51 protein-coding genes and 1 tRNA gene (2 of these 52 running past the window's edge) are annotated in these 57,671 nt (G+C 34.6%); 33 read left to right on the forward strand and 19 right to left on the reverse strand.

Annotation, left to right across the window (positions count from 1 at the left end; genetic code table 11):
* The 5 genes in view from ACMHJ2_RS06915 to ACMHJ2_RS06935 are tightly spaced (at most 42 nt apart) and all read left to right on the forward strand, a layout consistent with a single transcriptional unit that may run on beyond the window.
* On the forward strand, nucleotides 1–480 hold the 3' portion of the coding sequence (locus tag ACMHJ2_RS06915; RefSeq protein WP_413512218.1) for a hypothetical protein. Its footprint begins 441 nt before the window's first position; 480 of the gene's 921 nt are visible here — the last part of the coding sequence; its start codon lies beyond the left edge, outside the window; the stop codon is at nucleotides 478–480.
* 14 nt (nucleotides 481–494) lie between these two features.
* Nucleotides 495–788, forward strand: a complete 294-nt coding sequence (locus tag ACMHJ2_RS06920) for a hypothetical protein (protein ID WP_413512219.1) — start codon at nucleotides 495–497, stop codon at nucleotides 786–788.
* Nucleotides 788–1,315, forward strand: coding sequence for a hypothetical protein (locus ACMHJ2_RS06925; protein WP_413512220.1), 528 nt, complete (start codon nucleotides 788–790; stop codon nucleotides 1,313–1,315). The genes ACMHJ2_RS06920 and ACMHJ2_RS06925 overlap by 1 nt, the downstream gene beginning before the upstream one ends.
* 42 nt (nucleotides 1,316–1,357) lie before the next feature.
* Nucleotides 1,358–1,906 carry an N-acetylmuramoyl-L-alanine amidase gene (locus ACMHJ2_RS06930; RefSeq protein ID WP_413512221.1) on the forward strand — a complete coding sequence of 183 codons (549 nt, stop codon included), beginning with the start codon at nucleotides 1,358–1,360 and terminating at the stop codon, nucleotides 1,904–1,906.
* Nucleotides 1,903–2,346: a hypothetical protein gene (locus ACMHJ2_RS06935; RefSeq protein ID WP_413512222.1), complete on the forward strand. Its 444-nt coding sequence runs from the start codon at nucleotides 1,903–1,905 to the stop codon at nucleotides 2,344–2,346. Before ACMHJ2_RS06930 ends, ACMHJ2_RS06935 begins: the two co-directional genes overlap by 4 nt.
* Nucleotides 2,347–2,378: 32 nt before the next feature.
* Here the strand turns inward: ACMHJ2_RS06935 and ACMHJ2_RS06940 are convergent, their stop codons facing one another.
* Nucleotides 2,379–3,077, reverse strand: a complete 699-nt coding sequence (locus ACMHJ2_RS06940; protein ID WP_413512223.1) for a hypothetical protein — start codon at nucleotides 3,075–3,077, stop codon at nucleotides 2,379–2,381.
* A 348-nt stretch (nucleotides 3,078–3,425) separates the two neighbouring features.
* Here ACMHJ2_RS06940 and ACMHJ2_RS06945 point away from each other — a divergent pair, with 348 nt between their 5' ends.
* Genes ACMHJ2_RS06945 through ACMHJ2_RS06955 form a run of 3 tightly spaced genes read left to right on the forward strand, consistent with a single transcriptional unit; the run spans nucleotide 3,426 to nucleotide 4,626 of the window.
* On the forward strand, nucleotides 3,426–3,908 hold the full coding sequence (locus tag ACMHJ2_RS06945; RefSeq protein ID WP_413512224.1) for a co-chaperone GroES: 483 nt from the start codon (nucleotides 3,426–3,428) through the stop codon (nucleotides 3,906–3,908).
* A gap of 1 nt (nucleotide 3,909) precedes the next feature.
* Complete coding sequence (locus ACMHJ2_RS06950; protein ID WP_413512225.1) at nucleotides 3,910–4,257, forward strand: hypothetical protein; 348 nt, start codon at nucleotides 3,910–3,912, stop codon at nucleotides 4,255–4,257.
* A 45-nt stretch (nucleotides 4,258–4,302) separates the two neighbouring features.
* On the forward strand, nucleotides 4,303–4,626 hold the full coding sequence (locus ACMHJ2_RS06955) for a hypothetical protein (protein ID WP_413512226.1): 324 nt from the start codon (nucleotides 4,303–4,305) through the stop codon (nucleotides 4,624–4,626).
* A gap of 212 nt (nucleotides 4,627–4,838) precedes the next feature.
* On the opposite strand, the gene ACMHJ2_RS06960 is transcribed toward ACMHJ2_RS06955, so the two are convergent.
* From ACMHJ2_RS06960 to ACMHJ2_RS07000, 9 genes are all read right to left on the reverse strand, one after another.
* The gene (locus tag ACMHJ2_RS06960) at nucleotides 4,839–5,225 is read right to left on the reverse strand and encodes an XRE family transcriptional regulator (protein WP_413512227.1); all 387 of its coding nucleotides are present in this window, start codon (nucleotides 5,223–5,225) and stop codon (nucleotides 4,839–4,841) included.
* Nucleotides 5,207–6,538 carry a tyrosine-type recombinase/integrase gene (locus tag ACMHJ2_RS06965; protein WP_413512228.1) on the reverse strand — a complete coding sequence of 444 codons (1,332 nt, stop codon included), beginning with the start codon at nucleotides 6,536–6,538 and terminating at the stop codon, nucleotides 5,207–5,209. The genes ACMHJ2_RS06960 and ACMHJ2_RS06965 overlap by 19 nt, the downstream gene beginning before the upstream one ends.
* 185 nt (nucleotides 6,539–6,723) lie before the next feature.
* Nucleotides 6,724–6,797 (reverse strand) — tRNA-Arg (locus ACMHJ2_RS06970).
* Between the two features lie 197 nt (nucleotides 6,798–6,994).
* On the reverse strand, nucleotides 6,995–8,947 hold the full coding sequence (locus tag ACMHJ2_RS06975; RefSeq protein WP_413512229.1) for an efflux RND transporter periplasmic adaptor subunit: 1,953 nt from the start codon (nucleotides 8,945–8,947) through the stop codon (nucleotides 6,995–6,997).
* Between the two features lie 10 nt (nucleotides 8,948–8,957).
* Nucleotides 8,958–10,412, reverse strand: coding sequence for a TolC family protein (locus ACMHJ2_RS06980; protein ID WP_413512230.1), 1,455 nt, complete (start codon nucleotides 10,410–10,412; stop codon nucleotides 8,958–8,960).
* Nucleotides 10,405–14,250: an efflux RND transporter permease subunit gene (locus tag ACMHJ2_RS06985; RefSeq protein WP_413512231.1), complete on the reverse strand. Its 3,846-nt coding sequence runs from the start codon at nucleotides 14,248–14,250 to the stop codon at nucleotides 10,405–10,407. The genes ACMHJ2_RS06980 and ACMHJ2_RS06985 overlap by 8 nt, the downstream gene beginning before the upstream one ends.
* Nucleotides 14,251–14,583: 333 nt before the next feature.
* Nucleotides 14,584–15,006 (reverse strand): hypothetical protein, encoded by a 423-nt coding sequence (locus ACMHJ2_RS06990; RefSeq protein WP_413512232.1) that lies wholly within the window; start codon nucleotides 15,004–15,006, stop codon nucleotides 14,584–14,586.
* A gap of 235 nt (nucleotides 15,007–15,241) precedes the next feature.
* A complete protein-coding gene (locus ACMHJ2_RS06995) occupies nucleotides 15,242–16,096 on the reverse strand; it encodes a hypothetical protein (RefSeq protein ID WP_413512233.1) in 855 nt (284 codons plus the stop codon).
* Nucleotides 16,097–16,550: 454 nt separating this feature from the next.
* Nucleotides 16,551–17,645 (reverse strand): lipase family protein, encoded by a 1,095-nt coding sequence (locus ACMHJ2_RS07000; protein ID WP_413512234.1) that lies wholly within the window; start codon nucleotides 17,643–17,645, stop codon nucleotides 16,551–16,553.
* Nucleotides 17,646–17,872: 227 nt separating this feature from the next.
* Here ACMHJ2_RS07000 and ACMHJ2_RS07005 point away from each other — a divergent pair, with 227 nt between their 5' ends.
* Both ACMHJ2_RS07005 and ACMHJ2_RS07010 read left to right on the forward strand, forming a co-directional pair.
* The gene (locus tag ACMHJ2_RS07005) at nucleotides 17,873–18,475 is read left to right on the forward strand and encodes a collagen-like protein (protein ID WP_413512235.1); all 603 of its coding nucleotides are present in this window, start codon (nucleotides 17,873–17,875) and stop codon (nucleotides 18,473–18,475) included.
* 507 nt (nucleotides 18,476–18,982) lie between these two features.
* Nucleotides 18,983–21,166 (forward strand): glutamine synthetase III, encoded by a 2,184-nt coding sequence (locus tag ACMHJ2_RS07010; RefSeq protein WP_413512236.1) that lies wholly within the window; start codon nucleotides 18,983–18,985, stop codon nucleotides 21,164–21,166.
* 119 nt (nucleotides 21,167–21,285) lie between these two features.
* Here the strand turns inward: ACMHJ2_RS07010 and ACMHJ2_RS07015 are convergent, their stop codons facing one another.
* Entirely contained in the window at nucleotides 21,286–22,785 is a 1,500-nt protein-coding gene (locus ACMHJ2_RS07015; RefSeq protein WP_413512237.1) for a PLP-dependent aminotransferase family protein, read from the reverse strand.
* A 42-nt stretch (nucleotides 22,786–22,827) separates the two neighbouring features.
* Nucleotides 22,828–23,796, reverse strand: a complete 969-nt coding sequence (locus tag ACMHJ2_RS07020) for a GNAT family N-acetyltransferase (protein ID WP_413512238.1) — start codon at nucleotides 23,794–23,796, stop codon at nucleotides 22,828–22,830.
* Nucleotides 23,797–24,087: 291 nt separating this feature from the next.
* Between ACMHJ2_RS07020 and ACMHJ2_RS07025 the strand changes: the two genes are divergently transcribed.
* Nucleotides 24,088–26,082, forward strand: a complete 1,995-nt coding sequence (locus ACMHJ2_RS07025) for a M4 family metallopeptidase (protein WP_413512239.1) — start codon at nucleotides 24,088–24,090, stop codon at nucleotides 26,080–26,082.
* A 44-nt stretch (nucleotides 26,083–26,126) separates the two neighbouring features.
* Here ACMHJ2_RS07025 and ACMHJ2_RS07030 read toward each other — a convergent pair whose 3' ends face one another.
* Entirely contained in the window at nucleotides 26,127–27,191 is a 1,065-nt protein-coding gene (locus ACMHJ2_RS07030) for a nucleoid-associated protein (RefSeq protein ID WP_413512240.1), read from the reverse strand.
* 58 nt (nucleotides 27,192–27,249) lie between these two features.
* Nucleotides 27,250–27,798: an IS1096 element passenger TnpR family protein gene (locus ACMHJ2_RS07035; protein ID WP_413512241.1), complete on the reverse strand. Its 549-nt coding sequence runs from the start codon at nucleotides 27,796–27,798 to the stop codon at nucleotides 27,250–27,252.
* 224 nt (nucleotides 27,799–28,022) lie between these two features.
* Between ACMHJ2_RS07035 and ACMHJ2_RS07040 the strand changes: the two genes are divergently transcribed.
* The 10 genes from ACMHJ2_RS07040 (at nucleotide 28,023) to ACMHJ2_RS07085 (ending at nucleotide 37,083) form a co-directional block, all read left to right on the forward strand.
* On the forward strand, nucleotides 28,023–28,205 hold the full coding sequence (locus ACMHJ2_RS07040) for a hypothetical protein (RefSeq protein WP_413512242.1): 183 nt from the start codon (nucleotides 28,023–28,025) through the stop codon (nucleotides 28,203–28,205).
* The gene (locus ACMHJ2_RS07045) at nucleotides 28,195–29,538 is read left to right on the forward strand and encodes a 2TM domain-containing protein (protein WP_413512243.1); all 1,344 of its coding nucleotides are present in this window, start codon (nucleotides 28,195–28,197) and stop codon (nucleotides 29,536–29,538) included. Before ACMHJ2_RS07040 ends, ACMHJ2_RS07045 begins: the two co-directional genes overlap by 11 nt.
* 5 nt (nucleotides 29,539–29,543) lie before the next feature.
* The gene (locus ACMHJ2_RS07050; RefSeq protein ID WP_413512244.1) at nucleotides 29,544–29,930 is read left to right on the forward strand and encodes a hypothetical protein; all 387 of its coding nucleotides are present in this window, start codon (nucleotides 29,544–29,546) and stop codon (nucleotides 29,928–29,930) included.
* Nucleotides 29,902–30,663: a LytR/AlgR family response regulator transcription factor gene (locus ACMHJ2_RS07055; protein WP_413512245.1), complete on the forward strand. Its 762-nt coding sequence runs from the start codon at nucleotides 29,902–29,904 to the stop codon at nucleotides 30,661–30,663. Before ACMHJ2_RS07050 ends, ACMHJ2_RS07055 begins: the two co-directional genes overlap by 29 nt.
* Nucleotides 30,664–30,811: 148 nt before the next feature.
* Nucleotides 30,812–31,966: a redoxin domain-containing protein gene (locus tag ACMHJ2_RS07060; RefSeq protein ID WP_413512246.1), complete on the forward strand. Its 1,155-nt coding sequence runs from the start codon at nucleotides 30,812–30,814 to the stop codon at nucleotides 31,964–31,966.
* A gap of 544 nt (nucleotides 31,967–32,510) precedes the next feature.
* Nucleotides 32,511–34,016: a succinate CoA transferase gene (locus ACMHJ2_RS07065; protein WP_413512247.1), complete on the forward strand. Its 1,506-nt coding sequence runs from the start codon at nucleotides 32,511–32,513 to the stop codon at nucleotides 34,014–34,016.
* Between the two features lie 112 nt (nucleotides 34,017–34,128).
* On the forward strand, nucleotides 34,129–34,974 hold the full coding sequence (locus ACMHJ2_RS07070) for a substrate-binding domain-containing protein (RefSeq protein ID WP_413512248.1): 846 nt from the start codon (nucleotides 34,129–34,131) through the stop codon (nucleotides 34,972–34,974).
* A gap of 20 nt (nucleotides 34,975–34,994) precedes the next feature.
* Nucleotides 34,995–35,936, forward strand: coding sequence for a transglutaminase domain-containing protein (locus tag ACMHJ2_RS07075; RefSeq protein ID WP_413512249.1), 942 nt, complete (start codon nucleotides 34,995–34,997; stop codon nucleotides 35,934–35,936).
* A 16-nt stretch (nucleotides 35,937–35,952) separates the two neighbouring features.
* Nucleotides 35,953–36,336, forward strand: coding sequence for a DUF423 domain-containing protein (locus ACMHJ2_RS07080; RefSeq protein ID WP_413512282.1), 384 nt, complete (start codon nucleotides 35,953–35,955; stop codon nucleotides 36,334–36,336).
* A 45-nt stretch (nucleotides 36,337–36,381) separates the two neighbouring features.
* The gene (locus ACMHJ2_RS07085; RefSeq protein WP_413512250.1) at nucleotides 36,382–37,083 is read left to right on the forward strand and encodes a DUF4369 domain-containing protein; all 702 of its coding nucleotides are present in this window, start codon (nucleotides 36,382–36,384) and stop codon (nucleotides 37,081–37,083) included.
* Nucleotides 37,084–37,124: 41 nt separating this feature from the next.
* On the opposite strand, the gene ACMHJ2_RS07090 is transcribed toward ACMHJ2_RS07085, so the two are convergent.
* Nucleotides 37,125–38,456, reverse strand: coding sequence for an NCS2 family permease (locus ACMHJ2_RS07090; protein ID WP_413512251.1), 1,332 nt, complete (start codon nucleotides 38,454–38,456; stop codon nucleotides 37,125–37,127).
* A 73-nt stretch (nucleotides 38,457–38,529) separates the two neighbouring features.
* Nucleotides 38,530–39,504 (reverse strand): quinone oxidoreductase family protein, encoded by a 975-nt coding sequence (locus ACMHJ2_RS07095; protein ID WP_413512252.1) that lies wholly within the window; start codon nucleotides 39,502–39,504, stop codon nucleotides 38,530–38,532.
* A 175-nt stretch (nucleotides 39,505–39,679) separates the two neighbouring features.
* Here ACMHJ2_RS07095 and uvrA point away from each other — a divergent pair, with 175 nt between their 5' ends.
* Entirely contained in the window at nucleotides 39,680–42,514 is a 2,835-nt protein-coding gene (gene uvrA, locus ACMHJ2_RS07100) for an excinuclease ABC subunit UvrA (RefSeq protein WP_413512253.1), read from the forward strand.
* 7 nt (nucleotides 42,515–42,521) lie between these two features.
* Entirely contained in the window at nucleotides 42,522–43,244 is a 723-nt protein-coding gene (locus tag ACMHJ2_RS07105; protein ID WP_413512254.1) for a TIGR00730 family Rossman fold protein, read from the forward strand.
* A 78-nt stretch (nucleotides 43,245–43,322) separates the two neighbouring features.
* On the opposite strand, the gene rlmD is transcribed toward ACMHJ2_RS07105, so the two are convergent.
* The gene (rlmD, locus tag ACMHJ2_RS07110) at nucleotides 43,323–44,735 is read right to left on the reverse strand and encodes a 23S rRNA (uracil(1939)-C(5))-methyltransferase RlmD (protein WP_413512255.1); all 1,413 of its coding nucleotides are present in this window, start codon (nucleotides 44,733–44,735) and stop codon (nucleotides 43,323–43,325) included.
* Between the two features lie 484 nt (nucleotides 44,736–45,219).
* On the opposite strand from rlmD, the gene pfkA reads away from it, so the two are divergent.
* Genes pfkA through ACMHJ2_RS07130 form a run of 4 tightly spaced genes read left to right on the forward strand, consistent with a single transcriptional unit; the run spans nucleotide 45,220 to nucleotide 48,463 of the window.
* Nucleotides 45,220–46,206 carry a 6-phosphofructokinase gene (pfkA, locus tag ACMHJ2_RS07115; RefSeq protein ID WP_413512256.1) on the forward strand — a complete coding sequence of 329 codons (987 nt, stop codon included), beginning with the start codon at nucleotides 45,220–45,222 and terminating at the stop codon, nucleotides 46,204–46,206.
* Between the two features lie 25 nt (nucleotides 46,207–46,231).
* Nucleotides 46,232–47,233 (forward strand): type I glyceraldehyde-3-phosphate dehydrogenase, encoded by a 1,002-nt coding sequence (gene gap / locus ACMHJ2_RS07120; RefSeq protein WP_413512257.1) that lies wholly within the window; start codon nucleotides 46,232–46,234, stop codon nucleotides 47,231–47,233.
* Nucleotides 47,234–47,244: 11 nt separating this feature from the next.
* Entirely contained in the window at nucleotides 47,245–48,090 is an 846-nt protein-coding gene (locus ACMHJ2_RS07125; RefSeq protein ID WP_413512258.1) for a BadF/BadG/BcrA/BcrD ATPase family protein, read from the forward strand.
* Nucleotides 48,091–48,097: 7 nt separating this feature from the next.
* Nucleotides 48,098–48,463, forward strand: coding sequence for a methylglyoxal synthase (locus tag ACMHJ2_RS07130; RefSeq protein ID WP_413512259.1), 366 nt, complete (start codon nucleotides 48,098–48,100; stop codon nucleotides 48,461–48,463).
* Between the two features lie 77 nt (nucleotides 48,464–48,540).
* Here ACMHJ2_RS07130 and ACMHJ2_RS07135 read toward each other — a convergent pair whose 3' ends face one another.
* Both ACMHJ2_RS07135 and ACMHJ2_RS07140 read right to left on the reverse strand, forming a co-directional pair.
* On the reverse strand, nucleotides 48,541–48,924 hold the full coding sequence (locus ACMHJ2_RS07135; protein ID WP_413512260.1) for a Rid family detoxifying hydrolase: 384 nt from the start codon (nucleotides 48,922–48,924) through the stop codon (nucleotides 48,541–48,543).
* A gap of 14 nt (nucleotides 48,925–48,938) precedes the next feature.
* The gene (locus tag ACMHJ2_RS07140) at nucleotides 48,939–51,632 is read right to left on the reverse strand and encodes a putative LPS assembly protein LptD (protein ID WP_413512261.1); all 2,694 of its coding nucleotides are present in this window, start codon (nucleotides 51,630–51,632) and stop codon (nucleotides 48,939–48,941) included.
* Between the two features lie 123 nt (nucleotides 51,633–51,755).
* On the opposite strand from ACMHJ2_RS07140, the gene ACMHJ2_RS07145 reads away from it, so the two are divergent.
* The 6 genes from ACMHJ2_RS07145 to ACMHJ2_RS07170 all read left to right on the forward strand — a co-directional run.
* The gene (locus ACMHJ2_RS07145; protein ID WP_413512262.1) at nucleotides 51,756–52,892 is read left to right on the forward strand and encodes an N-acetylmuramoyl-L-alanine amidase family protein; all 1,137 of its coding nucleotides are present in this window, start codon (nucleotides 51,756–51,758) and stop codon (nucleotides 52,890–52,892) included.
* A 57-nt stretch (nucleotides 52,893–52,949) separates the two neighbouring features.
* A complete protein-coding gene (locus ACMHJ2_RS07150) occupies nucleotides 52,950–53,879 on the forward strand; it encodes an MlaD family protein (RefSeq protein ID WP_413512263.1) in 930 nt (309 codons plus the stop codon).
* A gap of 64 nt (nucleotides 53,880–53,943) precedes the next feature.
* The gene (locus ACMHJ2_RS07155; protein WP_413512264.1) at nucleotides 53,944–55,269 is read left to right on the forward strand and encodes a 4Fe-4S dicluster domain-containing protein; all 1,326 of its coding nucleotides are present in this window, start codon (nucleotides 53,944–53,946) and stop codon (nucleotides 55,267–55,269) included.
* Between the two features lie 58 nt (nucleotides 55,270–55,327).
* Nucleotides 55,328–56,119, forward strand: a complete 792-nt coding sequence (locus ACMHJ2_RS07160; RefSeq protein WP_413512265.1) for a (Fe-S)-binding protein — start codon at nucleotides 55,328–55,330, stop codon at nucleotides 56,117–56,119.
* Between the two features lie 2 nt (nucleotides 56,120–56,121).
* Complete coding sequence (locus ACMHJ2_RS07165) at nucleotides 56,122–56,607, forward strand: ABC transporter ATPase (RefSeq protein WP_413512266.1); 486 nt, start codon at nucleotides 56,122–56,124, stop codon at nucleotides 56,605–56,607.
* Nucleotides 56,608–56,988: 381 nt separating this feature from the next.
* A protein-coding gene (locus tag ACMHJ2_RS07170; protein ID WP_413512267.1) for a glycoside hydrolase family 3 N-terminal domain-containing protein crosses the window boundary here: on the forward strand, nucleotides 56,989–57,671 show its start. Its footprint extends 2,215 nt past the window's final position; the window shows 683 of its 2,898 coding nt (coding positions 1–683); the start codon lies at nucleotides 56,989–56,991; its stop codon lies off the right edge, out of view.

Raw genomic sequence — 57,671 nt, forward strand, 5'->3', positions numbered from 1 at the left:
GACGATGGTATCAACTTCACAGAAGATACAAGACAAAGATTCTATTTCATGTATGCTGGAGCTACAGATTATGGATCTATTGGGCACATTATTTTAAACTTCAACATGCTTAGTCAATTGAATATTTTCAATTTAGAAAGAACACAGTATATCAACCATAGAGATATTTCAGAAGCGCTGAATTATAGTGTCAACAATTCAACACTAACAACAAATAGTCAGGAAGTTATTGACTTTTTCAATTCATTCCTTAGTGGAGAATATCCCGCCAAAATTCATATTGAAAGTATAACTGGAACTAACTGCATCCGATACTTTGAAAATCTAATACAACCAGGTCAAAAGCTATCATTTGAAGCTTTCAGACAAAACAAAATAACAATAGATCAAAACCTATTAAACGAAAATGACTTGCCGATACTTCAAATTTATGTGGGGGAAGCCAAGTCAGGAATTTTTAGAAAATCACCATTAATTTAAAAAATAAGAACAAAATGAAAAACACAAGCACAAATAAGGAAACGAAATCAGCTGAAGAAACAGTAAACAAGATTTCTCCCTTGCATTTAGCAAAACTTCAAGAATCAAATCAGAAACTATTAAGTATTGATCAATTAGCTGCTGAAATATACCAATGTGAGTTTGATATAAAACAAGCTAAGGCGAAATTAGACAATATGAACATTGAAGTAATAAATGAAAGTACTAAACTTAATAATGAGTTGATGCAAACATATGGCAATGTAAGTATCAATCCAATGACAGGGGAATTTCAAAATATGGAGTAATGAACATACAGCAAATCCTTACTAGAATTACATTACTGTCAGAACCTTGCGTTAAATTACCTGATAGAATCGATTACTATTTATCCATATTATATAGACTAGCTCCAATTGCATTTTTAGTTGATATAGTTGGTTGGTGGTTTTCAGAAAACAAGCAATTTGGTCAATTTATGTGTATTGCACTATTTATAAATATGGGAGTTGGTATTGTATTTCATTTCAAAAATAAAAGTTTCAGTTGGGGTGGTTTCTTTAAACGAAATGGAATTATGATATTGATTGTTTCTGTTGTTTATATCATGCTCGAAATGCTTAGATATACCGCAGGAAATAATATCGTAGGAGAACTATTTAAAGTCACTATTCAAATCACAACCCTACTCTATCCAACTTCAAAAGTTTTCAAAAACGTTTACATTATGAGTAACGGAAAATATCCTCCTGAATTCATAATGAAAAAACTTTATGACTTCGAGAAGAACGGCGATTTAAAAGCGTTCTTCGATAGTAAAAATAAAGAAGAATAACTGTCAAATACAAAAAGCCTTTCCACTTTTAATTGAAATGAAATGGCAAACGAAATGTCTTACCCTAGTGCTGGGCATCACGACAAGGATCCAGGAGCAGTCGCGAATGGATTTGTCGAAATGAAAGAAATGGATAGGTTTAGAAATAAGCTTATTAAAAGACTTGAACTACTAGGTCACAAATATATTACTGACCAAAATCACGAAACTAATACTCAATATCAATCAAGAATTAAACCCGTAAAAGGTGATGTTTTGCTTGATATGCACTTAGACGCTGGCGGACCTACCGCAACAGGTTGTGGAGTATTTGTACATAAAAATGCATCAAAAGAAACTTTGGAAGCTGCCCAAGAATTAGTTGATAACTGTTCTAAATCTATGGGAATAAAAAACCGTGGAGTAAAAACAGAAGAACAAACTGCCCGCGGTAAAATTGGAATATTATCCAAAGGCGGAATTACGGTTTTGATTGAGTTTGCTTTTATAACCAATATAGGAGATATGAAAGCATTTCACGAAAATGAAGATTGTTTGGTTGAAATAGTTTTGAATTGGCTAATTAAATGGGATAAAAATCAACAGTTATGAAGTATTTAATCATCCTACTCTCCTTCACCATCCTTAGCTGCGGATCGCGTAAAGTTGATTTGCACAAGCGAATTAATGATATCGAAACTAATCTTTCTGTAAAGATTAAAGAGCTAGAAAACGAACGCAAGAGCCTTTCTGAATACATCTACACAGAAAACTTCCGAGCCGATTCCATTATTGAAGAATCAGGAAAAAGGAAAATCTATAATCCCTCAACCGAAAAGAAAGAACAAAAAAAGGAATCTTTGGAAGAAAAATCAAAACAGACTGAAACGGATATACTACAAACTGAAAAAGACAAGAGCCAAGAGAAAGATAAAAAAATTGACAGAAAACAATTTAATTTGGGGCCAATTATTATACTCTTGGTTATTATTTCAGTAGTCGCTTACATTTTTAGAAAATTCTTGAAAAACGCAAGCTGGCTATTTAAATAGTCGGCTTTGTTTGTATTGTGTGATTTCAAGAATTACTTCTTTATTTTTAATTCTAAGTTTGAGAACAAAGCAGTTTGACTAACTTCTAACAATTTTGTATATTCTTGTAGGTATGAAACTTTTTCAAACTTAATTGCTTCAAGTGTAGGAAGAAAAACTATATAAGCTCTGCAAACTTGCATGCATCCTCCGCCATCTAAGCAGGCTTGAGCAAAATCAGCAACTTTTCTTCCATAGCTTGCAGCGCTCACTGGTCCTGTTGGCCTATTTAATGTTATTGATGTACCATCTTTTTTACCTCCATCGCAATAATGAGATAATTTTTCTGTCTTTGCTAAGCTTAATTTATCATTGTTTTTATAATCTATTGAATAAAACATCATAAATGATACTAATTCAGCATCACTCATATTCCCTAAATTGACAGTTTCAAATTCTAAACGTATCGTTTTATTAATTTTATCATCCTGAATAATTGCCCCTGAAATCTGATATCTCGTATCTATGTTATTTTTTAAATAAATAGTTTCAATATAATCTGAGCTTAAATTAGCCAGAATGGCTTCTTTTTCCTTACTGTCTTTATAATTTATAGTTACACTACTTCCTTTTTCTTGAATATTATATTCTGCTTTTTCTTTTTCAGTAGATGTTTTATCATCTGTATTGCATGACACAGCAATAAAGCTTAATAAAATTAAGAGACTTAATTTTTTAATTGTTTTTTTCATAATTAAATAGTTGTTTTTGAATATAGAAATATTTTATTTAAAATCAAAATTAGTAAAATATATTTAATATTTGTGTTTATTTTAGTAAAAAAAAATAAATTAATTTAATTTTCACATAAAAATCAGTTTACAGTTTTTTCTTAAATTATATATATAGAAAAACGCTTTTATATGAATTATTTGTTATTATTGATAAATAATTTCTATCTTTGATTTTGTTAGTAATAGTTTTTATCTATGGTATAAATATACGACTTCATAGTTTATACAGATGTTGCTTTCAATGGAACTTTCAAAACTTAAAGCGGATTAGAACTTTTCGGCGATAATCGTTTTCTACAAAAGCGTTTGGCCCAAAGAGAAGTTGAAATAAAAGCAATGCCCCTTGACTATGAAGGAGAAGATATTGTAGGTTATCAAGCTTTCATTGATCCGACCATTTATTTTCAAAATCTATATGACCATGGTAAAGGAGCGAACAATGAAATATCAGGACACAAAGGATTTTTCAAAGTTCAGGCTAATATGATAATCGCAATTAGAAAAGATAGTCAAAGTGAATGGGTTGGTTTTGGAGAAAACCTAATTGTTTCTAAAGTAATGGATTCGGCAGAAGAAAAGAAAATGGGATTGATTATTACTGAAATTGCTAAACCAAAAGAAATCAAAGGAGTTGCCATTGTTCAAATTCCAAATGCTGATTTGCTTAGGGATGATGTGACCAAAGGCGATACCATCCATTACAATCACTACTACGGAGTTGACGTCTACATTGATGGTAAAGAGTATACTTGGATTCGCACGAAAGATTGTTTAGCTAAAGTTGGATAGTATGGATAACGGAAAATTACAAGAACAAAGGAAGGAAGAAATACCTAAACTGATTGAAAAATATCAAAAGCTAGTTGATATGACTTTTGAAGCTGTTTCAAAATCTCTTCCTAAATTTGAAGATGAAAAAGATGAGGAAGGTAATATTACTAGAACATCTGAACAATTACTTTATTCTTTTATTGGTGTTCGTGATAATGCTTTAGATAGAGCAGAAGGAATACTAGGAAAGATAAATGAATTAGAAAGAGAGCTTCACGATCCTACATTTTGGGACGTTGTAGAAAATGTAGAAGAAGTGAAAACTACTGCTAAAAAAGCTCCTCTAAAGAATTTTACTAAGAAATAACTGTCAAAACAAAAAGCCTATTGAAGTTTAAAAGCTTAAATAGGAATGTATTACTTAGGTACTAAGATTGAAGATAGAGTTGATGAAAAACTCCGAATTGCCAAGAACAAAACAAAGTCTTGGGAATACGGATACAACCCTGTTTTAGATATCGTCATTATCTCTAAAGATGGTACACTAGGCGAAATATATGACGTTTATGGCATACCAATTGGGTTACCTCAAATACCTGATAAAAAAGAAATAATCAATTTTGACAAACCTCAAAAGCTTCAAAAATGGGTAAGAGAAGAATTGCCCAAAGGAATGAATGCTGAAAATTGTTGGGATGCAAAGTTTTCTGAATTTGTAGAAAGACAATTCAAGTAAGGTTTTCCGAATCGAGCCGTAGAACGCATAAAAAAACCTCCAATCAGCGGCATGGTAAGCTGTTGGAGGTTTTATGTATTATCGTTAATACTATCAATAAGACTTGTAACCTAAATCAATTCAGGGTACCATGCCTTATTGATTGGTACAAATATATAAAAATTACATAAATAATACGTGATCTATACGTAAATTTTACGTAAAAAATGAGATTATTTTTTCTTTAGTTCTTCAATCTCTTTAAGAATGCGTATTTGTGTCTTAGAAATGACGTCTAGTTTAGCTAAGATTTGCTGATTGGTAATTTCATCAGTAACGCCAAGCATTTGTTTTTGCAGCTGTGTAATTGTGTTGTCCGCGACCAAAACGGGTAGTTCTCCTTTTGTTAGGAACAAATAATTAATTTCTGGACATTGTTTAACTGCATTTTCAGCAAAGGCAAGAGTAATGGAGGAGGTTTGCCCATAAATAATTGAGCTCAATGTTCCTTGTGTCTTGTAACCAAGTCGACTACTTAATTCTTGTACAGTAATGCCCATTGCTTTAGCGATCATTTTAATTCGTTCACCTGGGTTCTCGATTATTGTCTTTTCTTCCATATTACGAGGCTTGTTTTTTCCAGAATTCGGCTAATATTTTGGCTGATTCTAAGTTTGTTTGTTTGTTTGTTTGTTTGTTTGTTGTACTCTAACATTTGTTTTTCACTCTTCCATCCGCAAACATCCATTATCACTTTGTTTTGTAGTTTTCCGAATAGGTTAGTGGCAAATGATCTTCTACAGATATGAGAGGTTACGAGTTCATATTTTTTATATTTTCCAACTGTTTTTCTAGTTATATTTTTACCTGTCTTTTCGTTAAATGTAGTTTCAGTTTTACCACCAATTATAACATTGTTTATTTTTGCTATTTGACAAATTTCTTTTATTTCTAGATTAAAATCCTGATCGTTTGTTTTAGGTGGTAATCCGTCCCATTTTTTTAGAATCAATTTTATTTGTTCATGCAATGGGATTGCTACTTTTTGTTTAGTTTTAGTTGTTTCTATAACAATAAAATCACCCTGTATATGATCTATTAATAATTGATTCAAAAAGTCCGAAACACGGAGTCCTGTCCATAATCCAATTATGAAATTATCTCTTATTGCATCTGTCTTTTTATCTTGTATTTTAAGATTAAAAATACTATTTATTTCATCAATATTCAAATATGGTTCTTTATATTCGATTTCTTCTTGCTCTACATAGACAGTTTCTTGATATGATTTGTTGACTTTCAGATTCATTTTCTCAGCTCTTTGACAGAAGAATTTAGCTCTGCTGATTTGTCGTTCTACAGTAGATGTAGAATATTGCTTATTTTGCGTCAGGTATTGACTAAAGGCATCCAAAGTTTTATTGTCTATATCGGCTATCTTAATTTGATTGTTTTGCTCAAATTCGATAAATAAGTCTCGTGTTCGCTCATAATGCTTAATGGTTATTTCAGTCATGTATTTTTTTGCTGAAATCTTATAAGTAGGAGCAATTTCTTTTAACCACCAAGATGCAAAAGAGGTAAAGAAAACCTCCTCTTTTTTTATTTTAAAATTTAATTCTGATACAGGTCGGTGAAAGAACTCGTTGACTTGATTTGCAATCCAAACTTTGTCTATTATTTCGCCTCGCATGTAGGAAGTATTAAAATTCGTAAGAATGTGAATTTTAAGCTCAGAAAGTTTAAGATTTACTTCATCTTTATTCTTTACGGCTATGAGATTTTTTATCTGTTCTTTTTTTAAATCCCAATGCGATGGATTGATTAAAATTTGTGTCTTTTGAAATACATCAATTTCTCGAGTATGCGAAAATCTTAGATATAGATTTGAGGGGTTAGATTTCCCTCTAAGAAGAAACTTAACAGTAGCCATTTTGATAGGGTTTTAATTTGACAAATATTTCAGCAACGGTTAAGAGTGGTAAATCTTGCACAACCATTGCACAGCAAATATACTATTTACTTTTATATGATTATGTGATTACGTAAAATATTTTATATAATATGGCTAAATTGCATAAAAAAAAGGCTGTACAAATGTACAACCTTTTTACTTTGTGATCCAATCAGGATTCGAACCTGAGACCTACTGCTTAGAAGGCAGTTGCTCTATCCAGCTGAGCTATTGGACCCTTAAATCAGTAAAGATTTAAACCATCAAAACAATTGCGTATTTTATACTTTCTCATTTTGATGGTGCAAATATATTCTATTTTTTACAGAAACACCAAGGATAATTGCATAAAAATGAAAATAATAGAATAACTGATTGAAAGTTAGAAAATTGGGTATCCACTTTTTCAACGATTATCCTTGATGTTGGTGTTATTTAGCGCTCATACTGACAACAACCAGGTAAATCATTGTAGGTTTTGTCCTGAGCTTTGTCCAAAGCGGTATCATGTCCCGCAGCAGCTATCGCTTTACTAATCTTCTTTTGATCGGTTTTAGCGGGATCAAAATTCAGGTGTACTATGTTTGAATTAACATCCCAAACCGCAGTGGAAACACCAACTACCTTTTTGGCAGCTGTTTCGATGCGCGCTTTACACATCGTACAATTACCTTTAACCTTGAGCATCGCGTGTTCTTGAGTTGGAGCTTTTGTCATCGAAGTTTTCGTAACTGGGTCTTTCGCCATTGGGTCTTTCGCCATTGGGTCTTTTGCCATTGGGTCTTTCGATGTAGAAGTAGAACCGTGTTTGCTGTGGTCTTGTGTAGTTGAATTGACATTTGTTCTACTGTATAGGCAACAACTAGGTAAGGCATCATACGCTTTGTCTGTAGCCTTATCTAGAGCCGTGTCATGTCCAGCTTGGGCAATGGCTTTGCTAATCTTCTTTTGATCCGTTTTAGAAGCATCAAAATTCAAGTGTAGCATTTGATCTTTAGCTTCCCATTTGGCGCTCACTACACCAGCAACACTTTTGGCTGCTTTTTCAATACGCGCTTTACACATATCGCAATTTCCCGCAACCGTAAACATTGTGTGTTCTTCTTTATCGGTTGGAGTAGCAGTAGATGTAGTATTGTTCATCATACTGGGTTTTCCTTCTAATTGCGCACTGGAATCTACCGTAAATACCCCACGAGTAACCAATTCTTCCCCATCTTCTAAACCAGATAGTACAACGTAGTTATCCCCTAAGGAAGGGCCTAAGACAATTTCTCTCATCTTGAATGCAGGCGTATTGGTATGCGGTTGTTTGATGTAAACAACCGAGCGTTTACCCGTCCAGAGTACCGCTGATTTGGGGATGATTAATTGCGTATTGTGCTCTTGAATTGGTGCTTTGATGGTTGCAGTGGCATACATTTCTGGTTTTAATACCTGGTCTTTATTGTCTGTTTCTACGCGAATTTTTGCTGTACGCGAGGTAGCATCAATAATGGGGTTGATAAACGAAATTTTACCTTTGTATACTTTACCAGGAACACTTTGAAGCGTATATTCCAGTAAATCTCCCTCTTTTAAAAACGGTAAATCCCCTTCATAAGCCTCAAAAATAGCCCAAAGTTTAGTCATATTAGAAATGGTATACAAAACGGAACCTGGGGTAATATAATCCCCTTGATTGACGTTTTTAGCCGTCACAATACCACTTGTATTGGCGGTAATACTCACATAAGGAGAAACTTTTCCCGTAGCTAATATCTTGTTAATCTGCGTATCAGACATTTTCCAAAATCTCAATTTTTCTTTGGCGGCATCGAGGAGTAACGGTTGAAAGTTAGTTAGTTTTTGCGCTTCCAATAGCTCTTGCTGAGCATTTAATAAATCAGGAGAATAAATAGACGCAATTAATTGCCCTTGTTTGACAGATTCACCCGTAAAATTAAGGTATAGCTTTTCAATACGACCATTCACATGGGAGGTCTGTGATTGTTGTAAACGCTCGTCTACCTGAATGGTTCCATACAATTGTATGTCTTTGATGGCCGCATCACGACCTACCTTTGTCGTTTGAATGTTGGCGAGAGCTACTGCTTCTTTAGACATTTGTATGGCATCATCATCAATGGCATCATCTCCACTATCTGACGATTTTAAAGGAATTAAGTCCATCCCACATAAAGGACATTTTCCGGGTTTATCCATTTTAATTTGCGGGTGCATGGAACACGTCCAAATGACAGCTGCTTCTTCTGTAGGAGCTGGTTCACCATTGTGTTCATGTGTTGCTGATCCTCCAAAAATTAACCATCCTAAAAGAAGACCTACGAGTAGAATAACTGCGTATTTCACTCGTTTGTTTTTAAATATATCGTTTAATTTATTCATTGTCTATGGGTTATAAATCGTTAGTAGTAGCTGTAATATTTTTAATTGACGCTACAAGCGTATTGTACGTAGCTACAGCTTCTGCTTTTTTAAGCTGATAGTCTAAAAGTTGACGTTGTACCTGAATTACATTTGTCAAATCACTTTTTCCCGTTGCGAATTCTTTGATAATTAGATTGAATGTCGTTTCAGCCAATGTGGTTTGTTTCTCTAAAAGTGTAAGAGTTCGTTCGGTATCGTCTACTTGATTTTTAAAGCTGTAATACGAAGCTACTAGTGTATTGTAGGTATCTTTGTATTTCTCATCACTCGATTGCCACCATTTTTTACCTTCCTCTTGTTGGGCTTTGTATTTTTTTCTAAAAATAGGGAGTGAGAGCGTAACCATGGGCATGATCATGTCTTTGCCATTCATATTTCCCATGCCTAACATAGGATCATTGGTTTTTCCAATAATCATATATTGTACCCCAAGACCAACCATAGGATAACTCATTTTTTTATCCATTTCTGCCTTTGCTTTATAAGCAAGCCCCTCTTCTGAGAGCATCTCTAGCATTGGATTATTTGTTTCGATTGTTGCAAGGATATCCGCATCGGTCATCAAAAAGGCTACTTTTTTAATTTCATGTGGAACCGTTAGTGTTGCATGTACCTCTTGATCTAATAAAGCATTGAGTTTTACCTTTTCGGCTTTAATTTGAGCTTGTAAGCTTTCAATTGTGTTTTCAATTTCAATGGTTTCCAATTGAATTCTCAATACATCAGACATATTAGAACCACTTCCGCCGCCGCCCATACTTGCCATAGTACTACTTGTTGAGGGGGTAGAAGTTGTTGTAGCTGTTGTTCCTCCACCCATACTCATTCCACCCATACCTGTGGAATTTGTACTGCTTGTTGTACTACTGGTAGAAGTAGCAGAAGTCGCTATACTATTCGAGGCTGTTGCCCCAGAAGGAGAGGAGAATTTCTTTAGTGCTAATTGTTCTACTTGTTCCAACAGCTTCTTATTCTGTTGCGCATTGCTAACTTGTTGTTGTAATTTTTGTACGACATACCATTGGGTGTGTACTTGTAAAATTACAGCTTCTTTAGCCTCTCTATATTGTTGCATCTGCATATTAGCCATGTGATTGGCTTCTTTTTTGGCCGATTTTTTTGTACCAAACCAAGGAAGCATTTGCATTAATGTAAGGTCCCCAATTTGTCTTCCACCGACAATATCCATGGGTTTCGTATAAAAACCCATCGATAATTCAGGGTCGTCGAAGGCGCCTGCTTGAGGAATCTTTTCTAAAAAAGCCTCATAAGCAAATCGCTGTGATTTTAATCCTGGATTATTTTCCATGGCTAGGCGGGTATAATGGGCAAGAGAATCTACAGGAGTTTCTTGTGCCCATGCGGTTGCTGTAAATGATAATACACCAAATACAGCTAATTTTATGGCGGATATTCTATTCATTGTTAGCGATTTTTTCAGTTGATTTTTGTTCTTTTTTTAAGGCCCATTCTCTCCACCAGCATTGAAATACCGGAACGACAAACATGGTCATGGATTGGATAAGCATCCCTCCAAAAGTTGGAATAGCCATTGGAATCATGATTTCAGCTCCTTTGCCCGTGGAGGTCATCACAGGCAATAAGGCAATCAATGCCGTGGCTGTAGTCATTGCCGCTGGACGCACTCTTTTTAGTCCTGCATAAACAACAGCTTCTCGAATTTCGCCTTTGGTTTGAGGATTTCTAGCTTCGAAAGTATCGTGAATATAAGTTCCCATTAATACCCCATCATTGGTCGCTAAACCAAATAAAGCAATAAACCCTACCCAGACGGCAATACTCAAATTAATATTGTGCATTTGGAATAAATCGCGCATATTCATATCGCCAATAGAGAAATTCATAAACCAAGGTTGTCCATAGAGCCATAACAGGATAAAACCACCTGCAAAAGCTACAAAAACACCAGAAAAGTGAATTAAAGAGGCTGTAATTGTTTTGAATTGGAAATACAAAATCAATAAAATAGCCAATAGACTCATGGGAATTACATACAGTAAGCGCTGTGTTGCTCGTTCCTGTTGTTCATAATTTCCAGCAAATTTGTAGGTAACCCCTTTCGGTAGCGTTAATTCACCAGAATCAAGCTTAGCTTTCAGCGCTTGATCCGCTTCGCGAACGACATCTACTTCTGCTTTACCACTTATTTTATCAAATATAACATACCCTAATAAGAAGGTATTTTCACTTTGAATCATTTGTGAACCTTTGGCATAGGTAATATCAGCAACATCACTTAATGGAATTTGAATGCCTGTTCCTGTAGGAATCAATAGTTTGGCTAGTGCTTCAGGATTATCTCTTAATTCGCGTGGATATCTCAATCGAACAGGGAAGCGTTCTCTTCCTTCAACGGTAGTTGTCAACTGCATACCTCCAACTGCGGCTTCTAATACCTCTTGTAAATCGGCAACCGTAATACCATAGCGAGCCATGTTATTTCGATTCAAGTGAATCTCAATATAGGGAGCTCCAACCGCACGATCATAGAATACCGTAGATGACATAATAGAGGGAATATCTTTTAAAGCCGTTTCTAAGGCTTTTCCCCCTTCTTCAATTGATTCTAAGTCAGGTCCAGAAACCTTCAATCCCATTGGCGCGCGCATACCGGTTGAAAGCATGACTAAACGCGCTTCGATCGGTTGTAATTTTGGCGCTGAGGTTAAGCCAGGTAGATGAGAGACGTTGACAATCTGTTGCCATATATCATCTGTGTTTTTAATTTCAGGACGCCATTGTCTGAAGAATTTTCCCTTTTTGTCTGCAATAAGACTATCTCTAGGTACTTGACGATAGCCGTTAGTAACCGCATAGGTAGAACCGTTAATTAATTCAAATTCGCCCTCTTTGGTAACTTTAAACCGTTGTCTATGTCCATCTTCATCCAAGAAATATTCGGGTTTATAATTGATGGTGTTTTCAAACATCTGAGTAGGAGCGGGGTCAAGGGCTGAGTTTACTCGTCCCCATTTACCGATGGTTAGTTCTACTTCAGGTATGTTTTGAATGCGTTTATCTAAAGTTCGAATAAAGGTTAAGTTTTGTTCAATTCCCGTATGAGGCATACTCGTAGGCATGAGTAAAAAGGATCCTTCATTTAAACTAGGCATAAATTCTTGTCCAATTCCCGGGAAAGTTTCAACTGATTTTTGCCAAAAGGTTGTCTCTCTAAAAGATTTCCAACCGACAGTTTCAAATCCTTTTGCCACAAATCCAAAGGAAGTATTGAACCCCAACCAGACCAATATACCGAAAACGATCGTAAGAATTGGAAGGGTCATAAATTTCCAACGGTTGGCTAAGGCCCATCTCAAAATCTGTTCGTAGTAAATCACTAGCAACCATAAGATTCCAAGGATACTACCAATAGCAAGAATGACAAATAGGAAGTTTACTCCTGTATTTGCTTGTGTTCCTAACGGTAACCATTCAATGGCTAAATAGTAAATGGCAACTAATAAAGTAAGCGCAACATTGATGTAGTTGGCTGTTTTTTCATTTCTCCATTTAGGTGTATACAAGTTATTTATTCCAACAAAGGTTAAAGCAATTGCCGTAAAAACGCCTGTATAAATCCACAAACCAATACCTAAAATACACAAACCATAGTTTGCTATTTTACGTACTTTTGCCTTGTCAATTCTAATGGAATAAATGTAATAGGCTAGGGTAGGTAGGATAATAATACCTAATATAAAAGCAGATACTAAAGCAAAGGTTTTCGTATACGCTAAAGGTCTAAATAATTTACCCTCTTGCGCTTCCATGGCAAAAACAGGTAGAAAGCTAATAATAGTTGTTAGCATAGCGGTTGATAGGGCACCAGATACCTCAGAAACGGCTTTGACAATTAAGTTGATGAAAGCCTGTCCTTTGCTATGCACCCCCCGTTCCCGTTCTTCTTCCATGTGGCGTATAATACTTTCGACGAAGATGACCCCTACATCCACCATAACACCAATAGCAATGGCAATACCCGATAAAGCAACGATATTTGCTTCAATACCCATGTATTTCATGATGATGAAGGTTGCCAATACACCGATGGGAAGAATACTAGAAATAATAATAGAGGCGCGAAGATTGATTACTAATACAATCACCACAATAATACAAATAAGTATTTCATGGGCTAAGGCTGTTTCTAAGGTGCCAATGGTTTCTTTAATTAAACCCGAACGGTCATAAAAGGGAACCACAGTAACTTTAGAAATCGTCCCATCCGCTAGTGTTTTTTGTGGAAGACCCGCTTCCATCTCTTTGATTTTGCCTTTTACATTGTCAATTACTGCCATGGGGTTTGCACCATAACGCGCAACAACAACCCCGCCAACGGCTTCAATCCCCTCTTTGTCCAGACCTCCTCTACGGGTAGCAGGACCTAAATTGACGAAGGCAACATCTTTTATTTTTACAGGCGTGTTATTTCGAACCGTAACAACGGCATCCTCTAGATCTTGGATACTTTTTATATACCCCAAACCGCGAACGAGATATTCCGCCTTATTAATCTCAATGGTTTCTGCTCCAATGTCTAAATTGCTTTTTTGAATGGCGCTCATAATATCCATGATAGAAACCTTATACGCACGCATTGCATCCGGTTTTACTTCTACTTGGTATTCTTTTACATAGCCTCCAATAGAAGCAACTTCTGATACCCCTTCTGCGGATGCTAAACTGTATTTTGCATAGAAATCTTGTATCGTACGCAATTCATCAGGATCCCAACCTCCCGTAGGTTCACCGGTTTGAGGATTTCTTCCTTCCAAGGTGTACCAATATACTTGCCCTAAAGCAGTTGCATCGGGCCCTAAAGTAGGAATAGCCCCCTCAGGTAATGTTCCAGTGGGTAAGGAATTTAGTTTTTCTAAAATACGGGATCTACTCCAGTAAAATTCTACATCTTCTTCAAAAATGATGTAGATAAAAGACATGCCAAACATCGAACTACTGCGAATGGTTTTTACACCTGGAACTCCTAAAAGGGAGGTCGTTAGTGGATACGTAATTTGTTCTTGTATGTCTTTGGGGGATCGTCCCATCCACTCTGTAGCAACAATTTGTTGGTTTTCACCAATATCTGGAATTGCATCTACAGGAACAGGATCGCTTGGCAATAGGTTTTGATGCCAATTAAAAGGGGCTGTAATTAATCCCCATACGATGACGATAATTAAGATAAGCATCGTAATTAATCGATTATGTAAGAAGTACTTAATGATTTTATTAAGCATATAGGATGTCTTTAAAAGTGTTAATGATACGCTATAGGAAACACCAATTAGATCGTATTTCTAAGAAATAGACCTACAATTAGAGCAATCTTTTAGTTAAAGATATGAAAAAATCACATACAAGTATTTGAATACAAAACAGTTGTGTGTTTCATTTAGGAACTAAAAAATAAAGTGTTTCGAGAAAAATTGTTGAAGAAATTCTGAGTTAGCAAGTCGATCAAAACAGATCAAGTAAACAGATCAAGTAAAGAGTCATCAAAGAATAATCAAAGACCTAGAAATGGCCGAAAAAATTCAATATAAAAGCAGGCTAACTAAGAATTAGCGGTATCATATTCGGTATGTACATATATAGGAAAGTCGATCCGTGGCTGTAAATTTAAAACCATCTACAGGAATTGACACAAAGAAAGAAGAAGTTAAATCAATGGATTTTAAATCGGTCAAGTAGTCTGAATTAAACCATTTAGATTGTATCGCAGCTTTCTTTTCTTTTGTATTCGGTGTAGCCTCTGTTTGTTCAATTTGCAAATCAGTTTGAACGGTATGGATACGTGCCATTGGAGAACAGCATAGCATATCAGCCATGTTCTGATGTTTGCTCATTGGCTCGTTGGAGCAACAAGGCTGGGTGTCTTCCTTCATTTCCATACAACCAGTCATGACCATATCTTTACAGTTCCAACTGATAATTGGATTAGCTGTAACGAGTACGGATAAAGACAGGAATAATATGGATAAATATTTCTTCATAAAATAAGATTTGTCAAACATAAGGATATAAGACACTTGGATACAAAGATATAAAAAAAAGGGTTATCCCCTTTACTTTTTTGACGACTAACTGATTTTTAATGTATTAAGCTAGTTATTGATTTATGGTGAGAGATGAGTAATGATTGTTTAGATACAAACATGTATGCGTTTACAATTTACAGCTAATGACTTGTATAGACATTAGCTGTAGACTGTACTTGGTCAGTGAATATTACTGTATATTGTATCGAATAACCGCATTATTTTTAGAAGAGCGTTTGCTGTTAAAAAAATGCGTTAAGCTATAGGGCGATCTTATTTTTTCACAAGTTTTTGCGATATCTTCTATTGAGTTTTGAGAAAAAAGGAGTAACTCTAAAGATTTTAAAAAGCGTTCCTTTTTTCGATAATTGGCTAAATTGTCACCATAAAAATATACCATGTTCTCTTCAAACTCTTTGATAGATAGGTTGTTGTTGTGTACGAGTGTAAGTAGTTTTATATCATCGGCGGTTTCAGTTTCTAATAAGGTATTGTATATGGTTTGATGTTTGTTTTTGTCTTTGAGATAAAAATTAAAATCTAAAAGCAATTCTTCTTGTTGGGTTTCTATTTTTAAATAAAAGAGATTGACGGTGAATTCGTTGTTTTCCGATAAATGAATCGTTCCAATTAAGGCACACATCTGTTTGGTTCTATCGAGACAATTAAAATTAATGCAGGTATAGGTATTTACGGGATGTTTTAAAAATTTATCTTTAATTTCTGCCTGAACTGCTGCTAGTATTTTATTTCTTTTGTCTTGCTGAATTTTAGAAAACTCAATTTCTCGTATTAACTCCAGGGATGAATCTAAGGTGAGTGAAAAGGACGTCTTGTACGTGATTTGATTTTCGCTTTTTTGTAGCTGTGCATAATTGATATGCAGTAAGGCTTCAAATAAAGTACAAGTCATTGCTTTAAAATTATTGAAATGATAATGTTGAAAAGCAAGAGAGTTTAAGTTACCAAAGGGTGTAATCTTAGAAAAATGCCGTACAAAGTGCTTAAGCGTACGCTGTATTTCTTCAAATAATTCAAGTTTCATAAGGTTAGTTTGTGTTGTTTGTTTGTGTGTTGTTTGTTTCTTTTGTATTTTTTCTTTTGTATTGTTTATTCCGGTTTAAAACTTCTTTGTTGATATTAATTCAATTTCAATGCTAGTTTAGTTAGAATTTTATAAGAATCCAAATTAAAATCTATTGATATGTTAGTTTAACATTGTTAAATTTATAAGGTAATATTTGTTTTTTTTCTTTAAAGAATAGGAATCCATTTTCTTTTTAGCGGTAATAATTAATTATCATTGCTTAAATTGGGTGATTTTTCAATTAAATTTTTTTTTATTTTTCAGGGTAAAAGTGTAAAAATTATGATTTTTAGCTATATAAAATCGAATATTAGGAGGATTAAAATACAAAATTGGCTAAAGATAAATGCCTCTTATTGATTAAAATGGGGGTAGTTTGTCAGTTTCAAGATATGAAGTATACTTTTTTCTACTAGTTGTGTGTGTTTTGCTCTAATAAAAAAAGATAAGCCTTCGGTAAATGATGGGTCATGGTGTTGTCTGAACGATTAAATTGCGTTTGATAGGTTGCATTGAATAAACCATCAAGAATAATAGGTGTTCCACAACGACTATAATTGCTCTCTACGCGATAGATAGGTTCTTGTAAATCAGGCAAAGTTTTGTTGATTTGTTTGAATAAAAAAGGACCAAGTAGGTTGGAATAACGCTTTACACTTTTAGTTGTAGGGTTATTTACGCGGTTGTAAATTCTGCGCGCAAACCATCTTTTAGGCCAACTGATTTTTTTAATTGCTTGGTTGATATTTTCTTTACTAAAAGGGCTAATCGGATTGAAGTCTTCAAAGCGTTGCGTGGTCGGCGGAACTTCAGGAACCCAATCTTGCGTATTAATAACGGAATAGCTCCATTGATTCATTTCCTTTTCGTATTGATAAGCAAAATATTGATTACCCGGTTTAGGAGCTGCTAACGTATAGGTTTTAAAAGTAATATCTTTAGGAAGAATAGCCTCTTTTTGCCATTGCTTGAGCTGAGCTGTTATTAAGTAGGCAATTACACCACCTTGACTATGACCTGAAATGATAATTTCTTTCGTATTCGCTTGGTAGAGGCTGTCAATTTTAGGCTTCATATCTTGCAGTAGATAGATAGAAGCAATCGCCCATCCGGCATGAACACTTGCTTTTTCATCCTCAGCAAAACGATAATCAACGGGTTGATCAGGGGTTAAATAAATAGTCCCATTTGCGGGTAACATCGCCGCATAATAATTAGCCAACCAACTAATTCCTTTATTTACGGATCCGCGTATTACGATTTCTGCAACATGCTTTTCCTTGTTGTAATAAAGTCCCCATTTATTGGTTAATCCCATTTCTGGAGAACGATACACTGTTTCATATTGAGTTAGCTGATATAGAGAATCTGTAGCATAGGGTCTTTGTATATCTTCTGCTAAGTGTAAACTATGTTTAATCTCCTGTAGCTCTACAACGGGCTTTAGGTGTTGAGCAAAAGCAGATAGACTTATAAAAATAAAACAGAGGTAGCTAAATTTTTTCATGAGACAGTTTAGAATTTGAAATAAAATCAATATAAAAATAAGAGATTGTAAGGTTACAAATACATTTTTTATTGATTTGTTTTGTTCTTTGCTAAAAGAAGCTTAGTTTTAAAATTAGAAATGAAGATATTCTTATTGATTTGGCCTTAAATTGCTAAAAATGTCTTAATAAAGAATTTATCTTATAAAATAAACAATACATTTGAAATAGGTAAAAAAGAAATGGTATGAAAAAAATAATGTTAGTATGCGCAGTGGTATTGGGAAGTTTGTTTACCATAAGCTGTGAAGGACCTCGTGGACCGCAAGGATTCCCTGGACCTCAAGGACCTGATGGAGGAAATGAATACCCGTACGTGATGGATATTCGATTGAGTTTTGATAAAAATTTGAATGAAAATGTAGCAAGTAACTTCGTAACACATCCTATAGATCTTCATATTGGTGATGTTGTTTTGATTTATATCAAAGATGGAACTACTAAAAAAGGAGATCCTATCTGGACACCTTTGCCAATTCGTTATTTTGTTAATGACGCAGCTACACAGAAAGATGAAGAATTAGAGTATCTCTTTAATTTTGCCCCTGAGGATTTTGAAATTATTGCACGTGCTACGGTACCTTTGGATTTCTTTGCTAACGCAAGTGGACCTAATGGACCTATGAATTATATTCGAAATCAAGAATTTAGAGTTGTGTATATTCCGGCTTTAGATCCTATCAAACGAACCACAAGTCAGTCGGTAAAGGAAGAGGTAAAACCATTGAGCTATGATGATGCCGTAGTAAAATACAACTTACAAAATGTAGAAATACACAAAAAGTATTAATACAAAAGGTTCTTTATATATAAGAAAGAGATAAAAAGTAGAAGTAAAAATAAAAAACAGCAATTAACGGAAGGTTAATTGCTGTTTTTTATTTTTACTGCATAGAACAAATCAGAATCAAAATCAAAAGCTAGCAAAAATCCTACACAGTTAGTCAATCTTGAAGGATATATAGGATTGCATGCTAAATTCAATCTAGCAACTCCGTTCGACGACATACCGCCCACCTTGAGCACGAAAGGTCGCATCCCATTCGTTCATCTAGTACCATCATTAGGTAAGGAAAAGCGTTATGTCTTATCTATTCCTCCCCAATTTTTGTACTTGATTCCAGAGAATAGAAGATGAAAAAAGAAGAATATCCCTTGATTTTTGAGGCTGTGTTACCTGTATATTTATTTTTTTTAAAATTAATGTTATTTTTTTAGGGGGTGTGTATTGTATTTTTTTGTTTTTTATTACTTTTGTATTGTCAAAATAGGGGGTGTCCCATTAAAAAATGTAATTATGTCAACATTTCGTTTTCGAGCAATTGAAAAAGCAGCTTCAAGACAAGCTGTGAAGGTAGAAGAACTGGGTAGAAAATCATTAATATTTGGAGATCATGTCTTTAATGACAAGTCGATGCGCCAATTTCTGACTCCTGAAGCGTATCAGGCAGTAAAGAATGCACAGTTGGGCATAAAGATTGATCGCCGATTAGCGGATTACATCGCATTAGGGATGAAGGAATGGGCACTTTCAAAAGGAGTGACACATTATACACACTGGTTTCAGCCGTTAACAGGTACCACAGCAGAAAAGCACGATGCTTTTTTTGAAACACAATTTGATGGGGATCCCGTTGAAAAATTTAATGGAGGACAATTGGTACAACAAGAACCAGATGCTTCAAGTTTTCCAAATGGAGGAATTAGAAATACATTTGAAGCAAGAGGATATACGGCTTGGGATCCAACATCACCTGCCTTTATCTTTGGTTCTACCTTATGTATACCAACGGTATTTATTTCCTATACAGGAGAAGCATTAGACAATAAAACACCGCTTTTAAAAGCTATTAATGCTATTGATGATGCAGCAACAGAAGTAGCGCGTTATTTTGATAAAAATGTAAAAAAAGTAAGCCCAACGTTAGGTTGGGAGCAAGAATATTTTCTAGTTGATGCTGCTTTAGCTGCCTCAAGACCTGATATCTTAACTACAGGTAGAACTTTGTTAGGGCATACAGCAGCCAAAGGACAACAATTGGATGATCATTATTTTGGATCAATTCCAACTCGTGTATTAAACTATATGCACGATTTAGAAAATCACTGTATTTTATTGGGAATTCCAGTAAAAACAAGACACAATGAGGTGGCTCCAAATCAGTTTGAATTAGCCCCTATTTTTGAAGAAATCAACTTAGCAGTGGATCATAATTCGCTGTTGATGGATGTAATGAAAAAAGTAGCGGAAAAGCACAATTTTAAAGTGTTATTCCACGAAAAACCGTTCAAAGGAGTAAATGGATCAGGTAAACACAACAACTGGTCTTTAGCGACGGATACAGGAATCAATTTATTGAGCCCTAGTAAAACACCAAAAAGCAATTTACAATTTTTGACTTTCTTTATCAATACAATTAAAGCAGTGAATGACAATGAAGAATTATTGCGTTCAGCTATTGCTTCTGCAAGTAATGATCATCGTTTAGGAGCAAATGAAGCACCGCCTGCAATTATGTCTGTCTTTATTGGTCAACAATTGACCAAGGTTTTAGAAGAGTTAAAAGTAGTGACAGATGGTAAACTATCTCCAGAAGAAAAAACAGATTTAAAACTAAATGTTGTTGGGAAAATTCCAGATGTATTGTTAGATAATACTGATCGAAATAGAACTTCACCTTTTGCTTTTACTGGAAATAAATGGGAATTTAGAGCCGTTGGATCAACAGCGAACTGTGCAGGCCCGATGACCGTTTTAAACACCATTATTGCCAAACAGTTAAAAGAATTTAAAATAGAGGTAGATCGTTTGATTGAAGGGGGATTGAAAAAAGACGAAGCTATTTTCAATGTTTTACGCGATTATATTAAACAAAGTGAGCGTATCTTATTTGAAGGTGATGGATATAGTAAAGAATGGGAAGAAGAAGCGGCAAGACGTGGATTGAGCAACCATAAAACAACACCAGAAGCCTTAAAAGCAAAAGTTTACCCAGCGTCCATTGCTGTGTTTGAAGAGATGCAAGTAATGACTAAGGTGGAAGTAGAAGCGCGTTATGAAATTGAATTGGAAGAGTACGTAAAACGCATTCAAATTGAAGGACGTGTTTTAGGAGATATCGCTAAAAATCACGTGATTCCTACAGCAATAAAATATCAAAATCTAGTTATTGACAACGTAAAAGGATTAAAAGAAATTTTTGGTGAAGAGGAATATAAAGAATTCGCTGCAGAACAACTGCATATCTTAAAGAAAATATCTTACCATATTGCGCAAATCAATATTAAAGTAGCTGAAATGGTTGATCAACGCAAGCTAGCGAATGCAGTTGAAGAGCTGGAAGAACAAGCAAAAATGTATTGTCATATTGTAAAACCTTATTTTGATATTATTCGTTACCACAGTGATAAATTGGAAATGATGGTAGATAATGAGTTGTGGACCTTGACCAAATACCGCGAATTGTTGTTTACAAATTAGGTGAAGGGTTAAGGGAAATGGGTGAAGGGTAAATTTTCTTAATTCAAAAATAGTAAAAATCACTCCTCATTATAAAAAAACAAGGGTGAATTGCTTTGCAATTCACCCTTGTTTTTTTGTCATAACCCATACCCTTTCACCTCTAACCCATCACCATCAATAGCCTCCAAATACGCTTCATGAAAAATAACCAAGCAACCCTCTATTTCATCCAAAGTTAAATGCGCAAATCCAAGGCGAATAGCGGTTAATTTTTTACTTTGATAGAGTAAAGTCGTGGGAATATATAAATCATTGAGCAAACAAAAAGTGCGGATGCGCATTAAATTTACAGGTTGTGTAAAGGTGATCCAAAGGGCTAAATCCCCTTCTGGAAAGGTAAAATCAATAGCATCACCAAAGAGAGAAGCTAATTGTTTACAAAAGTAATCGCGGCGTTCTTTGTAGATTTTATTGACTTTGACTTGATGGCGAAATAAAGTACCTTCTTCTATTAATTCAGTTAAAGTATGCTCCGTAAAGTAGTCTTTGTTCTTCTCCATTAAAGCTTTGTATTTTTCAAGTTCAAACACTGCATTTTCTGGAGCCAAAAGTATACCTCTGGTAAAATCTGAAGCTAGGGATTTACCAATCGTACTGATATAGATTACCCGGCCATTTGGATCATTGCTAATTAATGGCAGAGAGGGATTTTGGCTGTAATAGAAATCAAAATTGGGGTCATCTTCGATGATAATGAAGTCGTATTGATGCGCCAATTGCAGAAGTTTTACTCGGCGTTGTGTACTGAGCGAATCGGTCGTTGGATAGGAATTGTTTGTAGTTAAGTACATCAGGCGAATCGGTATTTGTTGACAGCGTTTTTCCAAGGCAGCTACATTTAGCCCTTCCTCATCTTGGGGAATGGTATGCAAATGAGCTCCTGTTTTTTGTAGAATAACATTACTGCCATAATAACTGTATTCACTGATAGCGACGTGATCTCCGGCTTTTAAAAATAATTGAGCACATAGATATAAAGCAGTTGTACTACTTGATGTGGTTAGTAAATGGACGGGTGTTGCCTGAATATTTCGCGTCAAATTCAAGTAATTGACCACCTGTTTTTTATAGGATATTTGATTCTTCTTAGTATAAGGGTCAAAATATTTGATTTGTTGTTTTCGCTTGAGAGTCGCACTAAAAACAGCTGCTATTTCTTCTTGTAACCCCAAGCGAATATCAGGCGTACCATCTGTAAAAAAATAGGTACAACTGTGTTGATGGTTGGGGATATCTAAGCGATTGTCTGTCACAAAGGTATAACCCGTTGTCAATGGAAAAGCATGCGATTTACTGCTGACTTGATATTTGGACTGATGCACAAAAGTACCTTGATTAGGGTAACTAATTAACCAACCTTGGGCAATGAGTTCTTCAAAGGCTGCAATTACCGTATTGCGATTGACTTGCAGGAGTTCAGCGAGTTTTCGACTTCCTGGCAATTTGGTTTGAATGGGAATTATATTGCGCTGAATAGCATTGCTAAACTGATTAGCTATCTGCCTATAGATAGGCGTAGTAGAAGCTTTATCTATTTGGATTAAACGGGTATACGGTATTTTAAAAGAGTGCGCCATTGCTACAAGTAAACAAATCAATACCGACAAAAGTAAGCATTATCAATCGATTATTCCCCTCGCTTTGCTGAGGTTATCCATGTTAAAAACATAACAGTATTGCGGAATACTTCTCGCACCAAAGCTCTCTTTCCAATAGAGTAAACCTGGGTTTACTTGCTTCGGACTTATGTGGCTACTGCCAAAATCAAAATAACGAACGCTAGTTTTATATTGCTCTAGTAACGTATAGATAAGTAAATCGAGGGCTCCTTGCGCATTGTCCTCTTCTTTTCCAGCTATATACTGAAGGTGAACCACATGAGGATGAATAAAAAGCAGGGTACCCCCTACAAGCTCTCCTTGGGCATTGTAAACATTAAATTGTTTAATCGCTTGGGGAAATGTACGCATTAAAGTCGTAATTTCTTCCAAAGAATGAATCGGACTCGTTTGGTAGCGTTCCTGTAAGCGAGGAATTAAAATTTCTTGCCAAAAAGAAGTGGCTGATTGATCTTCTTGAATAAAATAACCCTGACGCATTCCCTTTTGAACCATACGCTTGCGATTGGTATTTAAAGTGAGTGGCGCGCTAAAATCCACAGTAGAAAAGAGTTGTATGTTTTGGATAGAAGCCTGTAACGCATAGCTAACAAAGGACAAATAATTGTTGCTTATCGTCTGATAGATAGAGGGAATTTCATTTAAAATTAGAGCAGTTATGTTTTGTTTTTTGCAATGATCCGCAATTGCTTCTAGAATAGACAGAAAATGTGAAAGCGTGAGAGCGGAAGTATGTATAATACCCCCGTAACTCAGTCCAAAATGACTGCATAACACTTGATCTTGAATATGTGCAGGTACTAACGCAATTAGTTTATCGGTGTCATAAATTAAAAGAGAATGGTCGCAAAAGCGATCTTTGTGATACTCCATAAAATCGCGATGGAATAAAAAACTAGCGTTGTTTGCTTGCTTTAAAAAAGCATTCCAACTGTTTGTATGACGTGAACTATATATTTCTACTTTCAAATGACAACTATTTTTACCTAAGTAGATGTAATTATAGGAAGATAAAATCAAATTCAAAAAAAATGAACCGAAATACTATGTTAAAAATTGAGATAAATTAATTTAGGCGTTTTATTTTTCAAATTTATATTAGCATATAAGGAGCAGATGATACTTGAAAGAAGGCTATTTTTCAGGGAGTAGTTTTAAAAAGTGTTAAATGTTTGTGAGAATTGTTTTGTTAAATAATCATTAAGTATTTTTTGGTATATTTCCAAAATAATTTAAACCTAATCTAAATAATACAGGATTATGAAAAAAAAATACCTATATACTTCTTCTTTTTATGTTGCATTAGCCTCTTTCCTTCTTGTAGGAAATGGGTATGCTAGTACAGTTAAAACAGACGAAGTAAGTAATGTAGAAGTATATACCAGCCAATTACCCACGTATAAACCGTTAAATAGCTATGGTTCATTTGTAATCCGAATGGATCAAAAAACGAAACTAACGGAAGCAGAATTCTTAGCCAAAGCAAATGAATTTTTCGGATTATTCGAAACGAATACGTTTAAATTGTTGCATAGTTATACCGATGGTTCTGGTAAAGTGCACAATACCTATCAACATTATGTGGGTAATTACCCTGTAGATGGACAGATGTTTATTGTTCACAGCAAAAAGGGAGTCGTAACTTCTGTGAATGGGACAATTATTAATATCGAAAATAAAAAAAGCCCGTATAGTTTACGTGCGAACGTAAATAGAAAACCAGCTATTTCACAAGAAAATGCAGTGACTATTGCTTTTCAAGTCAATAAAGTAGCCTCAGAAAGTAGGGTAGAGTATCCAGTAGAAACTGTATTTGTGCCTTCTGCGAAACAAGAAGGCGTGTTTGTTTTGGCACATAAAGTACGTATAGACGATTTGACTTCGGGAAAAATTATAAGTAAAAATGTATTTATAGAGGTTGAAAAAGGAGAAGTTGTCAATGAAATATCTTTACTTGCTCATGCGAATATTCCAGGCGTAGGTAATGGATTTTATCGCAATAATTTACCTTTGGGTTTAAAGTTAGAGAATGGCAAATATCAACTAGTTGATACAGATCGAAAATTAACAACTTTCAATGCTGAAAATATGCAAAATGAATGGGATATCTACAGAGGGAGAGGGGAGTTCGTGGAACATACATCCACAACATTTCCTCAAAGCCCAATGAATGATATCCATTGGGGATTAGCCAATACCTATGATTATTATAAAGAGATACATCATAGAGATAGCTATGATGGAGCAGGTGGAGAAATTAAAGCTTTCTATAACCCTGTGCTTATGGATGGTGATGATTCAGGATTTCCTGATAATGCGGTAGCCATGTCAGCACCTTTTAATTTTATGATGTTTGGAAGAGGGTCTAGTTATTTTAATCCCTTAGTAGCCATTGATGTAACAGGACATGAATTTACGCATTTGGTTATTGGTAATAATGGTAGAGGTGGATTACAATACCAAGGGGAATCAGGCGCATTGAATGAAGGATTTGCAGATATTTTTGGAACTTCAATTGAACATTATGCCGTTACGGATGCCGATTGGTTAATTGGTACAGGGGTGGCTAAATTTGGAGGTGTTTCCTATATGAGAAGCATGGAAAATCCGAAAAATAATCGTGCAGGTGGTAAACAACCGAGTACATATCAAGGAGAATTTTGGGCTAGTACAAGAATTGGAGCAGCAGATCAAGGAGGTGTACATACCAATAGTGGGGTTATTAACTACTGGTATTACTTAGTAAGTGAAGGAGGATCAGGCGTCAATGATAAAGGAGATGATTATGTTGTATCGGGTATTGGATTGCAAAAAGCAGAACAAATTGCTTTTCAAGCTATGATGACTCAACTAGGTGCAAATTCACAATATGTTGATGCGGTAGAAGCAACATTAACGGTTGTCGAAGATTTATATGGCGTAGATTCAGAAGAGTACTTTGCCGTATATGACGCGTGGTTTGCTGTTGGTTTCGGAGAACGTCGTCCAAATATGGGAATAGAGGATTTTGAATTGACAGAAGATATATTTAGTATGTATCCTAACCCGGTTACTAATGGTGAGTTGACTGTACTCATTAAAGATGAGAAGGGAACTGTAACCTTCTTTAATATGGCAGGACAAAAAGTAACTCAAGACTTTGCTGTTGAAAAAGGAGAAAATAAAGTAAAAATTCCGCAACTAAAAACAGGAAACTACATCGTAGTTTATGAAAGTAAAGAACGAAAAATTACGGATAAAATCGTAGTGAAATAAATAAACCATAAAAAAACCGAGACATTGTCTCGGTTTTTTTTATGCTATGATTTTTGTTCTTTGTTGAAATATACTAAGTAGTAATACATTTGCTTTTCTTCATCCCATCCTTTTTCTACAAATTTATCTGCACTTTCAGGATTGATAAAATCAAGTTTAATCTGAATATTCGTATCTAAATTAATGACATTTTTGATTTTCTTACGCGCATCAGAAACGGCATTATTTGCAATTGGAAACGAAGTTGTATCTTCAATACTGTATTTCTCTCCTTTATCTACTTTGTAATTTTTAAATTCGGAAATCAAATCGGGATTGTCAATGACTTCATTTAAGAAATTAGATTCTTCAAATTCATCGTTCTTAGCAAAGTAGTTGACAGAGCGATTCATAAACATTACTTCTTCTTTTTTGTCTTCCGCAGGTAAAACAACATCTTTAGCAAAATCTTGACAGAATTTCAAATATTTCTTAGTCATAAAGGCTTCATCTTGGAAAATATCAACACATAAAAAGTGTTCTAACCAATAACGAGCATCATAACGGTTACTGTCAATCGTTAGGATTTTGTACCCTTCCTCTTTTTTATAATTAAAAATGATGCAACCTTTATCTAACTTGTTTAAGTTAATGCCTTGCTGTAAGATCATTTCTAAATTGGAGCCATTTTCTTGAAATTGCAAGAAGTCAGATTTAATTTCACTTTTGAAGATACCAATAGCGTCTACTACATTGTTATCAATAGAAGCATTTGTTAAATACGTAACATAAACTTCTCCATTTTTAATGTGTGGATGATTCGATTGCTCAAATAAGTGTTTGGTGATTTTTTTAGCTATTTCATGTGATTTTTCACTAGAAGGCGCATTAAATAACTCTGCTGCATAATTAAACATATCGTTGAACTCTAAATCAACATCATGTACAAACTGGAAATAACTTTCTTCTTTCTCGCGAAAAGGCTTGAAGAAATATTCTTTTAATAATGGAGCAATTTCATCATTTAAGCTATAAGGCTCATCTGATAAAAAGATAGCTTCATTTCTACTTTTATTTCCAACTCTATGAATAGATAAAGTTTCTATGTGCGCATTAAAAAGATTGATCATAATATTTTAAGTATGTAGTAGATCCTTGCAGATCCGTTATTTTTATAAGTGTAGAATTTTAGTTCCAGTTGTCCTCTTCACCATAGTCTGTGAAACTATCATCCCCATCGAATAGATCATAATCTTCCTCGTCATAATCATCGTCAAAATCGCCGTAAATATCTTCATTAGATACTGGGTCAGCAGAGAATGATTTTGCAGAAATATGATCCGGTAAAATACCGTGAGAGAATAATAATTCTGGATAGGAAGTACCGGGTTCTTCTTCTTCAATAGCGGCTAATTCTACAAAGAAAGTCCACATATTTAAGAAATCATAAACATAAATGATTTTCGTCTGCTCCTCATCCAAGATTGTATTAATTGGCGTTGTTCCCATTGTTTTTCCTGCACCCTGATCTTCACTCATATCAAAAAGAGAAATCTCCTCTTCGAGTTGAGTCCAACTATCATCACAAGCATAAAAGGAAGCCGCTTCCATACCGTCAAAACCAAAGGTATTAACAATTGCATTGTGTAAATCTTCTAAAGTATCTTCTTCTAAAATAGCAATATCGCGAAAAATATCTTCCTCAGTATCAAGGATAACTCTGAATTTATAAACCATAATTTTTAAAACCGATTAGAACTGCAAATTTATAATTATTATTAACTCTTTTCTTATAAATAAAGTCTTTTTATTCATCTTTGCTACATCTGTTTTTTCTAGATTGGAAATCAAAACATTACTCCTTTTACAATTCATCCTACTAAAATTACAGTTCGTCCACTATTATTTTTTTTATCTTTTTTATCCTTTAATCTTTGTCTTGTAAATCAAACCAAGTAGATATGAAATTTATATTTTTGATCCTTGTAACAGTAATCCAATTGGCGCTCCAATTAGTTTCAGGATTCGCGGTTAATTCAACTTTTATTAAAGAGGAACCAAGTTCGTTGATTATAGAAGAAAAAACAAAAAAGAGCATTCCCCAAAAAGGAATAGAACCCTATACCAAACAAAATGAAAAATAATTACGTCAAAATAATACTCTTAGCCTTTATTGTATTCATTCTTTTTACAAAGGTATTAAAGCTGCATTTCATGGATTTGTCCCTTTTTTTAGGATATCTCGTGTCTTTTGTTGGAATAATTATTCTGGTTAACCAATTTTGGAAAGAAAAGTATTGGAAGAAATTAGCACAATCACTCGATGGAAAAGAGAATAGTGTACACAAAGTTACAGCTATTGTAACGGCAGTTAATTTTGGGCTTATTTGGCTTTTGAGTTTAGGTTTGAAGATTTTTGATGTGCATTTGATTGGCAATAGAAACTTTGATTATTTTATAGATTCAAGTGGTTTTAGCTCTATCTTCAGTACTGCATTTTTCTTTAGTATCTTAGTGTATATATACTATTATACCTATTTTACTTCTTTAGATAAGAAAATGAGTATTGATGAGCAAAAGGTGATTACCGGAAGCGTCTCCGCTCAATTTGAAAGCCTAAAAAATCAATTAGACCCTCATTTTCTCTTTAATAGTTTAAATGTACTCAATGCTTTAATAGAAGAGAATCCCGAAAAAGCCCAAGAGTTTACCAATGGTTTATCCAAAACGTATCGCTATATCTTAGATCAGAAGAATAAAGAACTCGTACCCCTAGAGGAAGAGTTGGATTTTGCTAAAACGTATATTGAATTACTTCAAATGCGTTTTGAAGAGAGTCTAACTTATGAAATTGATCCATCAACGGTACAAATTGATGCAAAAGTAGTGCCTTTGTCTTTGCAGTTGTTGCTAGAAAATGTAATCAAGCACAACAAAGCGACTTCTATCAATCCTTTGCACATTATCATTAAACAAGAAAATGGTTATTTACTGGTAGAAAATAATTTAAACCTCCGTCAAGTAAACGAAAAACGGAAGGGGATTGGCTTAACGAATATTGCGGATCGCTATGCTTTATTAACCAATAAACCCATTAAAGTAGAACAAACCGAAACCAAATTTATAATACAAATTCCTATATTAACTAAACTATTTGAACCTATGAGAATTATCGATGTACAAGAAAACGAACAAGAAATATTGATCGAAGCGAAAAAGAAAGTGGAGAGACTTAAAAAATTTTACGCCCATCTAACGGTGTATATTATGGCTAATACTTTTTTAATACTTTTGAACTTAATGACAAATTCTAATTTCATGTGGAGTTTAATCGTAGTTTTCTCCTGGGGAATTGGCTTAGTAAGTGATTGGATGAAAACCTATAATTACCACTTCTTTTTAGGTAAAGACTGGGAAGACCGCAAAATCCGAGAGTATATGGATAAACAGAACCAGCGAAGTAATACTTGGAAATAAAGCACATGGGATTTTATACAAAAGAAGTTGAAAGAAAATATTACGGCTATAAAAGGAGCCGAATTAGACGCCTGATAGGCTTGTGGATTCACGTTTTTATCTGGTCTTTGTTTACTGGATTGATGGCTTATCAACAGTACGTGGGAATTGAGGGAGGAGTAATCGGTATACAAGCCGATTTCTATAACAGTTCGGAGCGAATGTTTTATGAATTACCTTTGTTTTGGTTGCCTCTTATTCTTGTACAATTTGTTTTTTATTATGCAGAACGTTTGCCCATCTTGTCAAAATGGCAAGATAGGTTAGAACAAAAAGAGTTTAATCGCTTAAAAAGTACCTACGAATATCAATTGAAATTAAAAGATGAACCTACTCCGAATACTCATTATTGAAGATGAAAAGCCTGCCGCACGCTTATTGGAGCGGAAAATTGAGAAAATGGGGTATCAGGTTCTTGAAAAATTAACTAGTGTCGAAGATGCCGTAAACTGGTTAAGAAAAGAAGAGGAACCCGATTTGATCTTTTTGGATATCCAACTATCAGATGGTTTGTCGTTTGAAATATTCGATCAAGTTGTGGTTAAAAGTGCAATTATTTTTACTACTGCTTACGATGCTTATGCACTTCGGGCGTTTAAATTAAATAGTATCGATTATTTATTAAAACCGATAACTGAACCTGATTTGAAAGGGGCTATCGATAAATTTAATGAACAACGCGCTTCTTTTTTCGCCTTTACAGAACAGTTGAATTTGTTTAAAACCTTTTTGTCAGCAGCTCCCAAAGAGAATAAAGAGCGCTTTGTAATCAAAATTGGCAGTCAATTAAAGATTATTCCAATTGGCGAGATTGCCTGTTTTTTTAGTACCCATAAAATTACCTATCTAAAAACAAAAGAAGGAAGGGATTATATTTTAGATAATTCGCTTGATGAAATAGAAAAGACCATTGAGATAGAACAGTTTTTTCGCATTAGTCGAAAACATATCGTTGCCCTGGATGCCATTAAAGAGATTACAGCGTATACTAATTCTCGCTTAATCTTAAATTTAAAGGTTGATTTGGAGGACGAATTGATTGTAAGCAGAGAAAAAGTTACTGATTTTAAGCAGTGGCTAAGTTAATAGATGCTAGGATTTAGTATAAAAAGAGTTGAAAAGTAAAACATTCTTGATTCAAACGTAATATTAACTAATTTATTAACGAAACTTCTTTTTGATATAATTATTTTATTAATACTTTTACGAGGACTTAAAATTATAAATAATTAATATGAAGAAATTAGCAGTTGTTTTGCTAGCATTAGTGATGTTTTCATGTAAGCAAAATAATACAATTGAGATTACTACTAAGGACGTAGCTGACGATACAAAAGTAGAAATTATGACTTCGGAATTGGGAAGTCCATCTCCAACTGTTGTGCATACTGGAACTGTAAAAGGAAATAAAGTAGTTTTTGAAAATCCTTTCACGGAGTTAGAAGAGGCTTATATGGTTATAGGCGGAGAAATGCAGAACAATGTGTTTTTTATTGGAGAACCAGGACATATTACAATTTCTTATACCAAAGATCAACCAACTGAAACCGTATTAGGAGGAAGTGATAACAACCAGAAGTTGCAAAAACTTCAGGATGAGGTGAAACCAACTGTGGTTAAACTTAAAGCTTTTATTGATGCAAATCAAATGACTTTAATGCAGTTAAGCCAGTCGAATGACGAAGGAGATCGCGCTAAATTAGAGGCCCTTCAAAAAGAGTATATGGGATATGTTGACAGCATCAATGACGTGTATAAAAAACATCAAAAAGATAATGCAACCAATGCTTTTGGCTTATTGTTGCTTTCTCAACAAATGATGTCTTCACAAGATGGTGAAACAGATTTCGTAAAAGAGTTTGATACGTTTTCAGCTGAATTAAAAGCATCTAAAGTTGGAAAGAAAATTGATTCTATGCTGAAAATGATGGGAGCATCAGAAGAAGAAGAACAAGCTCAAGGATTAAAAGTGGGAGATATTGCACCTGCTTTTACAAGTAAAACGCCAGATGGCAAAGACTTATCCTTAGAAGAATTCAAAAAAGGAAAAAAATTAGTATTAATTGATTTCTGGGCATCTTGGTGTGGTCCTTGTCGTGTTGAAAATCCAAATGTTGTGAAATTATACAACGGATTTAAAGCTAAAGGATTGGATGTCATTGGTGTATCTTTGGATAAAGAAAAAGAAAAATGGGTACAAGCAATCGAAAAAGATGGGTTAGTTTGGGCACAAGTTTCTAACTTACAGTTTTGGAATGACGAAATTGCTGCTGCTTATGGCGTAAAAGCAATTCCTGCAAACTACTTAATTAACGAAAAAGGTGAAATTTTAGCTGTTAATCTTTACGGTGAAGAATTGTACAAAAAAGTAGAAGAGTTAATGAAATAAACGATTTTTCTTGTCAAATAGAAAAATGGATTCAAAATAGTAAAGCAACCGTATATTTTTATGCGGTTGCTTTTTTTATTTCTAGATTGTAGGTAGCGCTGAGGGAACGAAGAGTCGCATTCTATACATTCACCTAGTACTACCCGTAGTATTTTGAGAGCACAAAGAGTTGCACTCTATGCATCGACTCAGTATTACTCTGTGGTCTATTCAATTCGTTCATCTATTAATAGCACCTACTTGTAAATAGTGTTAAAAAAATTAAATATGCATGGGGTTTCTTTTTGTTTTTATAAGAATAAGGAGGGAAAATAGAGTAAGAGCTGAAAATGAGAAAATGGACAGAGAAATTAAGTTAGGATTTTTGGAAGAATACGTTGATTAAATTGCGATAGTGGTTTTGTTGTCTTAAAAAAAGTATTTAATGATGATTATTTTATGATAAGTAGGATATATTGTAATATAAATACGATCAGGTACTTATATACCTATTAAATATTAATAAAAAGTTCTATTTTTAAGCAGTTATTAAAACGAATGAGAAATGATACAAGAAGATTCTAATTTGGACAGAATCAAATATGTTCCTTATAGAGATCGAATTATATCTGCTGAAGAAGCAGCCTTATTAATTCACGATAAAGCTATTGTAGGGGCGAGTGGTTTTACAAAAGCAGGAGATAGTAAATCTGTATTACCCGCTTTTGCACAAAGAGCAGCGAATGAAAAAGTAGCTATTACTTTGATCACAGGAGCTTCTTTGGGACAAACAACGGATGCCGATTTGGCTAAAAATAATGCATTAATCAGGCGATTACCTTTTCAAGCAGATTCAGATTTAAGACATGCTATTAATAGTGGTCAGGTAAAATATATTGATCAGCATTTAAGTGAAACTATTGAGCAGTTACAAGAAAAGCATATACCGCAAGTAGAAATTGCAATTATTGAAGCTACTTATATTACAGAAGAAGGCTTTATTATTCCAACAACATCCATAGGGAATTCAGCTTATTTTGCCAGTGTTGCCAAGAAAATTATTATCGAAGTAAATACAGCTATTCCATTAAGTGTAGAAGGTATTCACGATAACAGTATTCCCATTAAGCAACCCAGACGTGAAATAATACCTATTCATACCGTTAAAGATAGAATAGGAGAAACGTTTATTCGGTTAGATCCCGATCGCGTTGTGGCTGTCGTTTTTTCAAGTATTGAGGATACTCCTGCTATTTTACCAGAACCAGATGTAAAAACGACTGCAATTTCTGCCCATTTGCTGAACTTTTTCGAATCAGAGGTGAAAAAAGGAAATCTAACAGAAGCATTATTGCCTTTACAAGCTGGAATTGGAAAAGTAGCCAATGCTGTTTTGACAGGATTTATTGATGGGCCATTTAAAGACTTGACGATGTATTCTGAGGTGCTTCAAGATAGTACTTTTGATTTAATCGATTCGGGAAAAATGGTATTTGCATCGGGTTCATCAATTACAGTAACAGAATCTTGTTATGAAAAATTGATTAAGAATTTTGAACAATATAAAGACAAATTAATTTTGCGTCCACAAAATATTAGCAATGCCCCTGAAGTAATTCGAAGATTGGGGATTATAGCTATTAATACGGCTATAGAATTTGATATTTATGGAAACGTCAATTCAACGCATATTGGTGGAAATAGAATGATGAATGGTATTGGAGGGTCAGGAGATTTTGCACGAAATGCTTATTTGAGTATTTTTGTAACTCAAGCAGCTTCGAAAGAAAATAAAATATCCCATGTTTTACCTATGGTATCTCATGTAGATCATACCGAACACGATGTTGATATTTTGGTAACGGACCAGGGATTAGCAGATTTAAGAGGATTATCTCCTCGCGAAAGGGCGGAGGTAATTATCGAAAATTGTGTGCATCCAGCCTACAAAGAAGAACTAAGGGATTACTTTGAACGCGCTAAATTAGGAGGAGGTCATACCCCTCATATTTTAGAAGAAGCATTCAAATTTCATACACGTCTAAAACAAACAGGGACGATGAAAGCATAGTTATTAAAATCCCTACAAACTTTGTGGGGATTTTTTTTGCTTCTTACCGATTTCCGAAGCAGTAAACATACTTTTTATTATCTTAGCAGTAAAATGTGTAGAACATATAAAAATGAAAACAGTTAGAATTGTAGGAGTACCTGAACACTTTAATTTACCTTGGCATTTGTGTATAGAAAATGGAGAGTTTAATGAAGTTGGAATCGATTTGCAATGGAGGGATATCCCAGAAGGAACCGGAAAGATGTGTCAGATGCTTCGCCAAGATGAAACTGATTTAGCACTTATTTTATCCGAAGGAATTATCAAGGACATTGCAGCGGGTAATCCCACTTCAATTATTCAAGAATATGTAGCTTCTCCTTTAATTTGGGGCATTCATGTGGCTGCAGGTTCACCTTTTCATACCCTAGGAGATTTAGAAAATAAACGCATAGCGATTAGTCGATTCGGATCAGGATCACATTTAATGGCAATCGTCCATGCCAAGCAAATGAATTGGGATGTGGATTGCTTGGAATTTGTAGTTGTAGATACCTTAGATAAAGCAGTAGTAGCTTTAAAAAATAAGGAAGCGGACTATTTTATGTGGGAGCGTTTTATGACTCAACCACTTGTAGATCAGGAGGTTTTTAGAAGAGTTGGGGAATGTCCAACACCTTGGCCCTCTTTTTTATTAGTTGGAAATCAAAATTTTGTTCGCGAAAATAAAGAAGTAATCGAAAGTATATTAGATATAATAAATACCACAACTTCAGAGTTTAAACACATACCGAGCATTGATCGAACTTTAGCCCAACGCTATGATCAAAAAGTAGAAGATATTACTAGTTGGTTGTCTTTGACTCGATGGTCTCAGAAACAAGTATCAGCAACAAATTACAATAAAATTCAACAACAGCTAATCGATCTTCAGCTGATAGAGAATGCTAAAAAATACGAAGAAGTAAAAATGTAATATTTTTTTCTGTAACATAGATGGATACACAAGAAGTACAAGTTATTAAAAAGAAAAAAAAGTGGTATGAGTACCTGAGAATTCCTTCTCCCTGGGACTATATCATTATTTTTATATTAAACGTACTACTTACGGTCCCTGTATTTATTATTGTACATCAAAATATTGTAGATCCTGAATGGCCGTATCATTTAGATCGAATTTTACTTTGTGTAATAATATTGGCTCTTTTTCAATTTATTTTATCCAAATTGAAAACCATATTGTTTATCTGTATTCTAGTTTATTTGGGGATTTTTATTGTAGGAACTTCGCATGATGATTATGATTTAGAATCAATTGTTGACGATTATCGCGTCATGATTTATGCTATGGCTAGTACACAAAATCCGCAAGATTTGATTATATCAAAACTCTTGCCATTTCCTAATAAATCAAAGGTGATTAAAGCAGTTGAATATGATAATCCAAAAGTGAGAAATTTTGCTTTGTTGGCAACAACAAAAAACTTTTCTAAAGTGCAAGGGTATGGAGAATACAGACAAATCATACAATGTATGGCTATTTTTAAAGAAGTACGCACCCGTTGGAACTATGTTAATGATCCTAAAGGAAGAGAATATATCGCTACTGCTTCGGAGTCTTTAATCCATTTTTCGGGTGATTGTGATGATTATTCAATTTTAATGGCTGCATTGATTCGCTCTATTGGTGGAACGCCACGGCTAATTCACACCAAAGAACATATGTATCCGGAAATGCTAATTGAAAATAAAGCCCATTTAGAGAAAGTGATTTTCCTAATTAAAGAGGTTTTATTTAAAGAGGAAAGCCAAGGAAAAGAAGTGCATTATCACGTAGATGAAAGAGGACAAATATGGTTGAATCTCGATTATACAGCTCGCTATCCTGGTGGTCCCTTTATGTCTGAGGAAATCTTAGGACAGTTAACCTTAAATTAATTTGAATACTATAATTATGGAAGTTACGCATACAACAGCTTTATTTGCCGGAAGTTTTTTTGGCGCATTAACCATTGTAATTGGTGCTTTCGGTGCCCATGCCTTAAAAAAGCATATGACAAAAGAGGTATTAGAAAGTTTTGAAACTGGAGTTCGGTATCAAATGTACCATGCACTTTTGTTACTTATTATTGGGTTTATGCCATTTAATAGCTACAGTTATTATGCCGGAAATATTATTATTATAGGTGTTATTTTGTTTTCATTTAGTATTTATGGATTGGCATTGAGTACTACTTTTGGAAAGAAAATAAAAATATTAGGACCCATAACACCAATCGGTGGACTTGCCTTAGTAATTGGATGGATTCTTTTGTTTATTTCATTTTTATCCTTGTAGTTTTGAGTAAATAAGGTAAATATTAACTTGATAAATTAAAATGATATGAAAACGTTTAACTATTGGCTAGGTCTGAGTGTAATAATCCTATTCGCTTCTTGTAATCTATCTAGTAACAACTTTGTGGTTGAAGGAACGCTAGCAAATATGCCAGATAATACGCTCGTATATTTGAATAAAATAGCAGATACAAATGCAGAAGAACTGATAAAATTGGATTCGACTTTTGTGAAAAATAATACCTTTAAATTTGAAGGAAAAGTAGCACACCCTACCTTGGGCTATTTGTCTTTTCGAGATCAAAAAGGAAAGATTCCGTTGTTTATTGAAAGTGGAAAAACACAAGTGAGTATTGATCAAGATAATTTTACAGCATTTGATTTAAAAGGGACATCTAATAACGAAACCTTGAGTGAGTTTGAAAGAAGTCTGAGTTTGTATAAGTACAACATATTGATGTATCAAGGACAACAGCAACAGGCGTATGCGGAAGCACTTGAAAAGAAAGATGATGCCACAATCAAATTGATTTTAGGTAAATATAAGGGATTACAAGACGATCAAAGTACCTTTATTGGAAATTATTTGGATCAATACAGTACCTCATTAACCGCTTTGTATTATTTATTTTATACAAGTAAGGATGATTTATCTCAGTTGAAACAAGTGTTTGACAATCTTTCAGAAAAGGATAAGCAATCAAACTTAGCGCAGTTAGTCGCTTTAAAAATAAAAAATAACGAATAAAAAATAAGCCCTAAACGTAGAAACTTTTAGGGCTTATTTTTTTATAGTGCATCTAAGATTATTTTAATCAAAAATAAGAGAGATAAAATATATAGGGTAGGGCTAACTGCTTTATATTGTTGGGTCCCTACTTTGAAAAGCGTGTAACTCAACATACCAAATACAATACCTTCTGCAATACTATAGGTAAAAGGCATAAAAATAAGAGTGATAAAGGCAGGTAAGGCTTCTGAAAAATCAGTAAAATTAATATTGACAACAGAGCTCATCATAAATAGTCCAACAATAATTAAGGCTGGAGCTGTTGCCGCAGCAGGAATAAGTAAGAATAAAGGAGCTAAGAAAATTGATAATGCAAACATACAAGCTACGCTAACAGCCGTTAGCCCCGTACGACCACCAGCAGCAACACCAGATGCACTTTCTACATAAGAAGTTACTGAACTTGTACCTAAAATAGCTCCGAAGGTTGTGCCTAAAGCATCAGTTAATAAAGCTTTTTTCATTTGAGGGAAGTTGCCGTTTTTATCTGCAATTCCCGTTTTAGAAACCACACCTATAAGTGTTCCAATCGTATCAAATAGATTGACAAATAGAAAGGTAAAAACGACGATTAACATGTCAATTGAAAAGACACTAGTTGCAGATTCAGGTGAAAATAAAAAAGACAACGCTTTTCCAAAAGTGGGTTCCATAGAAGGTGGAGCTGTGATTATACGTGTAGGTAAATGAACGTCACCTAATACAAAACCAAAAAGAGTTGCCACAACGATACCGATTAAAATAGAACCATTTATGTTTTTAATCAATAAGATCCCTGTAATTAAAAGTCCAAGTAAAGCAATCCAAACACTGTGTTGACTAAAATCTCCTAATGTGACCAGCGTATTGGGGTTTGTAACGACAATACCAGCACTTTTTAGACCAATTAAAGTAATAAACAAACCAATTCCAACTGGAATAGCTTCTTTTAAAACCTTGGGAATATTATTGACAATAAGCTCTCGGATATTAAATACTGTAAGTACTAAAAAGATCAAACCAGCTAAAAAGACACCTGTTAAAGCAAATTCCCAGCTATACCCCATAGTCAATACAACGGTATAAGCAAAAAAACTATTGAGTCCCATACCTGGAGCTTGTGCAATTGGCAATTTAGCCATGATACCCATTAATAAGGTAGCGCAAACAGTAGCTAGGGCTGTGGCCATAAATACGGCTTGTTTGTCCATACCCGCATCTGCTAAAATATTGGGATTGACCACTAGAATATAAGACATCGTTAAGAAGGTAATAACGCCAGCCATCATTTCTTTTTTGATGGTTGTGTTGTTTTGACTTAACTGAAAGTAATTTTCTAAAAAGGTTTTCATTGTGTTGTTGAATTAGCAAGCAAAAATAGGAAGTTTTCAAGGATGAGCAAAAGCAAGTTTTTATAGCTCAAAATTAAATTTTAATCACCAGCCGTAAACCGCGATCAATTGTTTTATTCCATACCTTTTCAATGTCTGCTAAAGGGTGTATTTCCGTTTGAATATGAAGTTTTCCTCTTGCGGCTAATAAAAACATTTCAGGTAAAATAACTTTGTTGAAAACAATGAGTTCTTCTTTGGTTAAACTTCCAAAACCAGAACCCATTAACTGTATATCAGTGCTGCGTAAAATAGCAGAAGTCAGTTGTATTTCTTTACCAGCCATATCTCCCGCAGTTACTATTTTTACGGTGGATGTCAAGTGGTTGATATCCGCGCTTTTGAAGGCATTTAAAATAGCTTGAAAAGGCTTACCCCATAAATAATCAATCACTATATCAATAGGTGTTCTTTGATGAATAGCTCTTACTTTTTCAGTGAGATAATCTTGATTTTCACCTTCCTTTAAAACTAGAATTTGTGTTGCACCAAAGGCTTTTAATTGATCCAGAACGGCTTGATTTCTTCCAGTAACAATGATTTCTTTGGCACCATAATGCTTGGCAATTTGAACCGCAACTTGTCCTGTTACACCCGTTGCTCCGTTAAATAATACATTTTGTCCTTCTTGTAGTTTAGCCCGAATAAGGAGAGGCATGGCAGAACCTAAAATAGCATTGGGCAAGGCAGCAGCAGTAGCATCATCTAGATTTTGAGGTACAGGGGTATAATTACTCGAAATAATTGCTTTTTCAGCAAGCATTCCCGTGATTCCGTGCCCATAAACTTTTGTTCCATCTTCTAAAAAACCAACTCCATCATTTCCTACAACGGCTGGTAAGTGCGTATAATTGGCATAGTGTTTTCCACTTACTCTTGCTTTATCTAAGTTTTTTACAGCTGCTGCGGTTACACGTATTAAGTGTTGTCCTTCTTGTAGTACGGTAGGTTCTTCGATTTCTCCAAATTTTGGAACTTGACCTAATTCATATAAAATGGCTCCTTTCATCGTTTTTATTTTAGAAAGATAAAAATACGATTTTTAAAAGTAGGAGAACGGCGTTTGGATGAAATAAAAGCGATACAAATCAAGCTGTTAAATAATGCTAAATCACATAAAAACAATAGAACGGCAGATTACAAAGAACAAGATTAATATGTATCTTTGTTTTTTGCACAAAATTATGTCTAAAGTAGAAGATTATATTGAAGTTTTAGGAGCTAGAGTTCACAATCTAAAAAATATCGATATCCGTATTCCTCGAGAAAAACTCGTAGTAATTACGGGTTTGTCTGGTTCTGGTAAATCGTCATTAGCATTTGATACAATCTATGCTGAAGGACAACGCCGTTATATCGAAACGTTTTCTGCCTATGCCAGACAGTTTTTAGGGGGATTAGAAAGACCGGATGTTGATAAAATTGATGGTTTATCTCCTGTTATTGCAATCGAACAAAAAACGACCAACCGAAGTCCAAGATCTACAGTTGGAACGATTACGGAAATTTATGACTTTTTGCGCCTACTATATGCAAGAGCTGGAGAAGCCTATAGTTATAATACAGGAGAAAAGATGGTCAGTTATACGGATAATCAAATCCAAGAACTGATCCTCCATGATTTCAATGGGAAAAAAATTAATATTCTTGCCCCTGTTGTTCGTTCAAGAAAAGGACATTATCGCGAATTGTTTGAGCAAATTGCCAAACAAGGTTTTTTGAAAGTGCGTTTAGATGGCGAAATTAAAGATTTAGAATACGGTATGAAAGCCGATCGCTATAAGACCCATGATATTGAAATTGTCATTGATCGATTAGCAATAGATAGTAAAGAACAGACAGCTCAGCGCTTGGCAGAGAGTATTCAAACGGCAATGTATCACGGCGAAGATACGATTGTTATTTTAGACCAAGAATCGCAAGAAATTCGTTTTTTTAGCCGCCATTTGATGTGTCCAACTTCTGGAATATCATATGCTAAACCCGAACCAAATAACTTTTCATTTAACTCTCCAAAAGGAGCTTGTGAGGTTTGTAATGGATTGGGAACAGTGCATGAAATTAATTATCAAAAAGTAATTCCCGATGCGACTTTATCGATTAAAAAAGGAGGATTAGCCCCTTTAGGACCTGAAAAAAACACTTGGATTTTTAAGCAATTAGAAACCATCGCACAACGTTATAATTTTAAACTAACAGAGGCAATCCAAGCGATTCCCAAAGAAGCCATGGACATTATTCTCAATGGTGGGCAAGATAGTTTTACGGTTGAACACAAAGTAGCGGGGATTTCTAAAAATTATAAGATTGATTTTGAAGGAATTAATAATTTTATTAAAAATCAATTTGAAGAAAGCGAAACGGCGTCTATCAAACGTTGGGCAAAAGAATATATGGATGAAATTGATTGTCCTTCATGCAAGGGAACACGTTTAAAGAAAGAAGCTTTGTATTTTAGAATTGGAGATGAAAATATAGGAACCTTAATTCAAATGGATATTGAGCATCTTATCCAATGGTTTGCTGATTTGCCTCCAAAACTTTCTGAAAAACAAAAGAGTATTGCAGAAGAAATTTTGAAGGAAATCAAAACGAGATTATCCTTTTTAAAAGATGTAGGATTAACTTATTTGTCGTTAAACCGCAGTTCGAGAACACTATCTGGAGGAGAAGCACAGCGTATTCGTTTAGCAACGCAAATCGGTTCTCAATTGGTAGGTGTACTGTATATTTTGGATGAACCGAGTATTGGCTTGCACCAAAGAGATAACGAGCGCTTGATACAATCTTTAGAGTCTTTGCGCGATTTAGGAAACTCCGTTTTGGTGGTTGAACATGATAAGGATATGATTGAGCGTGCAGATTACGTGATTGATATTGGCCCTTATGCTGGAAAACGCGGAGGACAAATCATCAGTACAGGGACGCCAGAAGAATTGTTGAAAGAACATACCTTAACGGCAAAGTACTTGAATGGTGAATTAGAAATTGCTGTTCCGACAGAACGAAGAAAAGGAAATGGCAATTTCATTAAATTAGAAGGAGCAACAGGGAATAATTTAAAAAATGTAACGATTAAAATTCCTTTGGGAACTTTAACTTGTGTTACAGGCGTGTCGGGATCTGGAAAATCTACGTTGATTAATGGAACTTTGTATCCAATTTTAAACACGCACTTCTTTCATGCTGTAACGAAGCCTCAACCTTATAAAAAGATTAGTGGATTAGAACATATAGACAAAGTAATTGGCATTGATCAAAGTCCAATTGGAAGAACACCAAGGTCAAATCCAGCAACGTATACCGAAGTTTTTTCAGATATTCGAAACCTATTTGCTCAAACTACAGAAGCGTCTATTCGCGGATATAAACCAGGTAGATTTAGTTTTAATGTTAGCGGAGGTAGATGTGAAACTTGTGAAGGATCTGGAGTTCGCACCATCGAAATGGGCTTTTTACCCGATGTGTATGTAGAATGTGAAACTTGTCAAGGCAAGCGATTCAACAGAGAAACACTAGAAATTCGATATAAAGGAAAATCTATTTCGGATATCTTAGCCATGACTGTGGGAGATGCAGCGGAATTCTTTGAAAATATTCCAAAAATTTATCGCAAATTAAAAACGATAAACGATGTTGGATTAGGGTATATTACTTTAGGACAACAAAGTACTACTTTATCTGGAGGAGAAGCACAACGCATTAAGTTGGCCACTGAATTGTCTAAAAAAGATACTGGAAATACATTCTATATTTTAGATGAGCCAACAACAGGATTGCATTTTGAAGATATTCGCGTATTGATGGAAGTCATCAATACCTTAGTAGAAAAAGGAAATACAGTGCTGATTATTGAGCACAATTTAGATGTTATAAAATTGGCAGATTACCTTATTGATATCGGTTACGAAGGGGGTGCCAATGGCGGAGAAGTCTTAGCTAAAGGAACACCAGAAGAAGTAAGTAAAGTAAAGAAAAGTTATACGGCTCAATTTTTAAAAAAAGAGCTTAAAAAATGATTGAAATATGAAAGAAAATTTAGGAAATGAGGAGGAAAAAATCCAAGATAAGTTCACACAAAAATCTTGGACAGAGATTAAAACTAATGATTCATGGGGGATTTTTAAAATCATGTCTGAATTTGTTAATGGGTATGAAAAAATGGGACGTATCGGCCCTTGTATTTCTATTTTTGGTTCAGCGCGAACAAAAAAGGAGGATGCAAATTACCTACTAGCGGAAGAAATTGCTTTTAAAGTTAGTAAAGCAGGATATGGTGTGATTACAGGTGGTGGACCAGGAATTATGGAAGCCGGAAATAAAGGTGCTCATTTAGGACAGGGCGTATCGGTTGGTTTAAATATTGAATTGCCTTTCGAACAGCATTTTAATCCATATATTGATAGTGATAAAAACATTCAGTTTGACTATTTCTTTGTTCGCAAAGTAATGTTTGTCAAGTATTCGCAAGGATTTGTTGTTATGCCTGGAGGATTTGGAACGTTGGATGAATTATTTGAAGCGATTACGTTAATCCAAACCAAAAAAATAGCTAGGTTTCCTATTATTTTAGTAGGAACTGAATTTTGGGGTGGCATGTTAGATTGGATCAAAAAGGTAGTGTTGGAAAAATACAATACGGTTTCACCCGAAGATCTAAATTTAATTCAGTTAGTTGATTCCGCTGATGAAGTAGTAGAACGCATTGATGCTTTTTATAAAAAATATACCTTGAAACCAAACTTTTAAAGAAAGTGAATTTCAGATCGTACAAAAAAATCCAGCGTATTTACGCTGGATTTTTTTTATGAATATTTTAAAAGTGAACTATTTTAATTCCAATTGAACTACATTTTCCACGTGGTGTGTTTGTGGAAACATGTCAACTGGTCTAACTTTAGTTACTTTGTATTTCGGATCTAATAAAGCTAAATCTCGGGCTTGCGTAGCTGAATTACAACTAACATATACGATGCGTTTAGCAGCAACTTTTAAAAGCATATCGATCACATCTTTATGCATACCGTCTCTCGGTGGATCCGTAATAATCACATCTGGATGACCATGTGCAGCAATGAATTCGTCGTTAAATACGTTTTTCATATCTCCTACAAAGAAATCACAATTAGTTATCTGGTTGCGTTCTGCATTGATTTTAGCATCTGCAATCGCCTCAGGAACCGCTTCAACTCCTACCACTTTTTTCGCCTTTTTAGATACAAATTGTGCAATAGTTCCTGTACCTGTATATAAATCAAATACCAATTCATTTCCAGTTAACTCGGCATAATCACGGGTAATTTTATACAATTCATACGCTTGATCTGAATTGGTTTGATAAAAAGATTTAGCATTAATGCTGAATTTTAATCCTTCCATTTCTTCCAAAATATAATCGCGCCCATGATATAGAACTACGTCTTGATCATAAATTGTATCATTGGCTTTTCCATTAACCACGTATTGCAAAGACGTTATTTCAGGGAATTGTGCCGCTAGGTGATCCATGAGTAATTCTCTTTCTTGTTGGTTGTCATAGAAAAACTGAATCATCACCATTATCTCCCCAATAGAACTCGTGCGAATCATTAAAGTACGCAATAAACCTTCTTGTTCTCTTGGATTGTAAAAAGACAACTGGTGTTCATTTGCAAATCTTCTGATTTCATTTCGAATTGCATTGGATGGATCTTGTTGTAAATGACACTTTTGGATGTCTAAAATCTTATCCCACATTTTTGGAATGTGAAACCCAAGTGCATTTTCTTTGCCAATTTCGTCACCGCTTGCAATTTCTTCCGGTGTTAACCAACGAGCATTTGAAAAGGAAAATTCCATTTTATTTCTATAAAACAGGGTCTTTTCAGAACCTAAAATAGGTTCAAATTCAGGTAGTTCAATTTTTCCAATTCGCTTCAGGTTGTTTTGAACTTCTTGGTTTTTATAAAACAACTGTTGCTCATAAGACATATTTTGCCATTTACATCCCCCACAAGCACCGAAATGTTGACAAACAGGCTCAATTCTGTTTTTAGAAAAGCTGTGAATTTTTATAGCAATCCCTTCATAATACGCTTTGCGCTTTTTAACGGTTTGAATATCAATTACATCTCCTGGAACAACATTGGGAATAAAAATAACTTTCCCATCAGGAGCTTTAGCTACCGAAACGCCTTTTGCACCTGCATCAAGGACTTCTACGTTTTCGAATACGATTCTTTCTGTTCTCTTTCTTTTCATGCCACAAAAATAGCTTTAATTTCCATTATTTGTTTTTTTTTACCGTTTTTACAAATGAACTCCATTTAGTTGTAATTAATTGATTTGCATTGTCTTATTGTTTTTTTTGTTGCGTATTTTATAATTTATACTAATTCTATTTTAGGATACTAAATAGAGAGGGATTAATTTGGGAAGGATAGGTCTATGGTTGTATTAAAAAGAAAATAGACGTATAAAGCAATTCGCAGTTTATACAAAGGTTTTTTAAATCTAGTAAATATAATTAGATTATGTAATTGATTTTTAAGTATATATGTATGTGTTGAAAAATTAGTTCACGAATTAATTAACAGGTAGGGTAAGGGTTCAAATAGATAACTAATTTTTGTATAAAAAATAGAAGGCTTTTAACAAAAATATAATAGACACCAGTGAAATAAATAGCGTTTACTCATTGATTTAATCTAGCGTATTCCTTAAATTTACTAAAAAGAAAGTAATTATGAGTAACCTTATAAGAAAGATAGGGGTTTTAACCTCTGGTGGGGATGCACCTGGTATGAATGCAGCAATCAGAGCTATTGTTCGTACCTGTTCTTACCATGATGTAATGTGTGTTGGGGTATTTAGAGGATTTCAAGGTTTAGTTGAAGGAGATTTCGAAGTGTTAGGTCCGCGAGATGTGAATTATATTATTAACAAAGGAGGTACCATTTTAAAAACAGCCCGTAGTGCTGTTTTTAGAACAGAAGAAGGACGAAAAGCGGCATACGAAAATTTAAAAAACGCACAGATTGACGCCTTAATTGTAATTGGCGGTGATGGTAGTTTTACAGGGGCTATGCTATTGAGCAAAGAGTTTGATATTCCAGTTATGGGAATCCCTGGTACGATTGATAATGATATAAATGGAACCAGTCACACCATCGGTTTTGATACGGCATTGAATACCGTAGTGGATGCGGTAGATAAAATCAGAGATACCGCAAGCTCTCATAAGCGTTTGTTTTTTGTTGAGGTGATGGGACGTGATGCAGGACATATTGCTTTAAATGCAGGAATTGGAGCAGGAGCAGAGGAGATTATTATTCCCGAGGAAAACATGGGATTAGAACGCCTACTGGAATCCTTAAAGAAAAGTAAGGAATCCGGAAAATCTTCGAGTATCGTTATTGTTGCAGAAGGAGAAAAACTCGGAAAAAATGTATTTGAATTAGGAGAATACGTAGAGGAGAATTTACCTGAATATGAAGTGCGTGTATCGGTTTTAGGCCATATGCAAAGAGGAGGAGCTCCTTCGTGTTTTGATCGAGTTTTAGCGAGTCGTTTAAGCGTGAAAGCAGTGGAAACCTTATTAGAAGGAGGGAAAAATTACATGGTTGGTTTACTTAATAATCAAGTGGCTCTAACTCCCTTAGAACACATCGTAAAGGGACATACTGCTGTAGATGCAGAATTGTTGCGCGTAGCAGATATTATTACCATTTAATTTAGAATTTAATAAAAAGCAAAATATGAAAACAAGAGTTGGAATAAATGGATTTGGACGTATTGGACGTTTAATGTTGAGAGAAGCTGTAAAGAGAAATGATATAGAAATTGTGGCTGTGAATGATTTAATGGCAGTAGAACAATTAGCATATCTAATTAAATATGATTCGGTACATGGTCGTTTTGAAGGAACGGTTGATATTGTAGATGGACATTTAATTGTCAATGGTAAAGAAATTCGTGTAACTGCTGAACGCGATCCTTTAGTGTTGAAATGGAATGAGCTTCAGGTTGATGTTGTTGCGGATTGTACGGGAATATTCAAAGATCTAGAAGGCGCACAAAAACACATCGATGCGGGGGCTAAAAAAGTATTGATTTCTTCTCCTTCACCAGATGCACCTATGTTTGTGATGGGAGTGAATGAAAAGGAATTGAAAGCAACGGATACGATTGTTTCAAATGCCTCATGTACAACCAATTGCTTAGCTCCTTTAGCCAAAGTATTAGATGATTCTTTCGGTATTGTTGAGGGGTTGATGACTACCATTCACGCGGCAACTGCAACACAATATACCGTAGATGGTCCTTCTAAAAAAGATTTTAGAGGTGGACGTTCTGCTTTAGTAAATATTATTCCTGCTTCTACAGGAGCAGCTAAAGCAGTTGGTAAAGTAATTCCTGCCTTGAAAGGAAAAATAACAGGAATGTCTATGCGCGTGCCAACTGCAGATGTATCTGTTGTGGATTTGACCGTGAAATTAGCCAAAGCAACTACCTATGAGGATGTGATGGCTGTTTTCAAAAAAGCGAGTGAAAACGAATTAAAAGGAATTATGGCCTTCGTAGAAGACGATGTCGTTTCTCAAGATTTCGTTTCTGATACGCATACATGCATCATTGATGCAAAAGCAGGGATTGCCTTAAATGATACTTTTTTTAAATTTGTTGCCTGGTACGATAATGAATATGGTTATGCCGCTAAAATGGTAGATATGGCTGTCTTGTTAACGACTGTAAAGTAATATAAAATCAAATGAAAATAATCGTCGATAGCGGTTCTACAAAAGCAGATTGGATTTTTTTTGATCAAAATAATAAAATAATAACTTCGGTGACAAGCCTCGGGCTTAATCCCGAAGTTATTACTTTAGATGAGTTTTATACTCGTGTAAATACTGTACCTGATATTGTGAAGAACAAAGATCAAATCAAGCAACTTTTCTTTTACGGATCGGGTTGTGGATCAAATCGCAGTAAGAATACAGTAAGGGATTTCTTTGCGAACTATTTTGTCAATTGCCAATCGATTAACATCCATGAAGATACGTATGCGGCAGTATACGCAACAACAGGTAAAAATGAAAAGGGAATTGTTTGTATTAATGGTACGGGGTCGAATGTATCGTATTACGATGGTGAAGTTATTCATCAAAAGATACAATCTTTAGGATTTATGGCTATGGACGATTGTAGCGGAAGTGCCTTAGGGAGACTCATGATAAAAGCTTTATTTTTAAATTATATGCCTGTTGAATTAGCGAAAAAATTCACACAGAAATATGATTTAGATGCGGATGTTGTAAAGTATAATTTCTACAAAAAGGAAAATCCAAATGCCTATCTTGCTTCTTTCTTACCTTTTTTAATCGAACATAAAGACCATGTTTTTTTTCAAGCGATGATTCAAGAACAAGTTGTTTTTTTTGTAGAACACTATATTAAAAGCCACCCAGAATCTAATACAGTACCGGTTCATTTTGTTGGTTCAGTAGCTTATTTTTTACAGGATGAATTTAGATCAGTGTTGCATAAAAATGGAATAAAGGTTGGCATGATTATTCAAAAACCTTTAGATGGATTAATAGACTATCACAAATAGAATAAAAATGGAAATAGCAATAATTGCCCACGATGGTAAAAAAGATGAAATGGTTGCTTTTATAAAAAAGAATAAAGCCGTTTTAACAAGAGAAGGTGTGACATTGATAGCAACCGGAACAACAGGAGGTATTGCTCAAAAAGAAGGTTTTGAAGTTTTGCGTATGCTTTCAGGCCCTTTAGGAGGGGATGCACAAATTGCTGCTCGGGTGGCGGAGGAAAAAACCAATATGGTTTTGTTTTTTAAAGATCCCTTAGGAAAACATGCACATGAACCTGATATTAATATGTTACTTCGCGTATGCGATGTACACAATGTGCCTTTAGCAACCAATGAAGCGAGTGCTCAATTGTTGTTAAACGCAATACAATAAGCTGAAACCTTAGTTTAATTTGACATAGATTTTAAGAAATAAAAAAGTCCCTAGGGACTTTTTTTATTTCTTATCATTTATTTCGTAGCAATCATTGAAATTTCAACGTTGACATTACGCGGTAATTTTACCACTTGAATACATTCTCTTGCAGGCGCTGTTTCAGGTACAAAAAAGCTACCATATACTTCATTAACTTTAGTAAAATCGTTCATATCCGTTAAGAAAATAGTTGATTTGACCACATTTTCGAAAGTCATTCCAGCTTCAGTTAAAATAGCTTTTAAATTAGCCATAACTTGGTTGGCTTCATCCTCAATACCTGTAGTAACTAAAGTTTCAGTTGCTTGATTAAAAGGGATTTGGCCGGATATAAAAAGTAAATCACCAACTAATACAGAATGATTATAAGGACCAATAGGTTTAGGTGCTTGATTGGAATTAATGATTGTTTTTTTCATGCGTATAAATTGAATTAAAAGTAGCGTTTATCTGGTGCTTTTCGTTTTTCCCACTTAATATCACTTAACATAGAGGATTTGATTCCAATAAAGAATCCCCAACTCGTATAGGCTCCAATAGGTACCCAGGTAAAGTCCATTCTCCAGCTTAATAAATCTCGTTCAAAGCGAAGTTGTGTAAAAGTAACTCCTTTTTGAACAAAGTCATAACCAGAAGAAAAACCAATTTTCCAACGAGGTGTAAGTTCTAAGTTTCCAGACATCATCACTGTATTATTAGCAATTTCATTTTGACGAGCTGAATTATTATACGTTAAGGAATAAGCGAAGGTTAAATCCCAAGGTAATTTAGCATTGTAAAACCCTTCAAAAGGACGATCTTCTTTATCATCACCAAACATACTTTGACGATTATCACCTAAATTCCCTGCTTGACCAAATAAATCATCGCCACGTCCTCCATTATCTACTGAATTTTGATTTGGTTTTTCAGAATTTCCAAATAATGGATCATTACTTGACATGGACCAGTTGACAGTTACGTTAGCACTAGTTAAACGAAATAAACTCCCCCCATTGTTGATATTGAACATGTCAATTCGTTGGTTGTTGTTGTTCAAAGCATAAGGGTCTAAAGTAGCACCTAAGTTGATTTGCATTTTGTCTTTAAAAAAGGCTGTACCTGTTGATACACGTACGGGCGCCCATTTCAAGGAATCGGCAGACATATTATAGCTTGTACTAAAGTTCAAGTTATTTAATAACATCTTTTTTCTAAAGCCATCTTTTTCTTCGTCATCGCGAACTTTTGCTTCGAAGGTATTACTTAATCCCATATTCAACATACTGGAATTCATTCTACCTGGAGCGCCGAATAAGCCGCCCTGAAAACGCGTATAATCTTGCATTGTTAACCCCGTTGCATCTATACTATACGTATCGTAATATTTGTCAAAACTCGGCGTATAAGAATAACCAAGCGTAGGACGCATTACGTGTCTAATGGCTTGGATTTTACTACTCTCTCCAAAATTAAAGGTACCGTATATGGTTGTACCAACAGAAGTATTTAAATTATAGGTGCTAAAGCGATCGAATCCATTTACGCGAACATCATCTACGCGATTGGTTTCGGGATTATATTGTTTTTTAATGGTATTAAATACCCATGTTTCATTGTAGGTTCCTCCTGCAGTAACTGAAAAATATTTGAATAATTTAAAGTTTGTAGTAAGTGGAATCGTGTGTTGAAAACCTGAATTTAAACTGTCAAACATGGGCTGCTTGAAGAAATTATCTTCGTGAATATCAACGCGATTTTCTCCTCTTAGGTTATAGGAAAGATTTAAGTTTTTGATTAGTCCTTTTTTGGATCCATTCTTTGGTGCAAAGGGAAACATTCGATCTACACTGGCCTGAAGCGTAGGTAAAGACATATTCACGCGTCCTGTATTGGTGGATTGTGAATGTGTTGCCGAAAGGGACATATTAACTTGAGGGGTACTTTCAAAAGTTTTAGAATAACTGATGGAAGAGTTCATTGTATTGTTTAAGGAAGCTCCTACATTATAGGAGTTATTGGATTGTCTGAAATATTGACCACTACCCATGTTTACAGAGGCTGAAAAGCGAGAACCTGGATTGGATTTTGCATCCTGAGCGTGGTTCCATTGAATGTTGTAGATGGTACTTTTTTGGTAATCCGGTAATCCTCTTTCACTGAATACGTTGTTTTCATACCGAACTAATACACGACCGTTATACTTATACCGTGTCGCATAGTTACTACTAGAGCGCAAAGCCCAGCTTCCATTGGTATAATAATCCCCTTGAAGGGTTAAATCCGCTCTTTCACTCAATGCAAAATAATATCCTCCATTTTGTAGGTAATACCCTTGCTGATTTGTTTCTCCAACACTTGGAATAATAAAACCGGATTCCGCTTTTTCCGACATAGGGAAAAAAGCAAAAGGCAATCCCAGTGGAGTAGGTACGCCAGCAATCACCATATTTGTAGGTCCGACCACTACTTTTTTATTAGGTACAAACTTTACTTTTTTCGTTTTGAAGTAGTATTCAGGATCATCTAAATCTTTGGCCGTAGTAAAGATTACATCCTGCATAAAATACACGGAGTCATTCTCTTTTTTCGTCATCCCAGATTTGATGTTAAACTCACCTTGAGACGTTCTGGACTGCCAAACTAAAGCACGTTGTGATTTTGTATTGTAAACAATAGAGTCAGGTTCAACTACTTGTCCCCCTTGTTTAAAAACGGGTGCTTGACTCAAATTACCTAAACTATCTTTGATGCGTCCTGCATAAATTTGATTCTGTTCGTAATTGAATATAATGATACCCGCCGTTAATTCGAAATCTTGATATTTGATTTCCGCTTCGTTATATAGCGTGATCTGTTTTTTCTTCTGATCTAATTTATTGTAATCTTTGGCCTTGCGATAGACAATATCTTCTAAATAACCTTTTGTTGGCGGTTTAATAGTGTCTTTCGGACTCTTTACTGAGGCTAAAGAGTCTTGGGTAGGTACAATAGTATCTGAGGCCAAACCTGGGAGTAGATTGGAATCTTTGTTGTTGACTTTCAGTGAAGTATTTGTTTTGTTGAACTCCTGAGCTTTAACTCTAGGGAATGAAAATATCCCTAAAACAAACAAAACTATGACGATATTGAAAATATTAGTACGCAAATCTATGAATATGTGCTATTTTTGTAAAATCAAACCCGTTGTTTTTAACGTGTCAAACTTACATATATTTTTTCTGAAAAATGTAATTTAATTTATATTAAACGAATTCTAAAGGACTTTTTTATGAACAATAGCGTTGCTAAATTACTGATAGTATTTTCTTTCCTATTCATTACTGTTGCTACATTAGGGCAAAATAAAAAATTTAAAGTAGTCTTAGACCCCGGGCATGGAGGTAAGGATACTGGAACCAATCATTTAGGTAATGTTGAGAAAGACATTGTTTTAGCTGTAGCTTTGGAAACAGGGAAGATTCTCGAGAAATATAAAGATATCGAGGTAATTTATACCCGTAATAAAGATGTTTTCGTAGAAGTAAAACAGCGTTCTGTAATTGCTAATGACAAAGAAGGAAATGTTTTTGTTTCTATTCACTGTAATGGGGTTGATGGCAATTCAGCTTCAGGAACAGAAACTTATGTAATGGGTTTGAGTAAAAATAAATCCAATTTGGATGTAGCAAAGCAAGAAAACTCGGTGATTATGATGGAGGATGATTATAAAACGAAGTATGCCGGTTTTGATCCTAAAGCACCCGAATCTATTATAGGACTGACTTTAATTCAAGAAGATTACATCCACCAAAGCATTGATTTAGCAAGTAGAGTACAAGATGGGTTTACCTATGATTTGAAGCGAAAGAATCGAGGAGTCAAACAAGGGCCATTCTGGGTGTTACACGGTGCGTTTATGCCAAGTATATTGATTGAATTGGGATTTGTATCAAATAAAGAGGAAGGGGCTTATTTATCTTCTAAAAAAGGACAGCAAGAGTTAGCTGAATCTATTGCAAAGGGAATTATTGAATACAAAAATGCGTATTACGGAGGCGATGCTACCGTAAATACACTACCAGCAAAGAGCTCAACTTCATCTGCTTCTAACACCACTACTACTGTTAAAACGGAAAAGACTAAGGAAAGTACACCAGCGAAAGTAACAACAAAAGGGGTTGTTTTTAAAATTCAAATTGCGGCTAGCACCCGTGTTTTAGAGTTAAAACCTAAGAATTTCAAAGGACTTAGTAACCTTTCAATGGAAAAAGGAGCAAAAGTAAATAAGTATTTTTACGGTCAAACCTCGGATTACACGGAAGCTAAAAAATTACTAGAAGAAGCTAAAGCAAAAGGACATAGCTCTTCTTTTATTGTAGCTTATAAGGATGGTAAGAGTATTTCAGTCGATGAGGCGTTGAAATAAACATTACTTTTTAAAAAATAAAAGTTTAATTTTGCATGTATATAAAAATATAGAGTTTTGAAAATATCTAGAGAAATTAAAACAGCTATTTTAGTATTAGGAGCCATTGCTTTATTTATTTGGGGATATTCTTTTTTAGATGGAAGAAATATTTTTGATAATAGTACTAAGTATTATGTTGAATATGATAACGTTGAAGGATTAACAACATCTTCTAATGTTACAATTAACGGTTTGGTAGTAGGAAAAGTATCACGTATTACTATCAATCCACAAACAGGTAAGTTAATTGTCGAATTAATGATGACACATCCTATTGATATTGCAAAATCAAGTGTAGCAACAATTTATTCTCCTAGTTTATTGGCAGGAAAGGGAATTTCCATAGATCCAAAATTTGGAGAGGCAGATTATGCTGAATCGGGACAATATTTAAAAGGAGAGGTTCAATTTGATATTACAGAAAAATTAGTAGGTGAATTAGAACCCTTGAAAAATAAGCTTGATGCGGTATTAACAAATGCAAATGCGATGTTAGTTGCCGTTAATGGCGTTTTAGATGAGCAAATGCAAGCGGATTTAAAATCAAGTGTTGCAGAATTGAAAGGTACCTTAGCTGGAGCAAACAAATTAGTGACTGGTATTGAACCCCAACTAAAAGGGACGATGAGCAATTTAAATGTGATGAGCGAAAATTTTGTGGGCTTATCCGAAGAGTTGAATCAATTGGATATCAACGGAACTTTTACTAACTTACAGCATGCATCCGCTAATATTGATAAGCTTTTGGCTGGTATTGAAAATGGAAATGGTTCGGTAGGAAAGTTATTAAAAGATGAAGAACTATACAAAAATTTGACCGGAGCTTCAAAAGAATTAGAACAATTACTGCGCGATTTAAAAGAAAATCCGAAACGCTATATTCACTTATCGGTGTTTGGTAGAAAGGCGACACCTTACCAAGAACCAGAAGCAAAAATAGAATAATTGAAATTTAGAATCAATCTAACAAAAAAAACTAACAACTTTACAGAAACAATTTATTACAACTATGCAGTATTTAGGCCAAGCATTATTTTTACTACTCCTTATAGTTGGATTTGGTTTCTTTATTCGAAATGTAAAGAAATTAATCCGCAATATTAAGTTAGGTCGTACCATTGACCGCACTGATAGACCTAAAGAACGATTGCGCAATATGATTCGTGTGGCTTTGGGACAATCCAAAATGGTCAAACGTCCTATACCCGCAATTTTGCACTTATTTGTGTATGTGGGATTTGTAATTATTAATATCGAAATGCTCGAAATTATTGTCGATGGATTATTTGGTACACACCGTGCCTTTAGTTTTTTAGGCGTAGTTTATGATGTATTAATTGCCTGTTTTGAAGTATTAGCTTTCTTAGTTATTTTTGGTGTTGCTGTTTTCTGGATACGCAGAAATATCCTTAAAATCAAACGTTTAAATCAACCTGAATTGGATGGTTGGGCAAAACGAGATGCCAATAATATCATTTATATTGAATCTATTTTGATGGTTTTTTTCCTGGTGATGAATGCCGCAGATCATTATTTACAATTGAATAATTATCCGCACTATATTTCCGCAGGTTCTTTTCCAATATCAGGTTTAATCGCGCCTATTTTTAATGGAGTTGATTTGGCTACTGTTGCTTTTATTGAGCGTTTTTGTTGGTGGGCACATATTATAGGAGTCATGTTTTTTATGAATTACTTATACTATTCTAAGCACCTACACATCTTCTTAGCTTTCCCTAATACCTATTATGCAAATTTAAACCCACAAGGAGAATTTGATAATTTGGAGTCAGTTAGAAAAGAAGTTGCTTTGATGATGGATCCAAATGCGGACCCCTTTGCGGCACCTACTGAACCTGTAGGGGAACCTGAAAAGTTTGGTGCACAAGATATTATGGACTTGAGTTGGGTTCAATTGCTGAATGCCTATTCTTGTACAGAATGTGGAAGATGTACTTCATCTTGCCCTCAAAATACAACTGGAAAAAAATTATCTCCTCGTAAAATCATGATGTCAACCCGTGATCGTATTGAAGATGTAAGTAAAATATTAGATGCAAATAACGGGAAATTTGTTGATGATGGTAAAACATTGTTAAACGATTATATTACCCCAGAAGAATTATGGGCTTGTAATACATGTAATGCATGTGTAGAAGAATGTCCAATCGATATTAGTCCTTTATCTATTATTATGGATATGCGAAGATTCTTAGTAATGGAACAAAGTGCTGCACCAAATGAATTAAACAATATGATGCAGAATATTGAAAACAATAGTGCGCCTTGGCAGTATAACCAAATGGATCGCTTGAACTGGAAGGACGAAAACTAATTAACTAACAAAAATAAATTGACAATTGCTGTTGATTTAAAATAGACACCAATAAATTATGTCAGAAAATTTAGTAGTGCCTACAATGGCCGAGATGATGGCAAAAGGAGAACAACCTGAGGTTTTATTTTGGGTAGGTTGTTCAGGTAGTTTTGACGATAGAGCAAAAAAAATAACAAAGGCATTTGTAAAACTTTTGAATAAAGCAAAGGTACCTTTTGCGGTACTTGGTACAGAAGAAGGTTGTACAGGTGATCCTGCAAAACGCGCAGGAAACGAATTTGCATTTCAAATGCAAGCCATGATGAATATTCAGGTATTAGATGCCTATGAGGTTAAGAAAATTGTTACGGCTTGTCCGCACTGTTTTAATACAATCAAAAACGAATATCCTGGGCTAGGAGGAAAATACGAAGTTGTACATCATACCCAATTTTTGAAATCACTTTTAGATGAGGGAAGATTAACCATCGAAGGCGGAAGTTTTAAAGGAAAGCGCATTACATTCCACGATCCTTGTTATCTAGGACGTGCGAATCACGTCTTTGAAGCACCTCGTCAATTAATTGAAAAACTAGATGCTGAATTAGTAGAAATGAAGCGTTCTAAGTTGAATGGTTTTTGTTGTGGAGCCGGTGGCGCACAATTGTTCAAAGAACCTGAACACGGTAGTAAAGAAGTGCATGTTGATCGAACAGAAGAGGCGATTGAAACAAATGCTGAAATTATTGCTGCTGGATGTCCTTTCTGTAATACAATGCTTACAGACGGGGTAAAATTTAAAAACAAAGAGGGCGAAGTTAAAGTACTTGACGTTGCCGAATTAATTGCAAACGCAGAAGATTTATAACTATGTTTAAGCCATTTGAAGAAATGCCTGATCATTCAAGAGTTTGGATTTATCAGTCAAATAGAAAATTCTCTGAGGAGGAGGTACAAGATATTGACGAAGTATTAAGTCGTTTTACGGAAGAGTGGGTGGCGCATGCTACACCCTTGACTTGTTCTTATGAAATTAAATACAATCGCTTCATTATTTTAGCGGTTGATCAAGATATTCACCCAGCTTCGGGTTGTTCTATAGATGCTTCTGTACGTGTTATTCAAGATATTGAACAAAAGTACAGTGTAGATTTGTTGGATAAAATGAATGTGACCTATAAAACAGGAGATTTTATTGCTTTTAAGACATTAATAGAGTTTAAACAAATGGTAAAAACAAAAGCAGTTTCTGCAACTACCATTGTGTTTAATAACCTAGTTAATGATTTAGGTGAATACAGAGAATTCTGGGAAGTTCCCGCCGAAGAGAGTTGGCACAGCCGATTTTTTAGATAAAAAGTAGTAACATCCGAAAAAATAGTTAAATCATCGTCAATTTTTTGACGGTGATTTTTTTTATTTTGGGTTCAAATATTTTTAAACATTCACTTATTATTTCCGTTTTTTTTAATTCCAAAAAAAACGGAAATATTTGATTTTAAAAAGGTTGTGTTTTTGAAATTTAGTTTAAATGAAATTTTTTATTTTGAGGATGCTAAATTTTTATTTATTTGATTAAATATTTTAATGCAAAATTGATAAAATTATAAAGTTATGTCAAACGAAACTTAGCATACCTTCTTTTTTAAGTAAAGTAGATTTGCTAAGTTTGCAAGTAGACAAAACCATTGCGTAGTTATTTGCCGGTGATTGTTGTTTTTAAAAGCTAAAAAATCTATGAGAAAAATAGTAGTAATCATCGTCTTATTATTTTCGTTTTTGTCTTTCGGACAAGCGAAGACCGATATATATTCTAAAGAAATTCAACAACGTCAATGGGTAGATAGTGTTTATAATTCGATGTCTTTAGATCAAAGAATTGGACAACTCTTTATGGTTGCTGCTTATTCAAATAAAAATGAAAAACATATTCAAGAACTTGAGAATTTAGTAAACACAAATTATGTGGGAGGATTGATTTTTTTCCAAGGTGGACCACAAAGACAGGCCTCTATAGCGAATCGTTTACAAAAGCAAAGCAAGTTACCTCTATTGGTTGGAATTGATGGAGAATGGGGGCTTAGTATGCGGTTAGATTCAACCTATAGGTTTCCTTTTAATATGACTTTAGGAGCTGTTCAAAGTTTGGATTTAATTGAAGATCTGGGAAAAGCAATGGCTAAACAGTCTAAGCGTTTGGGGATACAGTTTAATTTTGCACCTGTTGTAGATATTAATATAGATCCAAGTAATCCTATTATCGGCGTACGTGCGTATGGTGAAACAAGAGAAATTGTAACGGATCGATCCTTAGCGTTTATGCGTGGTTATCAAGGAGAAGGTCTTTTTGCTACAGCTAAGCATTTTCCTGGACACGGAGATACATCTAGTGATTCTCATTACAAATTACCTCTTATTGA

It is taken from the genome of Myroides odoratus (assembly GCF_965118575.1).
In the GTDB taxonomy this organism is placed as follows: domain Bacteria; phylum Bacteroidota; class Bacteroidia; order Flavobacteriales; family Flavobacteriaceae; genus Flavobacterium; species Flavobacterium odoratum_B.

What these genes read in the sequence shown, in the direction of transcription:
- ACMHJ2_RS06920 (WP_413512219.1), top strand. Translation starts at nt 495, where the DNA reads ATGAAAAACACAAGCACAAATAAGGAAACGAAATCAGCTGAAGAAACA.
- ACMHJ2_RS06925 (WP_413512220.1), top strand. Translation starts at nt 788, where the DNA reads ATGAACATACAGCAAATCCTTACTAGAATTACATTACTGTCAGAACCT.
- ACMHJ2_RS06930 (WP_413512221.1), top strand. Translation starts at nt 1,358, where the DNA reads ATGGCAAACGAAATGTCTTACCCTAGTGCTGGGCATCACGACAAGGAT.
- ACMHJ2_RS06935 (WP_413512222.1), top strand. Translation starts at nt 1,903, where the DNA reads ATGAAGTATTTAATCATCCTACTCTCCTTCACCATCCTTAGCTGCGGA.
- ACMHJ2_RS06940 (WP_413512223.1), bottom strand. Translation starts at nt 3,077, where the DNA reads ATGAAAAAAACAATTAAAAAATTAAGTCTCTTAATTTTATTAAGCTTT.
- ACMHJ2_RS06950 (WP_413512225.1), top strand. Translation starts at nt 3,910, where the DNA reads ATGGATAACGGAAAATTACAAGAACAAAGGAAGGAAGAAATACCTAAA.
- ACMHJ2_RS06955 (WP_413512226.1), top strand. Translation starts at nt 4,303, where the DNA reads ATGTATTACTTAGGTACTAAGATTGAAGATAGAGTTGATGAAAAACTC.
- ACMHJ2_RS06960 (WP_413512227.1), bottom strand. Translation starts at nt 5,225, where the DNA reads ATGGAAGAAAAGACAATAATCGAGAACCCAGGTGAACGAATTAAAATG.
- ACMHJ2_RS06965 (WP_413512228.1), bottom strand. Translation starts at nt 6,538, where the DNA reads ATGGCTACTGTTAAGTTTCTTCTTAGAGGGAAATCTAACCCCTCAAAT.
- ACMHJ2_RS06975 (WP_413512229.1), bottom strand. Translation starts at nt 8,947, where the DNA reads ATGAATAAATTAAACGATATATTTAAAAACAAACGAGTGAAATACGCA.
- ACMHJ2_RS06980 (WP_413512230.1), bottom strand. Translation starts at nt 10,412, where the DNA reads ATGAATAGAATATCCGCCATAAAATTAGCTGTATTTGGTGTATTATCA.
- ACMHJ2_RS06985 (WP_413512231.1), bottom strand. Translation starts at nt 14,250, where the DNA reads ATGCTTAATAAAATCATTAAGTACTTCTTACATAATCGATTAATTACG.
- ACMHJ2_RS06990 (WP_413512232.1), bottom strand. Translation starts at nt 15,006, where the DNA reads ATGAAGAAATATTTATCCATATTATTCCTGTCTTTATCCGTACTCGTT.
- ACMHJ2_RS06995 (WP_413512233.1), bottom strand. Translation starts at nt 16,096, where the DNA reads ATGAAACTTGAATTATTTGAAGAAATACAGCGTACGCTTAAGCACTTT.
- ACMHJ2_RS07000 (WP_413512234.1), bottom strand. Translation starts at nt 17,645, where the DNA reads ATGAAAAAATTTAGCTACCTCTGTTTTATTTTTATAAGTCTATCTGCT.
- ACMHJ2_RS07005 (WP_413512235.1), top strand. Translation starts at nt 17,873, where the DNA reads ATGAAAAAAATAATGTTAGTATGCGCAGTGGTATTGGGAAGTTTGTTT.
- ACMHJ2_RS07010 (WP_413512236.1), top strand. Translation starts at nt 18,983, where the DNA reads ATGTCAACATTTCGTTTTCGAGCAATTGAAAAAGCAGCTTCAAGACAA.
- ACMHJ2_RS07015 (WP_413512237.1), bottom strand. Translation starts at nt 22,785, where the DNA reads ATGGCGCACTCTTTTAAAATACCGTATACCCGTTTAATCCAAATAGAT.
- ACMHJ2_RS07025 (WP_413512239.1), top strand. Translation starts at nt 24,088, where the DNA reads ATGAAAAAAAAATACCTATATACTTCTTCTTTTTATGTTGCATTAGCC.
- ACMHJ2_RS07030 (WP_413512240.1), bottom strand. Translation starts at nt 27,191, where the DNA reads ATGATCAATCTTTTTAATGCGCACATAGAAACTTTATCTATTCATAGA.
- ACMHJ2_RS07035 (WP_413512241.1), bottom strand. Translation starts at nt 27,798, where the DNA reads ATGGTTTATAAATTCAGAGTTATCCTTGATACTGAGGAAGATATTTTT.
- ACMHJ2_RS07040 (WP_413512242.1), top strand. Translation starts at nt 28,023, where the DNA reads ATGAAATTTATATTTTTGATCCTTGTAACAGTAATCCAATTGGCGCTC.
- ACMHJ2_RS07045 (WP_413512243.1), top strand. Translation starts at nt 28,195, where the DNA reads ATGAAAAATAATTACGTCAAAATAATACTCTTAGCCTTTATTGTATTC.
- ACMHJ2_RS07050 (WP_413512244.1), top strand. Translation starts at nt 29,544, where the DNA reads ATGGGATTTTATACAAAAGAAGTTGAAAGAAAATATTACGGCTATAAA.
- ACMHJ2_RS07055 (WP_413512245.1), top strand. Translation starts at nt 29,902, where the DNA reads ATGAACCTACTCCGAATACTCATTATTGAAGATGAAAAGCCTGCCGCA.
- ACMHJ2_RS07060 (WP_413512246.1), top strand. Translation starts at nt 30,812, where the DNA reads ATGAAGAAATTAGCAGTTGTTTTGCTAGCATTAGTGATGTTTTCATGT.
- ACMHJ2_RS07065 (WP_413512247.1), top strand. Translation starts at nt 32,511, where the DNA reads ATGATACAAGAAGATTCTAATTTGGACAGAATCAAATATGTTCCTTAT.
- ACMHJ2_RS07070 (WP_413512248.1), top strand. Translation starts at nt 34,129, where the DNA reads ATGAAAACAGTTAGAATTGTAGGAGTACCTGAACACTTTAATTTACCT.
- ACMHJ2_RS07075 (WP_413512249.1), top strand. Translation starts at nt 34,995, where the DNA reads ATGGATACACAAGAAGTACAAGTTATTAAAAAGAAAAAAAAGTGGTAT.
- ACMHJ2_RS07080 (WP_413512282.1), top strand. Translation starts at nt 35,953, where the DNA reads ATGGAAGTTACGCATACAACAGCTTTATTTGCCGGAAGTTTTTTTGGC.
- ACMHJ2_RS07085 (WP_413512250.1), top strand. Translation starts at nt 36,382, where the DNA reads ATGAAAACGTTTAACTATTGGCTAGGTCTGAGTGTAATAATCCTATTC.
- ACMHJ2_RS07090 (WP_413512251.1), bottom strand. Translation starts at nt 38,456, where the DNA reads ATGAAAACCTTTTTAGAAAATTACTTTCAGTTAAGTCAAAACAACACA.
- ACMHJ2_RS07095 (WP_413512252.1), bottom strand. Translation starts at nt 39,504, where the DNA reads ATGAAAGGAGCCATTTTATATGAATTAGGTCAAGTTCCAAAATTTGGA.
- uvrA (WP_413512253.1), top strand. Translation starts at nt 39,680, where the DNA reads ATGTCTAAAGTAGAAGATTATATTGAAGTTTTAGGAGCTAGAGTTCAC.
- ACMHJ2_RS07105 (WP_413512254.1), top strand. Translation starts at nt 42,522, where the DNA reads ATGAAAGAAAATTTAGGAAATGAGGAGGAAAAAATCCAAGATAAGTTC.
- rlmD (WP_413512255.1), bottom strand. Translation starts at nt 44,735, where the DNA reads ATGAAAAGAAAGAGAACAGAAAGAATCGTATTCGAAAACGTAGAAGTC.
- pfkA (WP_413512256.1), top strand. Translation starts at nt 45,220, where the DNA reads ATGAGTAACCTTATAAGAAAGATAGGGGTTTTAACCTCTGGTGGGGAT.
- gap (WP_413512257.1), top strand. Translation starts at nt 46,232, where the DNA reads ATGAAAACAAGAGTTGGAATAAATGGATTTGGACGTATTGGACGTTTA.
- ACMHJ2_RS07125 (WP_413512258.1), top strand. Translation starts at nt 47,245, where the DNA reads ATGAAAATAATCGTCGATAGCGGTTCTACAAAAGCAGATTGGATTTTT.
- ACMHJ2_RS07130 (WP_413512259.1), top strand. Translation starts at nt 48,098, where the DNA reads ATGGAAATAGCAATAATTGCCCACGATGGTAAAAAAGATGAAATGGTT.
- ACMHJ2_RS07135 (WP_413512260.1), bottom strand. Translation starts at nt 48,924, where the DNA reads ATGAAAAAAACAATCATTAATTCCAATCAAGCACCTAAACCTATTGGT.
- ACMHJ2_RS07145 (WP_413512262.1), top strand. Translation starts at nt 51,756, where the DNA reads ATGAACAATAGCGTTGCTAAATTACTGATAGTATTTTCTTTCCTATTC.
- ACMHJ2_RS07155 (WP_413512264.1), top strand. Translation starts at nt 53,944, where the DNA reads ATGCAGTATTTAGGCCAAGCATTATTTTTACTACTCCTTATAGTTGGA.
- ACMHJ2_RS07160 (WP_413512265.1), top strand. Translation starts at nt 55,328, where the DNA reads ATGTCAGAAAATTTAGTAGTGCCTACAATGGCCGAGATGATGGCAAAA.
- ACMHJ2_RS07165 (WP_413512266.1), top strand. Translation starts at nt 56,122, where the DNA reads ATGTTTAAGCCATTTGAAGAAATGCCTGATCATTCAAGAGTTTGGATT.